The following is a 57671-nucleotide window of genomic DNA, read 5'->3' as shown; positions in this document are numbered from 1 at the left end:
GCGCAAAATCTTTCGATGGCCGTGGTAACTATAGCATGGGTGTTCGTGAACAAATCGTTTTCCCTGAAATCGATTATGATAAAGTTGATCGTGTTCGTGGTTTAGATATCACTATCACAACAACTGCACAATCTGATGAAGAAGGCCGAGCTTTATTATCTGCCTTTAACTTCCCATTTCGTAAGTAAGGTAGGGCATAATGGCTAAACAATCAATGATTGAACGCGATAAGAAACGCGTAAAGCTAGCAGAAAAATATTTTGCAAAGCGTCAAGAATTAAAAGCGATTATCTCTGATCTTAATGCATCAGATGAAGATCGTTGGAATGCAGTGCTTAAATTGCAAACGCTTCCTCGTGATTCTAGTCCATCACGTCAACGTCGTCGTTGTCGTCAAACCGGTCGTCCTCATGGCGTCCTTCGTAAGTTTGGTTTAAGCCGTATTAAGGTTCGTGAATCAGCCATGCGTGGTGAGATTCCTGGTCTTAAAAAGGCAAGTTGGTAATCAGGGGAGTGTTATAGATGAGCATGCAAGATCCTATAGCAGATATGTTGACCCGCATTCGTAACGGTCAAGCTGCGAATAAAGTTGCAGTCACCATGCCTTCCTCTAAGCTAAAAGTGGCAATTGCCAATGTGCTAAAAGAAGAAGGTTATATCGGGGACTATAAAGTAGTTGGTGACACTAAACCAGAATTGGAAATCACTTTAAAATATTTCCAAGGTAAGGCTGTAGTAGAAAGTATTAAACGTGTTAGCCGTCCAGGTTTACGTATTTATAAACGTAAAGATGAATTACCAAAAGTAATGGCTGGATTAGGTATTGCAGTTGTTTCTACTTCTAAAGGTGTTATGACTGATCGTGCAGCACGCCAAGCAGGTCTTGGTGGTGAAATTATCTGCTACGTAGCGTAAGGGAGAAAAAAATGTCTCGTGTTGCAAAAGCACCTGTCGTTGTTCCTGCTGGCGTAGAGGTAAAACTCAATGGTCAGGTAATTACGATTAAAGGTAAAAATGGCGAGTTATCTCGTACAATAAATAATGCAGTTGTTATTAATCAAGCAGAAGGCCAGATTACATTTGCGCCTCGTGACGGTTTTGCTGACGCTTGGGCGCAAGCAGGTACTGCTCGTGCATTGATTAATGCAATGGTTATTGGTGTTACTGAAGGTTTTACTAAAAAACTTCAGCTAGTTGGTGTCGGTTATCGTGCACAAGTTAAAGGTAATACAATTGGCTTATCTCTTGGTTATTCACATCCAATTGATCACCAATTACCTGCAGGTGTAACAGCTGAATGTCCTTCGCAAACTGAAATCGTTCTGAAAAGTGCTGATAAACAGTTAATTGGACAAGTAGCTGCTGATATCCGTGCTTATCGTCGTCCTGAACCTTATAAAGGTAAAGGTGTTCGTTACGCAGATGAAGTTGTGCGTACTAAAGAAGCTAAGAAAAAGTAAGGTAACACTATGGATAAGAAATCAGCTCGTATCCGTCGTGCAACTAAAGCGCGTCGTAAGATGCAAGAACTACTTGCAACTCGCTTAGTAGTTCACCGTACTCCGCGTCATATTTATGCGCAGATTATCGCACCAAACGGATCAGAAGTACTGGCAGCGGCTTCAACATTAGAAAAAGCTATCAGTGAAAGTTTAAAATACACTGGAAACAAAGATGCAGCAGCAGCAGTTGGTAAAGCAATTGCAGAACGCGCATTAGCGAAAGATATCAAAGAAGTTTCTTTTGATCGTTCAGGTTTCCAATATCATGGTCGAGTTCAGGCGCTAGCAGATGCTGCTCGCGAAGCTGGCCTACAGTTCTAAGGTAGGAGTTAAAGATGTCAAACATCGAAAAACAAGCTGGTGAACTGCAGGAAAAACTAATCGCAGTTAACCGAGTTTCTAAAACCGTAAAAGGTGGTCGTATTTTTAGTTTTTCTGCACTAACAGTGGTTGGTGACGGTAATGGCCGCGTTGGTTTTGGATATGGTAAAGCACGTGAAGTGCCAGCAGCAATCCAAAAAGCAATGGAAAAAGCACGTCGTAATATGATTAACGTTGCGTTAAATAACGATACTTTACAGCATCCAGTTAAAGGTGCTCATACAGGTTCTCGTGTTTACATGCAACCAGCATCAGAAGGTACTGGTATTATCGCCGGTGGTGCAATGCGTGCTGTATTAGAAGTTGCTGGTGTTCGTAACGTTCTAGCTAAAGCATATGGTTCTACTAACCCAATTAACGTGGTTCGTGCAACTATTGATGGCTTAGAAAATATGAAATCTCCAGAAATGGTTGCTGCTAAGCGTGGTAAAACCGTCGAAGAAATTTTGGGGTAATTAGCCATGGCAAAGACAATTAAAATTACACAAACTCGTAGTTCTATTGGCCGTCTACCGAAGCATAAAGCAACGTTAGTTGGTCTAGGATTACGTCGTATTGGTCATACTGTTGAGCGTGAAGATACACCTGCAATTCGCGGTATGGTAAACCAAGTTTATTACATGGTTAAAGTTGAGGAGTAATAGTAATGCGTTTAAATACTTTATCTCCTGCTGAAGGTTCAAAGCATGCATCTAAGCGCGTGGGCCGAGGAATCGGTTCAGGGCTAGGTAAAACTGGTACTCGTGGTATCAAAGGTCAAAAATCACGTTCAGGTGGCGGCGTTCGTCGTGGCTTTGAGGGTGGTCAAATGCCTTTATATCGTCGTTTACCAAAATTTGGTTTTACCTCACGTAAAGCTATGATAACAGCACAAGTTCGTCTTTCTGATTTAATGAAAGTTGAAGGCGATATTGTTGACCTAAATAGCTTGAAAGTTGCTAATGTGATTAATTCACAAATCGAATATGCAAAAATTATGTTATCTGGAGAAGTTACTAAACCAGTAACAGTTCGTGGTATTCGAGTAACTAAAGGTGCTAAAGCTGCAATTGAAGCTGCTGGCGGAAAAATTGAGGAATAATTAGAAAGATGGCAAAGCAACCAGGATTAGATTTTCAAAGCACACGAGGCGGTAGTGGTGAGCTTAAAAGACGTTTATTATTTGTGCTTTTAGCGCTTATTGTTTTCCGTCTTGGTTCTTACGTTCCGGTTCCTGGTATTGATACTAAAGCGTTATCGGACTTACTACAATCATCATCTAATGGTATTGTTGGTATGTTCAATATGTTCTCTGGTGGTGCTTTAAGCCGTGCTTCAATTTTTGCTTTAGGGATAATGCCTTATATTTCTTCATCTATTATTGTGCAGTTATTAACGGCAATTAACCCTAAATTAGCAGAATTGAAGAAAGAAGGTGAATCAGGTCGTAAAAAAATCAGTCAGTACACCCGTTATGGCACATTAGCTTTAGCAATTGTACAAGCAGCTGGTATTGCGACTGGTTTACCGAATATTCCTGGTTATAGTCATGTAGTGATTAACCCAGGATTTTCTTTCTATTTTATTGCATCGATTAGCTTAGTTACTGGCACTATGTTTCTTATGTGGTTGGGTGAGCAAATCACGGAACGCGGTGTAGGTAATGGTATTTCTATCATTATCTTTGCAGGTATTGTGGCAAGTCTTCCTCATGCAATATATGAAACAATTGAACAAGCTCGTTCTGGTTCATTGCATCCGATTTTATTATTAGTCGTCGCAGCATTAGTGGTTGGTGTGACTTACTTTGTTGTTTTTGTCGAACGTGGTCAACGACGTATAGTTGTTAATTACGCGCAAAGGCAGCAAGGACGTCGTGTGTATGCTGCACAAAGTACACATTTACCATTGAAGATTAATATGGCAGGTGTTATTCCTGCAATATTTGCTTCAACAATTGTTATGTTACCATCAATGATGGCTTCTTGGTTCCAAGGAAATGGTGAAGGATGGAGATATATCTTTGTTCTTATAGGGCAATACTTCTCTCATGATCAACCGTTATACATAATCTTTTTTGCAGCTGCGATTATTTTCTTCTGTTTCTTCTATACAGCATTGGTTTTCAATCCTAGAGAAACAGCAGATCAATTAAAGAAATCAGGTGCATTTATTCCAGGTATCCGTCCAGGTGAACAAACATCGAAGTATATTGACAAAGTAATGACACGTTTAACGCTAATTGGCGCTATTTACATTACTCTTGTATGTTTGGTACCAATGTTTATGACAAGCGCAATGAAAGTTCCAGTTCAATTTGGTGGAACATCATTATTAATTGTGGTTGTTGTAATCATGGATTTTATGGCACAAGTACAGACTTTAATGATGCCAAATCGTTATGAGTCAGTGTTAAAGAAAGCGAATCTTAAAGGCTACGGCCGATAAGTTAGCCAGAAGTTACGGAGAAAAAAATGAAAGTTCGTGCTTCAGTCAAGAAATTATGTAGAAATTGTAAAATCATCAAACGCAATGGCATTGTTCGTGTTATTTGCATTGAAGGTAAACATAAACAACGTCAAGGTTAATATTATTTAACTGTAAAGTTGAACTTTTGCATATTTTACTTGCCAAAGTATAGTAAAGCTGGCTAGAATAGCCAGCCTAAAAAATTTTTTTGTAGATCCATTGTTTGAGTATCCTGAAAACGGGCTTTTCAGTATGGTGGATCTGCTGAACATTAACAATAAAGGAGTGCATAGTGGCCCGTATAGCAGGCATTAACATTCCTGATCAACAACATACTGTTATTGCGTTACAAGCAATTTATGGTATCGGTAGTACTCGTGCAAAGACAATTTGTGCTGAAGCGGGTATTCCTGAACATGTTAAGATCAGAGAACTATCTGAAGATCAGATTGAACAGTTACGCGAACAAGTCGCTAAATTCACTGTTGAAGGTGATTTACGTCGTGAAGTAACTATGAGTATCAAGCGTTTATTAGACCTTGGTTGTTATCGTGGTGTGCGTCATCGTCGTGGACTTCCTGTCCGTGGTCAACGCACTAAGACTAACGCTCGTACCCGTAAGGGACCGCGTAAGCCAATCAAGAAATAATTGAGGTGATAATAAATGGCAAAGACACCTGTTCGTACACGTAAACGTGTTAAAAAGCAAGTTTCTGATGGTATAGCTCATATTCATGCATCATTTAACAATACAATCGTAACAATTACCGATCGTCAAGGTAATGCGTTGGGTTGGGCAACCGCTGGTGGTTCTGGTTTCCGCGGCTCTCGTAAATCAACTCCTTTTGCAGCTCAAGTAGCAGCAGAACGTTGTGCCGAAGCTGTAAAAGACTACGGAATTAAGAATCTGGAAGTTATGGTTAAAGGACCTGGTCCTGGTCGTGAGTCAACAATTCGTGCATTAAATGCAGCGGGTTATCGCATCACTAATATTACTGATGTTACTCCGATTCCTCATAACGGTTGTCGTCCACCAAAGAAACGTCGTGTTTAATTTTTTATTAAACATTGAATGTTTATAGGATTATTGGAGAAAAAAAATGGCAAGATATTTGGGACCAAAGCTCAAATTAAGTCGTCGTGAAGGTACAGATTTATTCCTTAAGTCTGGCGTCCGAGCGGTTGATAGTAAATGTAAGTTAGAACAAGCTCCTGGACAACATGGTGCGCGTAAACCGCGTTTATCAGATTATGGTGTTCAGTTACGCGAAAAACAAAAAGTTAGACGTATTTATGGAATTCTAGAGCGTCAATTCCGTAATTACTACAAAAATGCAGCACGTATTAAAGGTAATACTGGTGAAAACCTACTTGCTCTTTTAGAACGTCGCTTAGATAACGTTGTTTATCGTATGGGATTTGGTGCAACTCGCGCTGAAGCTCGTCAATTAGTTAGTCATAAAGCTGTTCTTGTTAATGGTCATGTTGTGAACATCGCATCTTATCAAGTTTCACCTGAAGATGTAATTAGTGTTCGCGAAAAATCAAAAAAACAAGCACGTATTAAAGCCGCTTTAGAGTTAGCTGAACAACGTGAAAAACCAACATGGTTAGAAGTTGATGCTAGCAAAATGGAAGGTGTATTTAAACGCTTACCAGAACGTTCAGATTTATCTGCTGACATCAACGAACATTTGATCGTCGAACTTTACTCTAAGTAAAGTTTAGCACTTAAGAGAGGACATAATGCAGGGTTCTGTAACAGAGTTTTTAAAACCTCACCTAGTTGACGTTGTTCAATACAGCCCAACTCATGCGAAAGTGACATTAGAGCCACTTGAGCGTGGTTTTGGTCATACTTTAGGTAATGCACTACGCCGCATTTTATTATCATCTATGCCGGGATATGCAGTGACCGAAGTTGAAATTGACGGTGTTCTGCATGAGTATAGTACTAAAGAAGGCGTTCAAGAAGATGTGCTTGATATTCTGCTTAATTTGAAAAAATTAGCGGTTCGTGTACATACTAAAGATGATGTTATGCTGACTTTAAATAAATCAGGCGTTGGTGCTGTAACTGCATCAGATATCACTCACGATGGTGATGTTGAAATTGTTAATCCTGATTTAGTAATTTGTCATCTTACTGATGCCAATGCTTCAATTAGTATGCGTATTCGTGTACAACGAGGACGTGGTTATGTCCCTGCTTCTGCTCGAGTTAAGTCAGAAGATGAAGAGCGACCAATTGGTCGTCTATTAGTTGATGCATGTTATAGTCCAGTTGAGCGTATTGCATATTCTGTCGATGCTGCTCGTGTGGAACAACGTACCGACTTAGATAAACTGGTTATCGATATGGAAACTAATGGTACTATCGATCCAGAAGAATCTATTCGTCGCGCATCTACTATTTTGGCTGAACAACTTGAAGCTTTTGTTGATTTACGTGATGTACGTCAACCAGAAGTCAAAGAAGATAAACCGGAATTTGATCCAATTCTTTTACGTCCAGTAGATGACTTGGAATTAACTGTTCGGTCTGCTAATTGCTTAAAAGCAGAAGCAGTTCATTATATTGGTGATTTAGTGCAACGTACTGAAGTCGAGTTACTTAAAACCCCTAATCTTGGTAAAAAATCTCTTACTGAAATTAAGGATGTGCTCGCATCTCGTGGTTTATCTTTAGGCATGCGTCTTGAGAATTGGCCACCAGCAAGTATTGTTGAAGACTAAGATAAAATTTATATAAGAAGGATAAAGTTATGCGCCATCGTAAAAGTGGTCGTCAACTGAACCGAAATAGCAGCCATCGTCAAGCGATGTTTCGTAATATGACAAGTTCATTAGTTGAACATGAAATTATCAAAACAACATTGCCTAAAGCAAAAGAGTTGCGTCGTGTCGTTGAGCCGTTAATTACGTTAGCTAAAAGCGATAGCGTAGCTAATCGCCGTCTGGCTTTCGCTCGTATCCGTGATAAAGATACAGTAAAAAAATTATTTTCAGATTTAGGTCCACGTTTTGCTACCCGTCCAGGTGGTTATGTTCGCATTTTAAAATGTGGTTTCCGTGATGGAGATAATGCTCCAATGGCTTATATTGAATTAGTTGATCGCCCTGCGGTAGAAGCAGAAGCAGCAGCTGAATAAAAATAATTAAAGCTTAAACTAAAACCGGCTATTTAGCCGGTTTTTTATTATCTAGATATTACCTAATTGAGTATTTTTATTACTACAATTTTACTATTTGCTTTGCAATAATCATGATTTTATATGCCATGGACAAAATGGGTTGGTTGCTTCTTGATTTTAATTTCTCTGCTTTCTTATCGAGGGTATAATTTTATTGGTAAAAAGTAGATTTTAGAGTCCCTCGAATTATTAAACTTGTAGTTAATAATGAGGAGGCGGTGTTTCTTCTGATAAATTAGCAATATTTGAGGTTTGTGTAGCCTGTAACTTTTGTGACAATAACATTAATTGTTCTTTGAGTTTGCTGATATCTGCTTGAAGATTAACAACCATTTGATTGAGTTCTTCAATGGTCATTTCTTGGAATGCGACTTTAGTTTCTAATAATTCCAGTTGTTGGTTCATAGTTTATTCATTAATTGGTTTAGTAATTTTATATTGTAAGTAAAAGTAATTATAAAATCCATCCTCGTTCGGCAAAAGAAACATACTCTCCCTTACCAATCACAAGGTGATCAACAATCCGAACATCTATTAATTCACAAACTTGTTCAATTTTCTTTGTTAATATCCGGTCAGCTTGACTTGGTTCAGCCAATCCTGATGGATGATTATGAGCTAAAATTAATGCTGCTGCATTGTGTTGTAATGCCCGTCTAGCTACTTCTCTCGGATGAACCTCTACACAATTATAGGTTCCAACAAACATCTCTTCAGAAGTAATGACATGATGCTGATTGTCTAAAAATATCACCATAAAAATTTCACGATCTTTATCCATTAAGCGACTAGCTAGGTAATGATGGGTCAAGCTTGGCGATGTTAAGTAATTTTCATGGCTTATTTTAACTTTCAAATAACGATTAGAAAGTTCAACAACCGCTTTTAACTGAGTATATTTTGCAGTTCCAAGACCTTGCTTTTTACAAAACTCATCGTGGCTAGCATTTATTAAATGATAAAATGAGCCAAATTCATTTAATAATTTTTGTGATAAATCTAGGACTGGTAAATTACGTATACCTGTGCGTAAGAAAAGGGCGAGTAATTCCGCATCAGATAGTGTTTCGACACCAAATAGTAATAATTTTTCTCGAGGCATTAAGGTGGTTTTTTGTTCTGACATAATTGGATTCTTGTTATTCACACAAAATGTGATTATTAGCTATGTTGTGAAAAATAATAAGTAGAGATATATAACGTTGTGAACAAGTTCGCAGTAATGAAATTATTTTTACAGCAAATAAAAAAGCGCTTGTTAGCGCTTTTTAACTGGTTATTTATTTGAAAATTAATGACAGCCACATCCGCCGTGACCACCGCCACAACAACCGCTTTCTTCATCTTCATCATGATCATGTCCGCCACAACCGCAGCCACCATGCCCGTGGTCGTGACCATGCGCACCATGAATATGTCCATGCGATATTTCATCTGGTGTCGCTTCACGAATTGCTAATACTTCGACATTGAAATTTAGATCTTGGCCTGCTAGCATATGATTGCCATCGATAGTTACACTATCGCCATCAATTGCAGTAATTTCAACAGGTAAAGAGCCTTGATCAGTGTCAGCAAAAAAACGCATACCGACTTCAAGTTCGTCAACACCAACAAAAACGTCACGTGGCACATTTTGTACTAGTGCATCATTAAAATCACCATAAGGATTAACTAGTTCAACGTCAAATTTATCACCAACTTGATGGCCTTCTAAGGAATTTTCAAGATCTTGTAATAAGTTTCCTGCACCGTGTAGATATTCGAGTGGTGCTACTGTTGTTGCTTCATCAACTAAAACACCATCTTTAGTACGAACTTGATATGCTAAACTTACCACTGTGTTTTTTGCTATTTTCATGTTTTCTCCAACAAACTGTTACTGAGCAAATAGTGTTAGATTTTAACGGAAAAAAATCCATCTGTATGCTATTTTTTCGTATTTTAAGAAGTTTTGCTAATGTTTTATTTTTTGAAGTGCTTTTGTTTCAAGAGACCAATTTTAATTAGTAAATAATAGTTGGATAGCTTGTTGAAATCAATTAAGCTGATAGCGTGAATTTTATACAGTACTTTATTGTAGCTAATATTCAATTATTGCTAATGACTAAAAATAGTGAGGAAAGGGGGATTTTATGTTGAAAGTTAATGATTATTTTGAAGGGAAAGTGAAATCTATCGGCTTTGAAAATGGTTCTACCGGTAAAGTCTCTGTTGGTGTGATGTTACCAGGTGAATATATTTTTAATACTGATAATCCAGAGGAAATGACCGTCATAACCGGTTCACTTAAAGTGTTATTGCCTACGGCAAATGATTGGCAAATATTTGAAGCTGGACAAGTTTTTCATATTGCTAAAGAAAGCAAATTCGATGTTCAGGTTTCAGAACCAACCGCTTATTTGTGTCGTTACCTCGCAAAATAAAGATGCACCAATGTGTTACAAATAATATTATTAAATTAACCATTGGATTCGACAGCACGATTTATATTCTATTGAAAAATTTGATCATATGTTATTTGGGTAATGATAATTTATTAGATTTTTAAGGTTCTATAAAATAGACTTAATGATTATTAAATCATCATAATTGTATTTTAATTGTCAAAAAGTGATAGATAATTTTTAGAATTAAGATACTGAGCTTTTGATTTAGATTAGCTGATATAGCAAGAATTTACCGATAAAATGGATTAGTAAAAATTCTATGTTTTGAATTAGACAGCAATATTAATTTACTCTATACAAAAGTTTGATTATCTAGAGGTTAAGATAAAAAATATCACGGTGATGAATTAAAAAATAAGGTGTCAGTTATTTATTCTGACACCTTATTTCATTTAAGTTTATATTATTTAAGTTCTAATTCATTCATAGCAGCGATGCTAAATCCACCATCTACATGAATAACTTCACCGGTAATACCTGAAGATAGGTTCGAACATAAGAATGCTGCTGAATTACCCACATCTTCGATGGTTACTGTTCGGCGAATAGGAGTGACTGATTCACAGTGTGATAACATCTTTTTGAAATCTTTGATACCTGATGCCGCTAAAGTACGAATAGGACCTGCTGAAATCGCATTTACACGTATACCTTCAGGTCCCATAGCATTAGCCATGTAACGTACGTTTGCTTCTAGAGATGCTTTAGCAAGACCCATCACATTATAGTTAGGAATTGCACGCTCAGCACCTAGGTAAGAAAGGGTAACTAATGCTGAATCAGGATTAAGCATTGAACGACACGCTTTAGCCATCGCGACAAAGCTATAAGAGCTGATATCATGGGCAATTGCAAAACCTTCACGCGTTACGGCATTAACATAGTCACCATCTAGTTGATCTCCTGGCGCAAAAGCAATAGCGTGTACAAAACCATCAAATTTATCCCATGTTTTTGCTAACTCAGTAAATAACGATGTGATACTATCATCATGTGCCACATCGCAAGGTAAAACGATTTTAGAATTAAAATCAGCAGCAAACTCTTCAACGCGGCCTTTTAATTTTTCGCTTTGATAAGTAAAAGCTAATTCAGCACCTTCTCGGTGCATCGCTTTTGCAATACCGTAAGCAATAGAACGATTACTTGCCACGCCGGTAACCAGTATGCGTTTACCTGTTAAAAATCCCATAAATTATTCCTCTAATATTTTTTACTATATAGTCTAGAATGTTGATGATTATATGTTGATATAGTTAACTTCGCTACTATAAATTCATTTTTACCTATTTAATTGCCATTTTATTTTTAAAAAAGAGGTTGTTTATTGGGTTAATAGTTGACTATAATACTCAACTATTAAATAGCTTCGTTTGGTAAATAGTGATGAAAGATTTAGTTTGCTATAAAACGCTACCAGTTTGGGATGTAACAACTCTACCGAAAATGTTTTGTGAAAAGCATAATACCCAAGTAGGAACATGGGCAAAATTAAACATTATTAAAGGTCGTGTGAATTTTGATATGTTAACCGAGCAAGGCGAGATCATTTCGCAACATGTTTTTGATGTTGAGCATCAACCGCCTTTTATTCAGCCTCAACAATGGCATCGAATAGCTAATGTATCCGATGATTTACAGTGCCAACTGGCTTTTTATTGCCAACCTGAAGATTATACACATAAAAAATATCAAATGACGCAAACCCATTCTGACGTATCAGAAATCTGTCAAATGATTCAAGCCGGAAAAGCGTTAGATTTAGGTTGTGGTTCAGGTCGTAATTCACTCTATTTGCAGCTACTTGGTTTTGATGTTGATGCCGTTGATAAGTCAGAGATGAGTATTAATAATTTACAGCAAATTATTGCCAATGATCATTTAGCGCATATCAATGCATCTATTTATGATATAAACCAAGCTAATTTAACAGGTAATTATGATTTAATTATTTCAACCGTTGTGATGATGTTTTTACAACCTAATAGAATTCCCGATATTATTCACAATATGCAAACGATAACTAAATCAGGCGGTTATAATTTAATTGTTTGTGCTATGTCAACGGATGATTTTCCTTGCACAGTTGGCTTTTCGTTTACGTTTAAAGAGAATGAATTACGTAATTATTATCAGGATTGGCAGATTATAAAATATAATGAGGATGTTGGCGAATTGCATAAAACGGATATCCATGGCAACCGAATAAAACTCCGTTTTGCGACACTATTCGCCAAAAAACCATAATATTACAGGATGTTTCCTGTAATATATTATTTTTTACTATTGGTTATTACCCAGTATTTTACCAACTTCAAACCACGCTTTTCGAGAGTTTAATAAATCTTGGGCTGACATTGGTTTTTTACCTGCTGGTTGTAATACTGTCATATTTAACGCCCCATCGCTAGTGGCAATACAGATGCCTTTTTTATCAGCCTGCAAAATGGTACCGATGGGTTGATTATGTTCAACAGTAATAACTTGAGCTTGCCAAACTTTTACGGGTTCACCATTTACTTCAAAGTAACTAACTGGCCACGGGTTAAATGCCCGCACACATCGTTCCAATTGTTTCGCTGATAAATTCCAATCTAATTTAGCCTCTTGCTTAGATAATTTTTCGGCATAAGTGGCTTGTGATTGTTGTTGCTTTTCAGGTTTAACTTTTCCTTGGTTAATTAGTGTTAGCGTATCAAGTAATGCTTGAGGGCCTAATTTAGCCAATTTTTCATATAATGTTGCACTAGTATCATTCGCTTCAATTGGACAAGCTAATTTATACAGCATATCACCGGTATCAAGGCCAGCATCCATTTGCATAATGGTGATGCCGGTTTCACTATCACCAGCCCAACAGGCGCGCTGAATTGGCGCTGCACCTCGCCATCGAGGTAATAAAGAACCGTGAACATTTAAGCATCCTAGCTTTGGCATATCAAGCACAGCTTGAGGTAAAATCAATCCATAAGCAACCACAATCATAATATCGGCATTAAGATTGGCAATGATTTGCTGATTTTCTTCTGTTTTGAGTGTGGCCGGTTGATAAATGGGAAGATTATTTTCGATTGCTAATTGTTTTACTGGGCTTGCCGTTAATTTATTTCCTCGACCTGCAGGTCTATCTGGTTGACTGAAGACGGCGATGACATTATGGTTTGAGTTAATTAATGCTTCTAAATGTGTGGCAGCAAAATCAGGTGTACCTGCAAAAATAATATTTAAGGGATTTGTTGTTGATGTCATGAGTGATAATATCCATAATCAAAATATAATAGATAGTATACTTCAAATTGTTCTAAGAATCTTTAATCACAAAAGTATACCCCTAATAGATATCACTTTTGTGTTATATAAAAAATATTACGTAGGTTACAGCGGTAAGTTACGTTGAATCATCGCATTTTTGTAAATGTCATAAGAGTTGGTAAAAAGTTTTTTGATAAAATAATAGTAAAAAAATCCACCAAAAATTCCGCCACAAAATATGCCCATAACAACCGCCGTTATGATAATTTTAGATTTATTATCAATAGTATTTTTCGCATCATTATATAATTTGATTAATCTTTCATCTGATGTTTTATTATTATTTATTGATTTTTTTACTGTTAATGTATGTAACACTGTTAATATATAAATAAATAAACTAAAACTGCCAATTAGGCATGTCATTATGCCTATAAACATGAAAAATTGTTGAGCATTACTCATTTTCTAACTCCTTATTCCTTAAATTATCTTATCATCCAGACACTTTATAGCAACAGTAACATATATTGTGATAAATATTTTCTTATTATTTAAAATGGAAAAAAAATTGGTACTAATGCTATATCAACAGCCATCACCAGAAAAGTTAATGGTACGCCAATCTTAACAAAATCACTAAAGCTATATCCTCCTGGAGCCACTACCATTGTTTTAATTGGTGATGAAACAGGTGTAATAAATGAAGCCGATGTTGCAATCGCCACTGTCATAGCAAATGGATACGGTGAATAGCCAAATTTTATGGCTAAATCAATCGCAATTGGTGCAATCAAAATTGCTGTTGCGGTATTAGAAATAAATAATCCCACCGTTGAGCACAATAAAAAGATAAAGGTTAACACCATATAAGGACCAAACGATCGTAAATGAATTTCAAGCCATTCCGAGATTAACGAAATTCCCCCAGTTTTATTTAAAGCTACTGCAAAAGGCATCATACCAATAATGAGAATTAATGTTGGCCAATGAATCGATTTATAGGCATTAGCCATATCAATACAACGTGTTGCTCCCATTAATAGACAGGCGATGAGCGCGGCAACAACATTTGGCACAATTCCGGTAACCATTAAGATGATCATTAAGGCTAGATTAAATAGTGCTATATAGGCTTGCGAGCTAGCAGGGGCTACATCATCAATATCTGATGGATAATCTAACACCACAAAATCACTGGTACGAGTTTGAAGTTTTTGGATTGATCCCCAATCGCCACACACCAAAAGTGTATCACTCATTTCTAAGCGTTCTTGGAATAAGTTATTAGTCTCAACAGGAGCATGATTTCGCCAAATACCAATCACGGTTAAAAAATATTTACTTCTAAAATCTATCTCATTAAGCGTTTTACCACATAATGATGATTCTGGGAGTAATGCTACCTCGGCCATGCCAACTTCTTTTACTTGTTCGGAAAAATATTCACCACGTAAAATTTTGGGTTCAAGATTATTGGTTGTTAAAAATGTACGGTAATCTGCTTCGGAATGGGACATATCCAATAAAAGAATATCGTTTTCTCTAAATTCGGTGGTTCCATTAACCGGAATGAGGACTTTTTGAAACTTTCGCCAACGTTCGATACCAATAACATTTACTCCGTGTTCACTGCGTAAATGTAAACCGTCAATAGTTCGACCAACAAAAGGGGATCCTGCAAGAATTTGCGCTCGATGCGCTCGACCAATTAATTTATAATCTCTAATCAGGTCGGTAATTTTACGTCTTTGTGGTTGACTATTGGTTGGTGTAATTTGGTCGGCTGTCAGTAACCAATTGCGAGTTAGTACGCAATAAATAACACCAACGATTAATACTCCGAGACCTATTGGTGTAATAGAGAAGAAACTAAACTCGGTTAAATTTGCTCGACTCAGTTCACTATTCACTACTAGGTTTGGTGCAGTAGCAACTAGGGTCATCATGCCACTAATTAGCGCAGCAATACATAGTGGCATCATTAGTTTTTTTACATGTATACCGGTATGATTGGCAATGCTAATCGCTACTGGAATAAATATTGCTACAACACCTGTTGAGCTCATGATCGATCCTAATAATGCTATACCTAACATAATAAATGTTATAATTCGTATATCATTTTGACCCGCTGCTTTTAATATATATTCACTCATTTTGTAAGAGATACCGGTTCTTACTAGGCTTTCTCCAATGACAAATAGCAATGCGATTAAGATAATGTTTGGATCGCTAAATCCTGAAAGTGCTTCAGCAGGGGTTAATACCCCGGTAACAGTGATTGCGGTTATAATGAGAAGTGCAATAATATCCATTCTTAATTTACTGAATGAAAACAGTAGAATAGCAATAAAAAGCAATAAACAAACAGTAATAAGAGGATAATATTCGATTATATAACTAGGCAAAAAAGCCGACATTGATGATACAAAACTATGCCCAGATGACAAATGTTCCACAAAAAGTAGCTCTATAGTGTTGAGTAGATTTTCGACATAATACCTTGATTTATAGTAATAGGGAATATCTTCAAATAAAGATTATTCCATGCCGTCATTTGTCTTTATGACATTTTTAACATTTTCTGCTGTTTTATTTTCCGACTATTCGCATTCATAAAACTTAGGTGTAAGTTAGTTAACTTGAATTGTTTAATTCTAAACCATATTGAGGAGACCGTATGTCATCAAAAAAATCAGTTGCTCAGATTATTGTTGATGTTTTAGCTCAAGCCGGTGTGAAACATTGTTATGGTATTGTTGGTGATACATTAAATCAGATTACTTCCGCTATTAAAAAAAGTGATATTGAGTGGGTACATGTTCGTCATGAAGAAGTTGGCGCTTTTGCTGCTGGCGCTGAAGCCTATTTGACCGATCAAATAACAGCATGTGCTGGTTCTTGTGGACCGGGAAGTTTACATTTTATTAATGGTATTTATGAAGCACAACGTAATAAAGTACCGCTTATTTTATTGGCTAGTCAGTTGGTTACTTCTCAACAAGGAACGGATTTTCCGCAAGAAGTTGACTTTGAAGCAGTTTATAAAAACTGTTCTGTATTTTGTCAGCAAATTACTGATCCAACTCAAGCAAGGCGAATTACCACTGCAGCAGTTCAAGCTGCGATTAATCAGCGTGGGGTTGCTGTTTTAGTTATTCCTTACAATATTAGTTTAACTAAAGTTGAGGATAACAGTGAATACAATATCTATCACCCGAATCCTATTATTCGTCCATCTGATGATGAGTTGGCTAAAATTTCTAAAATTTTAAATGAAAATAGTAAAGTGACAATCTTTGCTGGGCATGGGGTATCAGACGCTCATGATGAATTAGTTGATTTGGCTCATAAATTAAAATCACCAATAGTCCACACATCAAGAGCTAAAGATTTTGTTGAATATGATAATCCCTATAATGTCGGTATGACGGGGATGTTTGGTATGGGGTCTGGCGCCACGGCTATTAAAGATTGTGATGTGCTTTTAATGTTGGGTGTTGATTTTGCCTGGTCTCAGTTTTATCCAGATAATGCAATAATTATTCAGGTCGATATCGATGCTACTCATCTTGGTCACCGCCATAGTGTAGAGGTTGGTGTAGTTGGGGCAAGCAAAGCAACTTTAGCGGCATTATTACCACTAGTTGACGAAAAAACAGATACGACATTTTTGGATAAATGTTGTGAATTACACATTAAAGCAATCGATAAATTAAATAAAAAAGCGATACCATCAAAAACAGTTATTCACCCGCAATATTTAACCGAATTGATTGATAAATATGCTAATGATGATGCGGTACTTTGTGCTGATGTTGGTTCGGCGATGGTTTGGGCATGTCGCCATTTCTCAACCAATGGTAAAAGACGTACCGTTATTAGTTTAAAACACGGCACTATGGCCAATGCGATGCCACAAGCATTGGGTGTGCAAAAAGCCTTTCCTCATCGTCAAGTTATTACCTTATCCGGGGATGGTGGTATTAGTATGCTGTTAGGTGATTTATTGACTACAATTCAGGAGAATCTACCCATCAAAGTTATCGTACTAAATAATAGTTCACTTAATTTTGTTGAATTAGAACAAAAATCGGAAGGGCTTGTCGATCACTATACTGATTTAAAAAATCCTGATTTTGCTAAAGTTGCCGATGCAATGGGTTTGTATTCAATTAGAGTTGATAATTCTGATTTGCTTGAAGCGGCCGTGCAATCATTCTTGGCTCATCCTGGTCCAGCTTTATTAGATGTTAAAACAAGTGAGTATGAACTAGTTATGCCGCCGGAAATTCATAGTTCACAAGTGATGGGAATGGCGCTTTATAGTGTAAAAGCATCATTGCATGGCAAAATGAAAGATGTGGTTAATTTGTTGGTGGATAATTTTGTTAAAAAATAAATCACTAAGTTAACAATTGAGTATTATCTTAAAAAATTTTGAGGAAAGGGGTTTTTTTAGCCTAATTTTAACGATATCTGCCGCATATGGCGGCAGATAAGTTGAATTAAAAGCTAACGGCTCCTTCTTCTGCTGAAGTAAGATTCTCTCGAATAACCGAATAAAGTTCTCGACCAAAGCCTTGATGTGAATCGGTTAGATCGATTGGTTCTGCTTGTCGCATTGCTAGTTCCGCTTCGTCGACTAATAATGTGATTTCACCTGTTTGACCGTTGACACGAATCATGTCGCCTTGTTGTACTTTGCTTAACAATCCTCCAGCATAAGCTTCAGGTGTGACATGAATTGCGGCTGGTACTTTACCTGAGGCGCCAGATAAGCGGCCATCAGTTAATAAGGCAACTTTATAACCGCGATCTTGTAACACGCCCAATGGTGTTATTAATTTATGTAGTTCCGGCATCCCGATAGCTTTTGGACCTTGATAGCGTACAACTACAACACAATCTTTATTGAGGTTACCGGCTTTATATTCTGCATCTAAATCATATTGACTATTAAAAACTACGGCAGGAGCTTCAATAATTTGATGCTCTGCAGTAACAGCAGATGTTTTCATTATGGCTCGCCCTAAATTGCCTGACATAACCTTTAGTCCACCATGGGAATTGAAAGGCTTTTTGATTGATGCAATCACATTTTCATCTAAAGATTTAGTAGGGCCTTCACGGAAAATTAGTTTGCCATTTTCTAAAATTGGTTCTTTGGTATAACGGCTTAGTCCACGCCCCACAACGGTTTCAACATCTTCATGTAATAAGCCGCCAGCTAATAATTCTCTTACAAGTAATGACGTTCCACCAGCCGCTTGGAAATAATTGATATCAGCAGGTCCATTTGGATATATTCGACTAAGTAGCGGTACAACAGTTGATAAATCAGAAATATCATCCCAATTAATAATAATACCAGCAGCTTTAGCCATAGCAACAATATGCATGGTTAGGTTGGTTGACCCACCTGTTGCTAATAGAGCAACTAAGCCATTAACAATGACTTTTTCATCAACCATTTTACCCACAGGCATATAATTACCTGATTGGTTCGTTAAGCGCGTAATCTGTTTTGCTGCTGCATTTGTTAATTCGTAACGTAATGCTGTTTCTGGATGTACAAAGGCTGCGCCAGGTAAATGTAAACCCATTAATTCGATGACCATTTGGTTACTATTCGCGGTACCATAGAAAGTACAGGTTCCGCTAGAATGGTATGATGCAGATTCAGATTCTAATAGATCTTCACGTGATGCTTTTCCTTCCGAATAAAGTTGGCGAATACGAACTTTTTCTTTATTCGATAGGCCTGATGGCATTGGTCCTGAAGGGACAAAAATAGCCGGTAAATGCCCAAAAGATAGCGCTCCAATAAATAACCCGGGTAAAATTTTATCGCAAACGCCAAGATAAAGAGCACCATCAAACATATTATGCGACAAGCCAACAGCAACTGACATTGCAATTACATCTCGGCTCATGAGTGAAATTTCCATTCCGGGTTCACCTTGTGTTACTCCATCACACATGGCGGGTACCCCACCGGCCATTTGACCAACAGCACCTATTTCATGTAATACTTTGCGAATTTGTTCGGGGTAAGATTCATAAGGTTTATGTGCAGATAACATATCGTTATAAGAACTGATAATGCCGATATTGCTTTTTAGTATATTTTTAAGATCATTTTTATCATCTAAACAGCAAGCGGCAAAGCCGTGGGCTAAGTTGCTACAAGGTAAACTTGCACGAGTGACTTTTTTTAACATAGCGTGTTCTATTTTTTGTAAATAAGCCTCACGTGATGCTTTAGAACGATTAATAATACGCTGCGTTACAGCTAAAATAGTGGAATTCACATTAACCTCTCCGATCTTTTTTATTTTTTATTGTTATAAATTTATTCACAATTACATATTGAATTAATAACCTGCGTAGTTTCATTAATAACATCAATTAGCGATTGTTCAATATTGATAGCATAGACATCTTTTTCATCGGCAGTAGGTTCTTCTAAGGTGTCAAATTGTGACTGTAACATGCCAGATTTTTGGTAATGTCCTTTACGTTCAGCTAGACGCTGTGCAATAACCGCAAAACTTCCTTTTAGGTAAATAAAGTGAATATTTTTATTTTCGCCACGAATAATATCTCGATATTGTTGTTTTAATGCGGAACAAATTATGATCGAAACATCATTGACGTTACTCATCGCAAATGCGACGTTACTAATTAGATTTAGCCACGGCAGTCTATCTTCATCATTTAGCGGAATACCGCTACGCATTTTTAATATATTGGCTTTGGGATGTAAAAAGTCGCCATCTAAAAAAGCCGCATTTAGGTTATCGGCAATTTGTTTAGCAACAACTGATTTACCACTTCCGGATACCCCCATAAAAATGAAAATATTTTTCTTCTCGGTCATTAGTTTATTCTCTAAACCATTTTGTTACGGGTAACATTTTGTCATTATAATCTTTTATTGCAATATAAAAAAGTTTCTTTTGTGACCTAGATCATATTTTTATTTGCGACCCAAAAATATTCATCTGGCAATTTTTCTTTGTTTTGTTGCATTCACTATGATTTATAGCCATTTTCGGAAGCCAAGTTAAAATGAATGCATTGGGTTTTGTAGATATGAAGCTAGTTGCTAGTTAACGATTTGAAAATGATTTTTATAAGCAAAATGCTACATCTATGTTGATTCAATTAGTTATTAAAGTCGTGGTAAACTTTTTCTTTAGATAGTATGTAGACTTTGATAAGTCATAATTTAAGTATAGATTACTAATATAACTGTTAAATAATAGATTTTTGATTGTATGCCCGAATTTTTATTAAACCTAAGCATACAATCAATATATCAAGCATTATTTAGTAACATCATTCATGATTTGTTTAAATGTTGAAAATGAACAAAAACCATCTTTATTAGTTGGACAATTTTCCATTTCTAATACAATTTTTTGTGGAGGAGTTTTCCTATTTAATTGGGTCAAATTACGAATTTGATCGGTTGACTGATAAAAATATTCAATTTTCATTAATGCTTCACCAGTCTTGTTATCGCGCCATTTTTGAAATACAACTTTTCCACCAATTGGAGTAGTTTCAAATTGATTTGCTAGTGTATACGACTTAATTTTTATGGCGGAAAATAGTGATGCAACATTTGAGTCATGGCCGACTAAAAATGTAAATTTGCTTTTGTTGTTTTTTTCTGAAAATGTTTGATTGATATAATTAACTAAATTGGCTGCGATTTGTTTGGCTACAACAGGCGAACCAAATAATACGGTATTATAATTTTCTTTGATAGCGACTAATTTTTCAAACTGCTCGTTATTCTTTATTTTACCCCAGGCTATATCTGTTAATGGTGCCCCTTCGTAATATTGTAAAATAAAGGCATCCGCAATTGATGTTCCAGTACGAAGAGGACCTGTTATACCTGGTTCTTTGCCTTTTTCAATAATAAGTTTAGTTGGTAAAGCAGTAAAATCACATTGTTTATCATTTAAACAATTTGCCGAATTTGCGTAATTGATTATTTTGGACATGTCATTATAGGCGTTATCCAATTTTTTATTTAAACCTTCAATACCATTTGTATCAGCAATTTGATTGATTGATGCAATGGCAGACTCTTTAAATGTTGGGCTATCATCTTTAATTACAGGAAAGAATGTAGGATCCATTGTGCCTAATTTTTCTTTATGAATAATTGGGACAATGCAACCAGGAAAAGCGCCAACCGCAAAGTACTGACCAGTTGCGATAGTTCGTTGTAAGCTATTAGTATAAATATATACTTCTTTTTCTGTTGGACATGTATTTTCGCTTAATAATTTATTGTCAACTAACCATTCACTAAAATAATGTCCAAAATAACTTTCTAATACTCCACCTCGGGTAGTTAAATAACTAGCAGGTGTATCCCATTGTGGCCATTGATTAGGGGTTACTTTACCTAAAGTACTATTTGGACTAGCTAATGGAGCTCGTAATCCATGACGGCTGAAAACCACCACTTGTTCTAATGTATAATTATCTACTGTTTCTAATGCTTGTGTTGAGAAAGATAAAGCAAAAGATAGGCCTAATATTAATTTTAATTTTCGCATAAATAACCTCTTAAGTAACGTTCAAGGAGATAAGATCACCATGATATTGCTTGTGATAAGTAGGAGGTAAACACCAATAATTATTTCAATTAAATAGTATATTTTTACTCTATATTACTTATCGATCCTTATATAATAAGAGGAAAGAAAATAGATTTAATAGATATGTAGACGCCTACACGATTAACCCTTATACCTCTTATTTTATTAAAAAGCGTATAGTTTTTTAAATCAAAATATTGCTAAGATCATCTGATGTTTGATAAACAACATTACCATTTATAATGGTTGCAACAATTTGATTATCATCATTTAATAATACTAAATTGGCTAATTTGTTTGGCGCAATACTACCTAAAGTATCATCAATCCCTAATGCTTTAGCTGGATAATAACTACCATGTAACCAAGCCTGTTCGAAAGGTATATTAGTATAATCAGCAAAATTAGTTACCGCACGCTCAAGGGTCAACGTGCTACCAGCTAAACCACCATTATCAGTCCGAACAACATCATCTTGCATATGTACTAGTAATTTACCTAAATAATAATCGCCATTTGGCATTCCTGTTGCTTGCATTGCATCGGTAATTAGTAACAGATTTTTTCCACAACATTTATGGGCGATTTTAATCGCTGCTGGATGAACATGGTGGCCATCGGCGATAATTTCAGTTTGACAGTTATCGATACTTAATGCTGCACCAACAACGCCCGGTTGTCTATGATGTAATCCAGACATGCCGTTATAGCAATGTACCACGCCGCTTGCGCCAGCTAATATTGCATCTTTAATTGTTTGATAGTCGGCATTAGTATGTCCTAACATAACGCGGATTTTTTGTTCATTTAACCACTTGATAATAGAGAGGGCATTGGGGTATTCTGGTGCTAAAGCTATACATTTCAAAGTTCCTTCAGCTAGCGATAACCATTTTTCAATTATTGCACGATCTGGTGCACATAGAAACTCTTCAGGATGAGCGCCCTTATGTATATCACTAAAAAAAGGCCCTTCTAAATACGAACCTAATAATGTGGCACCTGAAACGCCTTTTTTTATACTGTTTTTAACTTGTATTAATGCAGCTTCAATCTTTTCATAACTTTCAGTTACTGTTGTTGCTAAAAAAGCACCAACGCCGCGTTTTGCTAAAAAACAGCTTATGGTATTTAATGATTCATGAGTAGCATCCATAGTGTCAGCGCCCATGACGCCATGAATATGGGTATCTATGAGCGCTGGTAACAGTTTTATTTGGTTCGTACAAGGTTTCTCACTAGGCTGAATATCAATAATTTTTCCATTATTAATACTGATAATTGCATTATCAATCCAACCAACAGGTGTTAAAACCTTTTGAGCACAAATTTGTTTAAATTCCATCAGAACATTCCTTATCAATAGTTGACTGTTTTTGATGTTCATGCCATAAGCTAGTTATTGTTTGCCTACCATTTTCAATAGTTTCTTGACGAATGGTTGTAATATCTAAATTTTCACGTAGTAACAAAATTTCAAGTAAAAGCGGCATATTAATACCACCAATTACCTCAATATTTGGGTGTTGATAACTTAAAATCGCCGATAATCGAAATGGAGAACCGCCGACAATATCTGTTAAAAACAAGACACCATCACCACTATTAGTTTCTTGATATGCTTGGTGCAATTGTTCCTCTAATTGTTCACTACTCATACCATCAGGAAAATTTATAGCCGTAAATTGTGGTTGTTTACCAATAATTTGGCTGGCGGCTTCGTAAAGCCCGGTAGCAAAGCTACCGTGACCGGTTAATATTATCCCTAACATAATTTCCTCTATAAAAATCCAACTAATTTACCTACAACACCAATAATAACGGTTAATCCAATTAATTTTACTGGTGAGAAATTACGTTTCATTAAACTATAAACAATTAAGGTAAAACCAAGTGGTAATATATTTGGCATCAATTTATCTAATACATCAGCTTGTAGCGCAACATGAGCCTGTCCTGCATTTATTTCTAACGGTGTAGATAAATGTACATACGAAGCAACTAATGCTCCTATTACTGTCATACCAATTATAGATGCAGCATGTGAGATACGTTTTGTGTGTGTTTTTAATAAAGGTAAAGCACTGGTACCGGCATGATAACCATAATGAGCTAAACCAAAACGTAAACCAAAATGCACAATATTAAACATTAGTAGGAAAATTATTGGTCCAAAAAAGCTACCTTCTAAAGCTAACGATGCACCAATTCCAGCACATATTGGTAGTAAAGTTAACCAAAATAATGCGTCACCGATTCCACCTAATGGTCCCATTAACGCCACTTTCACTGCGCGTATAGTTGAAATATTTTCTTTGCCTTTCTCCATGGCAAGAACTAACCCTGAAAGGAAAGTTACGTCAAAAGGATGGACATTAATAAATTCCATATGCATATGCATCGAATTTTTAAGGTCATCTTTGTTTTTATGTATTTTACGTAATGCTGGCAAGATAGTATAAAGCCACCCTCCAGCTTGCATACGTTCATAGTTGAACGATGCTTGTAAAGCAAGAGAACGAAATGCCATCCGGTTAATATCACCTTTGGTTAGTGTTACATCTTGGCTTTGATCATAAAAAGTATCGGCTGTGGCTTTGCTTGTCGCTAATGCTTGTTCCATACGTTTTGCTTCTTTCTCGGCCATTTTTTTATCATGATCGTTATTAAATTCCATCTTCCACCTCCACTGAATCTGAGCTTACTGGCTTGTTACTATCGTTGTTTTCTCGGCCATAATTAAAGAAATCAATCATTGCTATAGCTAAAGCGCCTAATGCAATTGCTAAAATTGGCAAATTAAGGAAAGTCACACCAAGAAAACCTAAAATGAAATAAGCAATATAGGTTTTTTTCATCATAATTTTCATTAGCATTGCAAAACCGATGGCAGGCATCATACCTCCAGCAACACTAAGACCATCAAGCAACCATTGTGGTGATTTCTGAACTAGTGCTGTTGCTGCATCAGCACCAAAGTAGATAGGTAAGAAAGCAACAATAAAATAGAAACCAAAAAGAATAATCATACCAAGATAGTTAACCCATTCAATTCCTTTAAAATTGAGTTGATCAACGAAACGATCACATTTATGCATCATTGGTGAGTATATGGTGAATAAAATAGTGATACATCCTTGTACTGCAATAGCAAATGGTACGGCAATACCTATTGCAACTTTAGGATCTGCATGAGTTAAGATTGCAAAACTAGTACCTATCACACCACCGATAACCACATTAGGTGGTTGTGCCCCTGCTAACGGTACCATTCCCATCCATACCAGTTCTAATGATCCTCCAACATATAAACCGGTTGTAACATCACCTAAAATTAATCCAACTAACGGCCCTATTACGATAGGTCTGTGTAAATGAGTCAGGCCATCAAATAAATCTACGCCAGCTATACCGGCTAGAAGTCCAATTAATAATGCATCCATTAACATAGTATGCTCCCTCAAGTTAAGATAGATTGATTAAATCCGCTATTTTTTCGCCAGCTTCATCAGGTACTCGGCGGATTTCACAAGTTACGCCTAATTGTTCAAGTTCTTTAAATGCTGCGATATCTGATTCATCGACAGAAACTGTTTTATGAATTTGTTTTTTACCTTCGGAAAAATGCATATTGCCAACATTGACAAATTTGATTGGTACGCCGCCTTTAACGAGGGTTAATACATCTTGTGGTGTTTTACAGACAATGAAAATTTTTTGCCTTTCTGCTGCTTTGCCAATAATGTCGATAGTTTTTTGTAAGGTAAAATAACGAGTTTGAATGCCTTCAGCGACAACCATGTCCATTAGATTTTGTTGGACTGGATCTTGCGAAGCACTGTCATTGGCGACTAATAATAGATTCGCACCAAGTGCATTAACCCAAGTTACGCCAACTTGACCATGAACTAAACGATTATCGATACGTGTCATAAGAATATTAGGTGTGCTCATTGCTATTAAGTCCTTTAGTTTATTTGTTTAACATATTCAGATGATTAATTTTTATTAAATGGATAAATATTAACGCCTTTTACTACTCGATTGACTTCTCCTGTTGGACAAGGGTTATCTGGAGTCAATCCAAGATAAAGTGATTTTTCAAACGCTAACATTTGTGCGAAAACTAGATAAGGAAATATCAACCAACAATCAGGGAGTTTGCTATCCACCGATAATATTTGTTGATCAATACTCTCTTGACTTGTTAGTGCAATGACGTCAGCAGCAATTTTGTCATGAACAAGTTCATTAAATAGGTCAATATCGTATTGGTGAACATATGGTTCGCTTGAGAAAAAACAGACAACTAAACTTTTTTTATCAACCATAAATTTTGGACCATGACGTAGTCCTAATATTGAATCGAAGCGGGTTGCTACTTTACCGGCGGTTAATTCTAAAATTTTTAATGCAGATTCTTGTGCAATACCTGTGAAGCAGCTACTACCAACATAGATAACGCGATCATGTTCTTTACCAGCTAACTGTTTGGTTATTGATTGCCAGCTTGAAAGCTTCTCTTCACAAATACTGGCAATTTCCATTACTGCATTGTGTGCTTTTTCTAAATCAACATTGTCTAGCAATAAAAGGGTGGCAAGCATCATACTACTAATACTCGATGTCATTGCGAAACTTAAGTCATGAGTTCCTTCAGGCATGACCAGATGTAAAATACGCTTAGAATTATTTTCTTTTGCCGCATACTCTGTTAATGCGCAGGTTGGGTTACAGGTTAAAAATAGATGATAACAGTCAGAAACTATTTGATCTGCTAATTTGACTGCAGCAACACTTTCTGGACTATTTCCGGATCGCGCAAATGAGACAATTAACGTTTTTTTATTTGGTGATAAATATTGCTGAGGATTAGTGACAATCTCTGTTGTAGCATAAGCGTGAACGTTACGATGAGTCTGTTCTCTTAGCCATGGTGCTAGAGCAACACCACCAAAAGCGGATGAGCCTGCTCCGGTCAAAATTATTTCTAGATTTGGATCGGAAAGTAAAGGTTGTAAAAATGATTGTAACTGATTTTGCTTTTGTAAAATGATTTGTAATAAATTTCGCCAAATTTGTGGTTGTTGACAAATTTCTTTCGCAGTATGTTGAGCTCCGTGTTGTTCTAACCAATCTAACGAATAATTCAAATATTTTTGCATAATCTATATCCTTCTATATCCTTTTTAATCATTTCAATAAATTTATAACGTTTAATCATCTACAATTACTACATTTATTCCTAATTTATGTAATTGTTCTAGATAATCTTTTGGAATTTCTGTATCAGTAATTAGGGTTTTAATTAGATTAATTTTTTCAATCGTACAGAAACTTTTACGACCGAATTTTGTTGAGTCAGTCATTGCGATAATTTGCCCAGAAACTTGACACATTACTCTGTTAACATTGGCTTCACCGAAATTTGGTGTTGTAATACCAGCATCTAGATCAAAACCATCAACACCTAAAAAAAGTTTGTCAAAATGGTACATTCTTAATTGTTGTTCTACTGTAGGACCGGAAATGGAGTAAGCTTTTTTTCTGATGTTACCACCAGCAATAATTACTTCTATGTCGTTATTAGTTGATAATTCATAGGCAATATTTACAGCATTAGTAAAGACAATTAAGTTCTTTTTGTTACGTAAATAGGGAACCATAGCTGCTGTTGTCGATCCTGAATCGAGAATGATTCGGTCTCCATCATTAACCATTTCAGCAGCTCGCTGAGCAATTTTATTTTTTATGATCGAATTGATACGGCTTTTGTCTAATAATGGCTTATCCAATGCAAAGGATTTATTTAACATTGCGCCACCATAACAGCGCAATATACAACCTTTTTCTTCAAGGTGTCTTAAATCGTTTCGGATGGTAACGCTAGATACTTTAAATAATTTACTTAATTTATTAACTGATACGGTATTCTCTGTATCGAGTAAATGAATAATTTTTTCTCTACGTTGCAAAGTATTGATTATTTCTTTATTCATTTTTACCACTCGTTCAACTTTCATTCCTTTATTAAATTTAAACATAGATAAGGGATCGAAAAATGATAGATAGGTCACAAAACTGATTATAAAAGGAAAAATTGAAATATTATTTTCATTTGAAACGAAACGAAAGGTTTCAATGTGAAAGATAAACAATAAAAAGGAGATTAATATTATTATTCAAAAATTTAACTTAAAAGAGAAATCACATAAAAGAAAGTAAACTAAACAATAAATGAATATTCGCTTTCACTGTTTAATGTGATCTATATCACAAATTTATGAATGTAATTGATTATAAGGTTGTTAATTGAAAATTATAATCAAGAGAATACTGCAGTTGATATTGAAACACCGATTGGTGTTTCAATAATTTATGAGGTTATTTTTTATTCTGGTTGGCTATTTTTACTGCGATTAACAAACATCATTACGACAAAAGCAATAATTGTTAAATAGATAATGAAAATACCATATGTAGATAGCATATCGATAAATGAACGTCCGCGGATGCCTATATCACGAAAAAAGCGAAATAACCAAACTAATGGAAAGGCATGACTAACATAAAATGCCCATATTGGCATAATACCTACAGCCATGGTTGAACCACCCATAATAAAACCGGGAGGGACAAGGAAAATCATTTTACTAGCTCCTTCGCCAGGATGGTTAGTTTTCCAAGATAGTAGTAAACCTAACCAACCAAAAGCTAAACCAGTCATAAAAATGCTTGGTACGAAAGTAAAATAGTTACCATCAAAGCGTAGTTGACCAAATATTACCAATATTGCCGTGATTAAGGTTAAAGCCGTTGTATAAAATAGGGCATAAGGCACTGTTCTGGCTAATAATGGTAAAAAACCACGTTCAATTACTGTATTCCACATCCCCATGGTTTTTAATCGACCAATAATCATTAACGAGGTTAAACCATAGGTTAATGATGAAAAGAAGTAAACAAAATAGATAATAGTGGATATTGTTGATGAACTAGCTGGATTAAACATGGTTCTCGTTTTTAATTGCATTGGTGATAAGGTCGCTTCTGTTGCTTCTCGACCTAGTCCTAATGCTGCGACTTTACCAACACTTAATTCTGCACCTGATTCAGGGATAATTTCATTCAGGCTTTGCATTACTTTAGCATTTTGGGCATCATTTGAGTCATCAGCAAAATAACCTAATTTAACCGTCTGATCACCTTTTTTTAACGATTTTTCTAACCCTTTAGGGATATATAACACGCCTAAATTACGATCATGAGAAACCAATGTAATTGGATTAACTGGCGATCGAATCACTTCTGTTATTTCAATAAATGGTGACGTATTTACCTTACTGATTAATTCAGTTGAATAATTAGAACCATCAAGATCAATAACGGCGATTTTTCCTTCAAAAACTGAACCATGGCTCAGAACAATTGAAAAAATAAGTGATACGATTGCTGCTAAACCTAAGCACACTTTATAATAAGGAATGAAGTGGCCTGATAACATAGCATCAAGCTCTTCAAGCATAGATTTAATGATGTTTTGTCGCATCATTGATCAACCTCAATTGTCATACCGGTTAATAGTTGTGGAATAGATTCCATATAGATTCTGACTTGGTAAGATGTTAAATCAGCCTGTCCTCGTTCTCGAGTCATGCGTAAGTCAGCAAATGATGGCGCAGCAGTTGCAAATCGAACGGTGCCTTTTACGGTTTTATCTAATGCGATAACATTCGCCTTCACCTTTGTGCCTGGTTGATAATCATTGACCATTTTTTCATTAACATAGATATCGACATATTTGCGATCAGTTTCTAATAATACAGCTGGTGCTCCAGCAGGTGCCATCTCACCATCTTCAAACATCAGTTTTAGAACTTTACCATCTTCTGGCGCAACTAATGTTAGTCGATCGTAATTGACTTGTAATTGTTTTAAATCAGCTTGAGCTTGTGCTAATTGCGCTTTAATTTGAGCAAGCTGATTTTGACGATTTTGCAGTTTTTGTCGATCAATAGTAATCGATTGCAATGTCATACCTGTGGCATTTCTAGTTTGTTCAAACTGGTTAATTTGCTCTGGAGTTGCGCCAATCATTAAGGTTGATAATTGGCTTTCAATCTGTACAACCTGCATTTTGGTACTAATGTAGACATTTCGTGCAGCATCAAGTTGTGATTGAGAAGTACCGCCCGTTTTTCTTAATTGAGTATGGCGTTGAAATTCAGTATTAGCTAGATCACGAGCAGACTTTGCCGCTTCAAGGTTAGCTTTAACTTCCTCAATTTTTCGCCAAGTTGATAACTCATTAAGATTGATTTCATTTTCAGTGATTTCGATTGCTGCTTGTTCTTGATTAACAGCAGCAGTTTGACTATCAACTAATGCTTGCAAGCGATCAATTGATAGCTTGGTATCAATATCTTCAAGTTGCATTAATGGGTCGCCTTTTTTAACGAATTGTGATTCTTGGACAAAGCGTTTAATTACTTTTCCACCTACATTTTGAAAGGCAACATTGATTTCGTCAGCGGTTAATACCCCTGATTTGATACTTTTAGCAACAGTTACTGCATCATTTCTTGAACCAAGACAAATTAATGTAGATCCAAATAGAAGTAGCAATAAAAATATAGCAGGAATTTTAATGTTTTTGGGTAAATTTAAGTTTAATTTATTTTTCATTTATTTAGTCAGCTAAGTATATTGTTAAAATATCATGATTATGAATAATTATTGGCAATTATTTACGCAATAATTTGCGTAACATTGCAATTAAAGATTCCTGCTCTTGTGGATTTAAGACTTGAGCAAAAGCACGAATCGATTTTAAGTGATTAGGTAATGCCTTTTGGATAAGATTTTCCCCTGTTGCAGTAAGGGTGATTAGTCGAGAGCGGCCATCTTCTCCACTTTTGGTCATTGATATTAAAGGATCGGGTGCTGCTAACATTCGTTTCACCATTACCGAAACGGTTGCTGGTGTTACGCCAACTCTTAATGCTAACTCGCTAGCGCAAGTTTCTCCTTCACTATATAGTGACATTAACAAGGCAAATTTTCCTTCAGATACATCATAATCTTTGGCTAGTTGTGCATAAATATTTGATCGAATTAAATCGGCGGTGGTGATTAAACTTAAGACAAGATCAACGCCTGAAACCTCAATAATTTCATCATTAAATCTTTGTGCTTTTGCTAAAGTTTCGCGAGAAGGAAGTATTCTTGAATTGTAATTCAATTGTCATTACCTAATTTATTTAGTCGGCTAATTATACTTATTTACCACTAATTGGCAATCCTTTTTTATGGCTATTTTAATGTACTAATTGAATTAGTTATTTTCAGTGCTATCGTAAATTTTTTGAGAAAAGTATAAGTAATGTTATATAGTTGTTCATGTTAACTTTTATATATGGATTTTTTTTCATCAATAGTTGTTTGAATTGATAATAACTATACTAATAGTTATAGTCCCTATTATTTTTAACAATCAATATTGTTCAAATAAATAATAATTTAACTATATTGTAGTGTGAAAATTGCTGGTCTAAGATCTTTTTTGTGACTTTTTGCGATCTTTTATTAAACAGCGCTTGCAACAAGCATAAATTTTGCGTAAAATTCACGCCCTATAAGATTAATCAATGCAGACATATATTTTTAATCAGGAATCGTCTGCTTTTTATTGCGGAGTTAAGTATGTACGCAGTTTTCCAAAGTGGTGGTAAACAACACCGAGTTAGCGAAGGACAAGTCGTTCGCTTGGAAAAAATTGAAGTCGAAACAGGTTCAGAAGTTGTTTTCGATAAAGTTTTAATGGTAGCAAATGGTGAAGACATCAAAGTTGGTGCTCCGTTTGTTGAAGGTGCAACAATTAAAGCAGAAATTGTTGAGCACGGTCGTGGCGAGAAAGTGAAAATTGTTAAATTCCGTCGTCGTAAACACTATCGTAAACAACAAGGTCACCGTCAGTGGTTCACTGATGTGAAGATCACTGCAATCGCTTAATAGGAGTATCGAACAATGGCACATAAGAAGGCTGGTGGTTCATCACGTAATGGTCGTGATTCCCAGAGTAAACGTTTAGGTGTTAAACGTTATGGTTCTCAAGAAGTTCTTGCGGGTAACATTTTAGTTCGTCAACGTGGAACTCAATTCCACCCAGGTACTAACGTAGGTTGTGGTCGTGATCATACCCTATTCGCTTTAGTTGATGGACAAGTTAAGTTCGAAGTTAAAGGACCTAAAAATCGCCGTTATGTTAGTGTAGTTGCTAACAGCTAATAAATTAGCGGTTTAAGAAGTTATAGAAGCCTCACAGTTATTGTGGGGCTTTTTTCATTTCTTGAAATTTATATAAATTAATTCATTATGATAAAACAGCAAAATGTTAAATTAGGTTTTGCATTAGCCATGTTAACAGCCGTTATGTGGGGACTAGTGCCAATTGCTATGAAATATGCATTAGTTGTTATTGATCCATTAACATTAGCTTGGTCACGATTAAGTATCTCAGCTATCGGTATTACACTATGGCTGGCTTATAAAAAACAGTTTCCTAATTTAGCTATGTTCAAAAAACGTCGCCGTTTTATCTTATTGATGATTGCTGGATTTGGTCTACTCGGTAATTTTGCACTTTTTGCCACAGCTGTTCAGTATTTATCTGCAACTACTGCTCAGGTTGTTGGCCAAACTGGAATTGTAATATTTATGATTTCCAGTGCTTTTATTTTCAAGGAGAAATTGAGAACGACTCAAATTATTGGTATTACTATATTGTTAATTGGGTTAGGGCTATTTTTCAATGAAAATCTAGCCGATCTTTTTGCTAATATGTCTTCATACGGTAAAGGAGTGTGGTTGGCTTTATTAGCTTCGGTTTCATGGGCATGTTATGCATTAGCACAAAAAGTATTATTAAAAAAATTACGTGCAGAACAGCTACTTTGGTTGATTTATCTTATATGTAGTATCTTTTTATGGCCACTAGCATCACCGACTAAAATTGCTAATGCTGATTTTAGTCAATTGTTTGCAATTATTTTTTGTGGGTTAAATACCATTATTGCCTATGGTGCTTTAGTGATGGCAATGGAACGTTGGCAAGCGGCGCAAGTAAGTGCTATAACAACATTAACCCCACTTTTTGCGCTGATTTTTTCAGATCTATTTGCTTTACTATGGCCAGAAAAGTTTGCAATGCAATATTTAAATATTATAGGTTATATTGGCGCGGTATCGGTGGTGGCAGGTGCTATGTTTGCAACAGTTGGACACCATTTATGGCAACCAAGAAAAGGCTGGCTAATTAACCGCAATAAAGAGGACAAATAATGAAATTTGTAGATGAAGCTTCAATTCGCGTCGAAGCTGGTGACGGTGGTAATGGCTGTGTTGGTTTCCGCCGTGAAAAATATATACCTAAAGGTGGTCCTGATGGTGGCGATGGTGGCGATGGTGGTGATGTATTTTTTATTGCTGATGAAAATCTAAATACACTTGTTGATTTTCAATTTGAAAAAAACTATCGCGCTGAACGTGGTCAAAATGGCCAAGGTTCAGATTGTACGGGTAAAAGAGGTAAAGATATTACCGTTAAAGTACCAGTTGGTACACGCATAACCGATAAATATACCGGTGAAATTATTGGCGATCTCACTCATCATCAACAAAAAGTTCTGGTTGCTAAAGGTGGTTTTCATGGACTGGGTAATGCCCGTTTTAAATCCTCAGTCAACCGTGCGCCAAGACAAAAAACCGATGGTACGCCAGGTGAAAAACGCGATGTTTTATTAGAACTGTTATTACTTGCCGATGTTGGTATGTTAGGTCTACCTAATGCAGGTAAATCAACGTTTATTCGTAGCGTTTCAGCAGCAAAACCAAAAGTAGCTGATTATCCATTCACAACTTTAGTACCGAGTTTAGGTGTGGTAAGAATGGATAATGAACAGAGTTTTGTGGTTGCCGATATCCCCGGGTTGATAGAAGGCGCATCAGATGGTGCAGGGCTTGGAATTCGTTTTTTAAAACACCTTGAACGTTGCCGTGTGTTAGTGCATTTAATTGATATTGCACCAATTGACGGTTCAGATCCGATTGAAAACGCCAAAGTTATTATTCAAGAATTACATCAATATAGTGAAAAGTTAGCCAATAAACCGCGTTGGTTAGTGTTTAATAAGATGGATGTATTAGGCAGCGAAGAGAGTGAAAAACGAGCAGCCGAAATTGCCCAAGCTTTAAATTGGGATGATAAATATTATGTTATTTCGGCAGTTAACCGTGAAGGTGTAAAAGCATTATGTTGGGATTTAATGGATTATATTACGGCTCATCCTCGAGAGGCAGAACAAGAGGAAACATCGCCTGAAAAAGTTGAATTTATGTGGGATGATTATCATCAACAAGCAATGGATGATGCATTTGACGACGACGACGATGATTTTGATGATTGGGATGAGAGTGATGAAGAGGGTGTTGAGTTTATCTATCAAAAATAAAACTATTCCCAAAAGTTAATTATAATGGTTTGTTTATAGTTAAATATTCCAAAAAGCAGGGGCAAATCACCCTGCTCTTCTCAATTATATTCCTTATAAAAACAAAATGTTAATATAAAAACACATGTTAAACTGACAAAGTTTTGTCATTTTTTTGAAAATAGTCAAAAAAATAACTTGCTTTTAATAATGAGAATGATTATCATTCAATTGTACTTTGTTAGAGCGTCGAAAGACTTCTAAAAAAGTATGACATTGCTCACATTGCTTCCAATGTTTGCCAGCCTAGTAAAACTAAGCTGGCTTTTTTATTGTTTACTATATATCTATTAGTAATTATCTTAGATTAACTGATGGATTATTGATATCAAATAAAACTAATAATGCCGCGTTACCACCAAACTCTTTTGGTGCTTGATGGAAACAAATTACATGTGGATGTTGGGCTAACCACATTGGCGTTTGTTTTTTTAATATGTTTTTTCCATGTCCATACATAATACAAGCACAATTGGCATTTTCACGTAAACAAGCAGCAATAAGTGCAGCGATTTCTTTTTTTGCCTCTTGCTGAGTTAATCCATGTAGATCTAAAAAAAACTCAGGTAAATAAAATCCTCGTCGCAATTTTTTTAATTCATTAGTATCCGCATTTTCACGAATGTAACGAATAGGATCTTCTTGTAATAGTGGTTGGTAATCATCAGAAAAGTAAAATTCATTATTTACTTTTTCATGTTGAAGCTTTTTATTATCAATTAGCTTTTGAGATCGTTTTACTGGTTTATGAATAACGGTATCTTGTTTAAGTTGTTTGGCATTCCCAATACTACTTTTAAACAAGTTGATATCTTCATCTTCTAATTTAAATTTATTTGGCATTGATTTTTACTCTGGATAAACTTTTTCTTTATATTCACACAAATCTTCAATAACGCAAGATCCACAGCGCGGCTTCCTAGCTATACAGGTATATCGACCATGTAATATTAACCAATGATGACAATTTATTTTATACTTATCTGGAACCACTTTAAGTAGTTTTTCTTCGACAGCTTCAACCGTTTTACCTGGTGCAAATCCTGTTCGATTACTTACCCTAAAAATATGCGTATCGACAGCAATAGTTGGCCAACCAAACGCGGTATTTAAAACTACGTTAGCTGTTTTTCTTCCTACACCAGGTAGCGCAATTAATGAGTCAAAATTTTCAGGCACTTCACCTTGGTATTTATCAACCAAAATCTGACAAGTTTTGATGATATTTTCAGCTTTACTATTATATAAACCGATGGTTCGGATATAATCTTTTAATTTATCGACGCCTAACGCCAAAATTTGTTCAGCGGTATTTGCGATAGCAAATAATGGTTTAGTCGCTTTATTCACACTAACATCAGTGGCTTGAGCTGATAATACGACAGCTATAAGTAACTCGAATGGTGTTTTATATACCAATTCAGTTGTAGGATCTTTAATATGCTCTTTTAATCTTTCTAAAATTTCAATTCGAGTTGATTGTTTCACAATATTTTATAAATAAAAAAGTTAATCAATATTATATACATTATATGATATTTTACCTTAGGATATATTGAGTTTTTATATAGGTTGAAACTATTAACAATGTATCTATTTAAAAAATTGAAGATATTTTTATTTTGTGGATTGAATTGTAATACTAGCTTTTATAGTTAAGATAGATATAGCAAAATCGCCAGCTTTTTAGCAGGGGCTTTTTATGATAAGCTAGCCAACTATTTTTTAATTTCATCGATCAAGGTTTATTATAAAAATGTCATTACCAATGATTGTCACCTTTGCTGTTTACATATTAGGAATGATTGCGATTGGTTTCTTTGCATTTCGTGCAACACGAAACTTTGGTGATTATATATTAGGTGGACGTCGCATAGGCAGTGTAGTTACTGCACTTTCTGCTGGTGCTTCTGATATGAGTGGTTGGTTATTAATGGGATTACCGGGTGCAGTATTCTTATTTGGTATCTCGCAAAGCTGGATAGCTATAGGATTAATAATTGGCGCTTATCTAAATTGGTTGCTGATTGCCGGTAGATTAAGAGTTTTCACTGAGATAAATCATAATTCATTAACTTTACCTGACTATTTTGCTCGTCGATTTGATGACAATAGTTCACTATTAAGAATTATTTCAGCAGTAATAATTTTAATCTTTTTTACCATTTATTGTGCTTCAGGTGTAGTTGCTGGCGCTAAATTATTTGAAAGTACATTTGGGCTTAGTTATGGCTGGGCAATGCTAGCAGGTGCTGGAGCGACAATTGCTTATACTTTTATTGGTGGTTTCTTAGCGGTAAGTTGGACCGATACAATTCAAGCAAGTTTAATGATGTTTGCTCTAATCTTAACACCAATTATGGTAATGATTAATGCTGGTGGTTTCACTGATGCAATGGCTAACATTCAATCATTAAATCCTGATTATACAAATATCTTTGCTCATATGGATTTGATTGCCATTATTTCATTGTTAGGTTGGGGACTTGGTTATTTTGGTCAACCACATATTTTAGCTAGATTTATGGCTGCTGATTCTCATGAAGTAATGAAAAATGCTCGTCGAATTAGTATGACATGGATGATTTTATGTTTAGCTGGCGCAATTACAGTTGGTTTCTTTGGTATTGCTTTTTTTGCTAATAATCCTAACTTAGCTTATCTAATTGATAATGGGAAACATGAACGTATTTTTATTGAATTATCCAAATTACTGTTTAACCCATGGATTGCTGGTATTTTGCTAGCAGCTATTCTAGCCGCAGTAATGAGCACCTTAAGTTGTCAATTATTGGTTTGTTCAAGTGCATTGACAGAAGATTTTTATCGCGCTTTTATTCGACCAAAGGCTAAGCAGCGAGAATTAGTTTGGGTTGGCCGTGTAATGGTGTTATTAGTTTCTGTTATTGCTATTTTATTAGCGATCAATCCTAATAACAGTGTACTTGATTTAGTTAGCCATGCTTGGGCTGGTTTTGGTGCCGCATTCGGTCCGATTGTTGTATTCTCGGTGTTTTGGGCTCGAATGACCCGCAATGGTGCATTAGCAGGTATGATAACTGGTGCAATTACGGTCTTGCTTTGGATTAATTTTAATTGGCTTAATTTATATTCACTAATTCCTGGCTTTTTATTTGCGTCAATAGCAATCATTATTTTTAGCTTATTAGATAAAAAACCGAACGAAATAGTTGAAGACCATTTCAAACAAGCGTATAAAAAATACCACAATAAAACAGTATAGAATTTAATTAAAGTAGAATATAAACGTAACAAATTTAATAGGTAAAATATCATGACAAAAAATGTGATCAAACAACTGCAAGAGCGTGGACTGATTGCTCAACTTACTGATGAAAAAGCGTTAATGGAACTGATTGAGCAAAATCCTATTGCACTATATTGTGGTTTTGATCCAACCGCTGATAGTTTGCATCTTGGTCATTTAGTTCCATTGCTTTGTTTGAAACGTTTTCAATTGGCTGGTCATAAGCCAATAGCTTTAGTTGGAGGTGCGACAGGATTAATTGGCGATCCAAGTTTTAAAGCTGTTGAACGTAAGCTCAATACTGAAGATACGGTAATTGAATGGAGTGAAAAGATTAAACAACAAGTATCGCCATTTTTAGATTTTGAATGTGGTGATAACGCTGCTATTGTTGCCAACAACTATGATTGGTTTGGTGGCATGAATGTTTTATCTTTTTTACGAGATATTGGCAAATATTTTTCGGTTAATGCAATGATTAACAAAGAATCCGTTAAACAACGGATTGACCGTGATGAATCAGGTATTTCTTTTACTGAATTTTCTTATAGTTTGTTACAGTCTTATGACTTTGCAAGTCTTAATAAAGCACATAATGTTGTGTTACAAATTGGTGGTTCTGATCAATGGGGTAATATTACTGCTGGTATCGATTTAACCCGTCGTTTACACCAGAAACAAGTATATGGTTTAACTGTACCATTAATTACTAAATCTGATGGAACTAAATTTGGTAAAACTGAAAGTGGTGCTGTATGGCTAGATCCGAAAAAAACCAGTCCATATAAATTTTATCAATTTTGGATTAATACTGCTGATGCTGATGTTTATCGCTTCCTTAAATTCTTTACTTTCATGTCATTGGAAGAAATTGATGCTTTGGAAGAAGAGGATAAAAACAGTGGCGTTGCACCGAGAGCTCAGTATGTCCTTGCCGAACAAGTGACTCGATTAGTTCATGGTGAAGAAGGACTAACAGCGGCAAAACGTATTACTGAAAGTTTATTTTCTGGTAAATTAACCGATTTATCTGAAGCTGATTTTGAACAATTAGCTCAAGATGGCATGCCTACAGCCAGCATTGAAGGTGATGTAGATCTACAACAAGCTATTGTTAATGCTGAGTTTGCACCGTCAAGAGGGCAAGCAAGAACAATGATTGATTCCAATGCTATTTCTGTTAATGGTGAACGTAACTCAACAACAGATTATCGTTTTTCTGATAGTGATAAGTTATTTAATCGTTACACATTACTGCGTCGAGGTAAAAAATACTATTGCTTGCTTATTTGGAGATGATTTCATGAAAAATATTTTATCGATTCAGTCTCATGTTGTATTTGGTCATGCAGGTAATAGTGCTGCTGTATTTCCAATGCGTCGCTTAGGTGTGAATGTTTGGCCATTAAATACGGTACAATTTTCAAACCATACTCAATATCGGCAATGGACTGGAACGGTAATGCCTGCATCTCATTTAACCGATATCGCTGATGGGATTAATGCTATTGGCGAATTACAACGATGTAATGCCGTATTAAGTGGCTATATGGGGTCACCAGAACAAGGTAATGCAATTATTGAAATTGTGAAAAAAGTAAAAGCTGAGAATCCTGAAGCAATTTATCTTTGTGATCCTGTAATGGGGCATCCCGAAAAAGGATGCTTTGTCGCTCCTGGTGTAGCAGAATTTTTATGTAATACAGCTTTACCCATATCAGACATGATGGCACCGAATATTTTAGAATTAGAAGAACTTAACGGTAAACAGCCGATAAATAATGTCAGTCAAGCAATCTCAGCATGCCATTCAATTTGTGAAAAAGGGCCTAAAGCAATTTTAGTTAAACATTTAAGTCGAGCGGGCTATCAACAAGATCGTTTTGAAATGTTGTTAGTAACAGAAAATGAAGCTTGGCATATTGATCGGCCGTTAGTCGATTTTGGAGTCAAACAACCAGTTGGTGTTGGCGATATGACTAGTGGGTTGTTTTTAGCAAATATTATGCTTGGTAAATCTATGGTTGAAGCATTTGAGCATACTACATCGGCGGTTTATGCGGTTATGCTTGAAACATTAAGACAAAATGAATATGAATTGCAATTAGTAGCCGCACAAAATGAAATAGAAACCCCTAAACAGTGGTTTAAAGCAAAAAGAATTGATTAATTGCGAAAATATGTAAAAATAACAAAAAATTGCGGATAGTAAGACAATGAGGGGATTAATGGAAGACAGTATTTCATTGGGTAAGATTCTTTCCGATTTAAGAAGTAATATGGGTTTATCGCAAAAAGATATTGCTGAACAAATTCATGTTAGAACGGCAGTCATTTCTGAAATTGAAAATGATCAGTTACTTCATGCCCCTTTTGTTTTTGTTAAAGGTTATATTCGTTCATATGCCAATATTGTTGGCTTATCAGCAGATGAATATCAACCTCATCTCGAAATTTTAGCTAAACAATATTTAGTAAAAGAAACTAAAAAACCTAAACCAATATATAGTAAAACAAAACGTAGTAAGAAACCGTTCTTTTTTGGCTTGTTTGCTTTAGTTTGTGCATTAGGTGTTGGCTTATACTATGTCAATTCACAAAATAAAAGTAACTTTATTGAAGTTAGTCATTATATTTCTCCACAGCCTTCAGATCGCGTTAACAGTTAGCAAATTTTCTTATTCACATACAGACATTTGTCTTAAATCTTGTTAAGATTGCGTCCTAGTTATTTTGTAATATGATTAGGCATCTTATGAGTCATCAAGAGTCACCAATTATTAGGCGAGAATCAACCCGAATTTACGTTGGTAATGTGCCAATAGGCGGTGGTGCGCCGATTGCTGTGCAATCGATGACGAATACTCGAACGACCGATGTAGAAAAGACAGTAGCTCAAATTCAAGCTCTTGAGCGTGTAGGAGTTGATATTGTTCGAGTTTCTATTCCAACTATGGATGCTGCAGAGGCGTTTAAAATAATTAAGCAACAAGTAAAAGTTCCACTTATTGCCGATATTCACTTTGATTATCGCATTGCTTTAAAGGTTGCTGAATATGGTGTGAATTGTTTACGGATTAATCCCGGTAATATTGGTAATGAATCACGGATTCGCTCGGTTGTTGATTGTGCTAAGGATAAAAATATCCCGATCCGAATTGGTGTAAACTCTGGTTCGCTGGAAAAAGATATTCAGGAAAAATATGGCGAGCCGACACCTGAAGCGATAGTCGAATCTGCTATGCGACATGTAGATATACTTGATAGGCTAGGTTTTGACCAATTTAAGGTAAGTGTAAAAGCTTCAGACGTTTTTACTGCTGTTGATTCATACCGATTATTGGCAAAACAAATTAAGCAACCTTTGCATCTAGGAATAACCGAAGCTGGTGGAGTGCGTAGTGGTGCGGTAAAATCAGCGATTGGGCTTGGCTTATTATTATCGGAAGGGATTGGTGATACATTAAGAGTTTCCCTTGCAGCTGATCCAACGGAAGAAGTTAAAGTTGGATTTGATATTTTAAAATCGCTACGTATTCGAGCTAGAGGTATTAATTTTATTGCTTGCCCAACCTGTTCAAGGCAAGAGTTTGATGTAATTAGTACTGTTAATACATTAGAACAGCGACTAGAAGATATAATAACACCAATGGATGTATCGATTATTGGTTGTGTTGTGAATGGTCCGGGCGAAGCTTTAGCCTCTACAATGGGTGTTGCTGGCGGTCACAACAAAAGTGGTTTTTATGAAGATGGTGTGCGCATAGGGCGTATTGATAATGAACAAATGATAGATGAGTTGGAAGCTAAAATTCGTGCTAAGGCATCAATTTTAAAAAATAGAATTGCAACAACTGAACTATAACTTTATTAGATAGCGAATAAACAAATGGCAGAGAAAAAAATCCAATCAATACGGGGAATGAATGATTTACTCCCGAATGAAAGTGCAACATGGCAACAAATTGAAAAAATTGTTAAAGGTGTACTAAATAGTTATGGTTATAATGAAATTAGAACACCAATCGTTGAAGATACAGCACTATTTAAACGTGCAGTTGGTGAAGTTACCGATATTGTTGAAAAAGAGATGTATACTTTTAATGACCGTAATGATGAAAGTATTACTCTCCGCCCTGAAATTACAGCTGGTTGTGTACGAGCTGGTATTGAACATGGTCTATTTTATAACCAAGAACAACGACTATGGTATTTAGGGCCGGCATTTCGTTATGAAAAACCGCAAAAAGGGCGTTATCGTCAATTTCATCAATTTGGTGTTGAAGTCTTTGGCCTTGAAGGACCTAATATTGATGCCGAGCTTATCTTATTAACAGCACGTTTTTGGAAAGCACTTGGTATTGAAGAGCATACAACACTTGAACTTAATTCTATTGGTTCAGTTGAAGCAAGAGCAAATTACCGTAATGCTTTAGTCAGTTTTCTTGAGCAACATAAAGATAAATTAGATGAAGACTGTTTACGTAGAATGTATACTAACCCATTACGGGTGTTAGATTCAAAAAATCCTGTTATTCAAGAATTACTTAATCAAGCACCAAAATTATTTGATTATTTAGATGAAGAATCTAAACTTCATTTTGATGGTTTGTGTCAATTATTAGATAGTGCAGGAATAAAATATAATATTAACCAAAGATTGGTGCGTGGTTTAGATTATTATAACCGTACCGTTTTTGAGTGGGTAACGAATAGTTTAGGGGCTCAAGGTACAGTTTGTGGCGGTGGACGCTATGATGGTCTAGTTAGCCAACTTGGAGGACAACCCACACCAGCAGTTGGTTTTGCCATGGGGGTTGAACGTTTGGTATTATTAGTACAAGCAGTTAATCCTTCATTAAATCGAGATAGTTCAATTGATATTTATATGATATCTTCGGGGGATGAAAAAACGATAGCTGCAGCTCAAAAAATGGCAGAAGTACTCCGTGATGGGTTAACTGATAAGCGAATTGTGACTAATTACGGTAGTAGTAATTTTAAAAAACAATTTGCCAAAGCGGACAAATTAGGTGCTAAAATAGCTGTAATTATTGGCGAAAACGAAATTACTAATCAATCAGTTACAATTAAAAATTTACAAACAGGCGAACAAGTTGAAGTTGCAGAAAAAGAGATTGTTCAAACTTGTTTAGCAATATTGTAAATTAAGGAAAATAGGAGAAAAACGTGAGTCATCAATTGTCTGGCGAAGAACAAGTTTCAGAGATAAAAGAATTTCTTGCTAAAACGTGGAAAATCATTGTTGCGGTTATTGTAATTGGATTACTAGCTTTTTATGGCTGGCGTTATTGGCAGTCTTATAAATTAGAAAAAGTGATAGAATCTTCCGATCATTATGAACAATTAATTGCTAAATTAGATAATAATAATCCTGATTCAGTTAATGAATTAGTCTCTTTTGCTAAAGATAATAATACTATTTATAGTGTTTTTGCTAATTTTAGAGCAGCAAAATTTTATGTAGAACAATTAAAAGATTATGCTGGAGCAGAAAAATTACTTACAGATACGTTAAGTAAAATTGATTCAGATATCATTAAATCAATAAGTTATATTCGTATTGCAAAAATACAATATCAACTAGAACATTATCAAGAAAGTTTGGCGACTTTAACTAAAGTAACCGAAAAAAGTTGGGCGCCGGTAGTTAATGATATTCGTGGCGATATATTGGTGAAAATGAACAATTACAATGAGGCTGTGGCGGCTTATAATGTTGCATTAAGTTCATCACCTACTCAAGCCTTAGAGCAAAATATCAAAATGAAGTTAAATCAAGCTCAATATCTTAAAGATAAACAACAAGCTGAACAAGCTAAACAAGAAGAAGCTGCCGCTAAGGAAAAAGCTAAGCAAGAAGCTGAAGCCCAAAAAAACGCAGCTAAAGAAAATGAAGATTAATTTATCCTGATATAAGGATCTATACGATGAAGTTATCAAAATGTCTGTTTATGAGTGTTTTTATGTTTTCACTTGCGGGGTGTTCATTATTTGGTGGAGAAGAAGAAATTGTCCAAATTTCACCTTCACCAAAAGTGGATAACCAATTTCCAATCCAAGAAATATGGCGAAATAGCACAGCAGGCAATACACATGTTTATTCATTATTAGGGCCAATTAATTACGATAATGCTATTTATGTTGCTAGTCGTAGTGGGCAAGTTAAAGCGATTGATTTATCAACAGGTCATACTATATGGGACAAAAATCTATCACAAAGTACATTATTTAGCAGCAAAACAGCGTTATTTTCTGGCGGTGTAAGTGCTGATGATAGATATGTTTATGTCGGTAGTGAACGTGCAGTTGTTTACGCATTAGATCGTAATGATGGTAATGTAGTTTGGGAAAAACCAGTTAAAGGTGAAGTACTGGCTCGCCCAGTATCTTCTGATGATAAACTAATAATTCATACCGCTAGCGGTAATTTACAAGCTTTGAATCGTAACACAGGTGAAGATATATGGGATGTTGTTCTTGAAGTACCAACACTTTCATTAAGAGGTAATTCAACACCAACTATTGCTCATGGCGCCGCTATACTTGGTGATGATACAGGTCACGTGAATGCTTACTATCTTAATGATGGACAACTTATTTGGCAGCAACGGATATCTCAACCTAGTGGATCGACTGAAATTGACAAATTAAATGATGTTGATTCAACCCCAGTTATTGAAGGTAATTTGGCATATGCAATTGGCTATAATGGTAATGTTGTCGCACTTGATTTAAGTAATGGGCAAATTGTATGGCGTAAAGAAATGGGATCTACCCATAGCTTTGCCGTTGATTCACATCAGTTATTTATCGTGGATCAAGATGACAATGTTCAAGCAGTAAGCAAAAATGGTGGTGCAGTGAATTGGACTCAGGCAGGTTTGTTACATCGTCAATTAACCGATCCGGTTATTTATCAAAATTATATTGTTGTTGGTGATTTTGAGGGTTATCTTTATTGGTTAAATCAAGATAATGGAGAAGTAGTTGCTAAAACCCAAGTAAGTAGCAGTGGATTGATTTCGAAGCCATTAGTTGTAGATAATAAAATTATTGTCCAAGCTAAAAATGGTGATATTTACGCATTCACAAAAAATTAAGGTAATTAGAGAATAAATATGGTACCTGTTGTCGCACTAGTTGGTCGTCCGAATGTAGGAAAATCGACTCTATTTAATCGATTAACTCGAACTCGAGACGCCTTAGTGGCGGATTTCCCTGGATTAACGCGAGATCGTAAGTATGGCCGAGCCGAAATCAAAGGGCACGAATATATAGTCATTGATACAGGTGGTATTGATGGCACTGAAGATGGGGTTGAAAGCTTTATGGCAGAACAATCCTTACAAGCAATTGAAGAAGCGGATATCGTACTATTTCTTGTAGATGCAAGGGCCGGTGCGATGCCAGCTGATCATGCAATTGCTAAACATCTTCGATCTCGCCAAAAAGCAACGTTTTTAGTTGCTAATAAAATTGATGGTATTGATGCCGATAGCGCAATCTCTGATTTTTATAGTTTAGGATTAGGTGACATTCATCCGATTGCCGCGAGTCATGGTCGTGGAGTGAATGTATTAATCGAAACGGTGCTCGATCCTATTTTTCATTTTGCCAATGATCAAAATGAAGTCTTGTCAGAGGATGAGCTAGATGACGTTCTTCCTGAATCTTATGATGATATTGAAGATGAAGCCGAGTCGCTCATCAACCAACCAATCAAAGTTGCTATTGTTGGTAGACCAAATGTTGGTAAGTCAACACTAACTAATCGGATTCTAGGTGAAGAAAGGGTTGTGGTTTATGATATGCCAGGTACAACACGTGACAGTATTTATATACCAATGACACGCGATGATCGTGAATATATTATGATCGATACTGCTGGTGTTCGTAAACGAGGTAAGGTAACCGAAACCGTTGAGAAATTCTCGGTTATTAAAACGTTACAAGCAATTGAAGATGCTAACGTCGTAATTTTGGTCATTGATGCGCGAGAAGGTATTTCTGATCAAGATTTGTCTTTGCTTGGCTTTATTATTAATAGTGGGCGCTCACTGGTTATTGCTGTTAATAAGTGGGATGGATTATCACAAGATATTAAAGAACAAGTGAAAACTACGTTAGATGATCGACTTGATTTTATCGATTTTGCTCGTCTACATTTTATCTCTGCGCTTCATGGTAGTGGTGTAGGTAACTTATTTGATTCAATTCAAGAAGCATATGATTGTGCTACACGTCGTGTTAATACTGCATTATTAACTAAAATAATGCAAATGGCACAAGATGACCATCAACCACCATTGGTTAGAGGGCGTCGTGTTAAATTAAAATATGCCCATGCCGGCGGTTATAATCCTCCCATTGTGGTTATTCATGGTAATCAAGTTGAAGATTTACCTGATTCTTATAAACGTTATTTAATGAACTATTTTAGACGTTCCTTAAAAATTATGGGATCACCAATACGAATTCAATTCAAAGAAGGTGCCAATCCATTCGAAGGTCGAAAAAATAGTTTGACTGCTTCGCAACAACGTAAACGTCGTCGTTTAATGAAACATGTACGAGGTCGTAAATAACTTATGACAGAAACAAAGATGATAGATGGTGGGCAAGAAGGTATTTGTCCTAAGTGTCATAATAGAATGAGTATTGTTTCGCCACAACATTATGATTGTCCTCATTGCAAACAGCATTATCAAGAACAGTATATTTGCCCAATTTGCCGACAAAATGCGCAAATGGTTAAAGGCTGTGGCGCTATTAACTATATTTGTCACGCTGATGGCTTAATTTCCAGCAGTAAAGTGATATTTCATTATTTACCAGAATAGAAAATTGTATCTATATTTAAAGCCATAAGAGGTTATTTTATGCGAATTATTTTATTAGGCGCACCAGGAGCAGGAAAAGGAACTCAAGCACAATTTATTATGCAACAATATGGAATTCCGCAAATTTCAACTGGCGATATGTTGCGTGCAGCAGTAAAAGCAGAAAGTCCATTAGGTTTACAAGCAAAAGAGCTAATGGATAATGGTAAGCTTGTTACTGATGAGTTAGTTATTGCATTAGTTAAAGAGCGTATCGCGCAAAGCGATTGTAAAAATGGCTTTTTATTAGATGGTTTTCCTCGTACTGTGCCGCAAGCAGATGCAATGAAAGAAGCGGGTATCGATGTTGATTTCGTACTTGAATTTGATGTGCCTGATGAAGTGATTATTGACCGTATGAGTGGTCGTCGTATTCATGCAAGCTCAGGACGTGTCTACCATGTTCGTCATAATCCACCAAAAGTTGAAAATATTGATGATGTAACTGGCGAACCTTTAACTATTCGTAAAGATGATAGTGAAGAAATCGTCCGTAAACGTCTTGTTGAATATCATGATTTGACTAAACCATTAGTCAAATATTATCAACATGAAGCCAAAGAAGGTCGAACTCAATATTTCCGTATTGATGGGACACAAGCTGTTTCAGCTGTGACCAATGAATTGACTAAAATTTTAGGCTAATTCAAAAAAGAGGGATCAAACTATCCCTCTTTTTATAATTATCTTATTTTTCGTAAAATAAAGATTATAAAACCATTCTTACGATATCGATTTCACCTAATTCTTTGTATAGATTTTCTACCTGATCAATATGGGTTGCATTAATGGTAATGGATACTGAATGATAATTACCTTTACTACTTGGTTTGATCGATGGTGTATAATCCCCTGGTGCATGACGTTGAATCACGGATACAACTTTATCAACTAATTCTGGTTTTGCTTCACCCATTACTTTATAAGTGAAAGAACAAGGGAAATCTAATAATTCATTTAATTTTGTTTGTTGCATAATAGTCTTTTTCTCGTTTTATCAATACAGCTATTAAAGATATTCCATATATATAGTCAGTTTATTATTCTTCAAGATCAGAATAATAAACATTACTTTTTAAAGCCTATAATTTGATCTATGATAGTCAAATTCTAACATAGCTTAGTAAAACCTACCTTACTATTATTTTAAAAGGCTAAAATAACATGTTATCCCAATCAGCTAACAAAGAACCTTTTGGTACATTACTTGGCTATGCACCGGGTGGTGTTGCTATTTACTCTTCTGATTATGAAACATTAAATCCTGAACAATACCCTAATGATGCATCATTTAGAAGTTATTCTGGCCATGAGTATATGGGCTATAAGTGGCAATGTGTCGAATTTGCTAGAAGATTTTTATTTTTAAATTATGGGATTGTCTTTACTGATGTCGGTATGGCTCATGAAATATTTTCATTACGATTTCTTCGTCAAGTGATCAATGAAGCCATTTTACCATTGCAAGCATTTGCTAATGGTAGCAAAAAAATGCCAGAAGCGGGAGCATTGTTAATATGGGATGATGGCGGTATGTTTGATAGGACTGGTCATGTAGCGATTATTACTGAAGTTTTTGATAATAAAATTAGAATTGCCGAACAAAATGTTGTCCATACTCGGCTTCCTATTGGTCAACAATGGACTCGAGAATTAAAAATGACGGTATCCAATGATGGCTATTATGTACACGACACTTTTGATGATACTAAAATTTTAGGTTGGATGATTCAAACAGACAATACACTTCATAGTTTACCGCAACCTAATGCAGATAAGCACTTACTTGATATTCATAGCGTACATATTAAAAACCATGGTCAATTTGATGGTAAATGGCTAGATGAAAACGATCCTTTAGAAAGTGCTTATGTGTCAGCAACTGGTCATGCCATTAGTCATGATGATCAGTATCGCTATTTCACTATTTCTGAAAGTGCTGAACAGGAGCTTATTCGTGCAACAAACGAACTTCATTTGATGTATTTGCATGCTACCGATAAAGTTTTAAAAGATGATAATTTATTGTGTAATTTCAATATTCCCGAAATACTTTGGCCTCGGCTTAGATTATCATGGCAACAACGCCGTTATCAGATGATAACCGGCCGACTAGATTTCTGTATGGATGAAAAAGGCTTTAAAGTTTATGAATATAATGCTGATTCAGCTTCATGCCATACCGAAGCTGGACAAATTTTACAAAATTGGGCAATACAAGCCGAATTAAATGCTGGAGTAAATCCTAGTGCTGGTCTACTTAATGCATTAGCTAACTGTTGGAAACATAGTGATGCAAAAGCATTTGTACATATCATGCAAGATAATGATAGCGAAGAAAATTATCATGCATTATTTATGCAAAAAGCGCTGACTCAAGCTGGATTTGAAAGCAAGATTTTACGTGGACTCTCAGGTCTCAGTTGGGATAAACGAGGTCGATTAGTAGATGATGAGCAACGTCAGGTCACCTGCGTATGGAAAACTTGGGCATGGGAAACTGTACTTGAACAACTTCGTCAAGAGAGCGAAGCCCAAGTGGCTGGATTACCAATTAGAACGTGGCATCCAGAAAATTCGGTAAGATTAATAGATGTGTTACTTCGACCTGAGGTGTCTGTTTTTGAGCCTTTATGGACAGTCATCCCAAGTAACAAAGCTATTTTACCTGTATTATGGTCGCTATTTCCAAACCATCGTTATCTGCTGGAATCTACATTTGAACTCAATGACAACTTAATAAAAAAAGGTTATGCCATTAAGCCGATTGCTGGGCGCAGGGGGAGTGATATCGAGTTAGTTGGTCGTCATGAGCAAGTATTGGATAAAACGGTTGGCCGATTTGCTAAACAAGAAAACATTTATCAAGAACTATGGTGTTTACCTAAAGTTGATGATCGTTATTTACAAATTTGTACCTTTACCGTTGGTGGTCATTATGGTGGAGCTTGTTTACGTTCAGATCCTTCTTTAGTTATAAGGGGGGAAAGTGATATGCAGCCTTTACGAGTCTTAACTGATGAGGAATTTATTAAACAATTTTACAAAAAAAGTTGAGGAAAGGGGTTTTTAAACATCAATTTGCCAATGACAGATGGTGAGTTTTGTTGTTTAATTAAACAGAGCTAATTAAGATATTTTCATTTTATTAAAAATAACTAAAATATCTTATCTATTTGATTGACAATGACAATAACTTAACTTTTTTGATAGAATTGATTTATTACAAATAATAATTATTAAAAATATAATCAAAATAAAGGAATATCAGGATATATGGCAAATACATTATTGCGCAGTGGCGATATTAAAGACTTTAAAATGCTCGGACATGACGGCAAAGCAGCTTATCTTGTCGCTTCGCAAATCCGTGAAATGTTCCGAGTTAAATTAGGCCGCCAATACTCTGATTGTTTAGCTATTCCCCAACGTAATGATCAGGGAAATATTGTTGATTGGTACATTCCCTTCGACTCAGAACTACCTGATGGTCAATATGATATCATCCCGTGGACTTCAGCTAGTGAAGATGAACAAAAGTCTGCACTAGTTTTACTGAAAGAATTCGAAAATAAAGTCATTGAGTTAGGACAAAAATTAGCAAATAATCCTAATCTAGAAGGCGACCAATTACTTTTTAGTCGATTGATTTACGATCCAAAACAGAGCTCAGATAGTCTTGAACCTAATTTAATGGCATTACGTTTTCCTAGTAATCAGTTTGTCTATATTGTCAATGGTAAACCGGTTATCACTTTTTGGGGATTTGTTAACCCTCAGACCCCACAAGCAACTTCACCTTTTTACTGTTTAGAAGCATTTCGAAAAGCTGCTCCAAAAGTTGCAACCACAGCTCCAATACAAGATGTTATTGTTAAAAAACCTTGGTGGAAGCGCTGGTGGATATGGTTGTTAGGATTATTACCCTTGTTATTATTACTATTATTAGCAATATTTTGGTTAAAAGGTTGTAGCTGGAAGCCAAGTGTATCTATCGATCCTAAAATATCATTAGATAGTAAAGTTGATATTCCGGTGCCAACAGTGGCAAATGATAAAGAGGACAAGCAAGAGAAAAAAGATCCTGAGCCAGAAATCAAAGAGGCTAATGATAAACCTGTTACTGTGGTTAATGGTATAGTACCAAATGGAAAAGTTGCAGTAGATCCTAACGTACAGCCAATTAATGGTATTGCTACAGATCCAGCTGTAGTTGATAATTCAGCCGCAACCACACAAGATCAAGGAATAGCCAATAATGTAAATTCAAATGGTGCTACAGATCAACCACAATCTACGACTTCACCTGATGAAAAAGGAAATAATGGCGAACAAGGTGAACAGGGAAATCAGGCTGATAAAGGTGATAAAGGCAGTAATGCTAATCCATCTGATGATAAAAAAGATAATCAAGATGGGCAAAATAAAGATGATAAAAATGGACAAGTGCCACCAACACCTGATTTAGATAATAAACCAGCTATAACGAATAGTAATTCTGATCAAGGCAATCAAGCTAATGCAAATGCTAATCAAGTAAATAATTTATCTTTGCCTGCTGACGCGTTAAAACAGGGATCAACAAACTTTTTAAATGGTCAATGGTCAGTTGGTGCTGGTATTCAAGATAAAGCAACAGGTAAACCATTACAATTAAGTTATAATTTTAATCAAGGTAATGGTGAAGTTACGGTTACTCGTAGTGATGGCGTTAAATGTGTTGGTAAAGTTGGCACAGGTATCCAAAATGCTAATTTAAATATTACTGGTAATACCGAAGCCATTTGCAGTGATAATACTAAATATCAATTACCAAAAATTCAGTGTAAATCAGGCAAAAACAATCAAGCTGATTGTCAGGGAATTTATGATAACGGGACTTCGTTCCCAATTACGATGAAAAAACAATAGGATTGTATATGCTTCCAGAAATACGCAACTACGGTCAAGAAGTTACACTTATCATGAATAGTGGGATTCAATTTCTTGATTTTGCATTAAAAATAGATTGGAAAGATAATCAATGGCGCAGTAAAGTTAATGGCTGTTTTATTGATCCATCAGAAAGTGGAGCGTTAGTTAGATTAATTGAAGATATCGATAATGGTAAATTTTTTGCACCAGATAATCTTTCTTTTGCTGTCACACCTACTCAAGAGATTAGTGTTGAGCAATCCTTAAAACTATATGATGGTATTTGGTTGCCAGTTCCAATTCTCAGATCAATTCCGCCAGAGCGCTTCGATAAAGGACCTCATAACTGGAGTCGAGTGCGAATTGTTAATATTCCTGAAGGTGAAGATCCAGATGGCAATACTCATCGTATTACTTTTGCCTTTGATACAAAAATTTTTACCAATATGCAGGATGTGGCTTATTTAGCACCAACGGAAAATGATGTAAAAACCGGTGCCGTATTTAGTTTAGCTCATCGTTCGGATCAAGTTTCATGGTATTTAGAGCAAAAATGGATCACCAGTTGGTTGATTGATTTATTCCAAGAATTAGCGCCTCAACCAGAACGTCTAAAAGTACATAAAGACGATATTGATTTAGAAATAGCTAATAAAGCTTATTATGGTCATTATTTAAATATTCTTAGTTTGCTTGCTGATTCATTACAGTTACCAAAAATTAAAATTGTCTCGAATAATCGAGATGATGTGATTAAATCGATTCCTGTTGATATGATTTTAGATGTTGGTAACTCAAGAACATGTGGCATTTTAATAGAAGATCATATTCAAGATAAAGATAGTTTAAATCGTCGTTATGAGCTTGAAATTCGAGATTTAACCCAGCCTGAACATATCTATAATGAACCATTCGAAAGTCGAGTAGAATTTGCGCAAACTTTTTTTGGTAAAGAACATTTTTCACTACAAAGTGGTAGACGAGATACATTCCGCTGGCCAAGTATTGTTCGGGTTGGAAAAGAAGCGAGCCGTTTAGCTAGTCGCCGCGAAGGGAATGAAGGTGCTACCGGACTTTCAAGCCCGAAACGTTATTTATGGGATCAAGAAAAGTATGAGCAAGGTTGGCGATTTAATTCTCATTATGTCAAAAGTGATCATGAGCCATTTGCTACCGCAGAGCCATTTTCAAGTTTAATTAATGAGTATGGTGAAGCACTGCATATCCTCAGTAATGAAATTGAGGAAGAATTTGACCGAAAAATACCCGTTTTCCACCCAAAATATTCACGTAGTTCACTAATGACATTTATGCTATGTGAAGTATTAATGCATGCTCTAATGCAAATTAATAGTGTCGCTCAACGCAACAAGCTTGAACACGCAAGAACACCGCGTAATTTGCGTTCTATTATTCTTACCATTCCCCCGGCAATGCCTAAACCAGAACAAGCAATATTTAAAAGCTGTGTTTATCAAGCTATTGGCCTAGTTTGGAAAAGCTTAGGTTGGGATAATTCTGAAGATAATATTGATTTTAGTAATCCTGAACAATTGAAAAGTATTTGGCCAAATATTCCTGAAGTTTATATTCAGTGGGACGAAGCAACCTGTGGCCAAGTTGTTTATCTCTTTAACGAAACGCAGAACAATTATAATGGTCGTTCAGAAGAATTTATTGCTTCAATGGTACGACCAGACAAAACCAATAAACAAAAACTAACAATTGCCACAGTTGATATTGGTGGTGGAACAACAGATTTGGTCATCAATGATTACGAACTGGATTATGGAGCCAATAAACAACTTAATAGTAGTAATGCTTACCTTGTTCCAACTCAACGCTTTCGTGATGGCTTTAAAGTTGCAGGTGATGATATTTTGCTTGATATCATCCAAGATACAGTTTTATCTTCATTAACTAATGGATTAAAACAGGTTGGACTTGTTGATCCTAATCCGATTTTATCGACAATTATTGGTTCACAGCAGGTATCAATTCAAGATGCTGTGTTACGACAACAATTAACTTTACAGTTATTTACACCTGTCGGATTACAGGTATTAAAACTATATGAACTTTATGAACCATTACATTCCGAAAAACATGTGTATAACATGACTTTTGGTGAGTTATTACGAAATAATGTGATGACAGATAATGTTCTTAATTTTATTAATGAACCGGTTCGTCGAGCTCTAAATAATCCTGAATTTTCCGTTCTTGATTTAAATGTTGAAATAAATCTTAAACGTATTCATCACTTATTTATTCGTGGTGATTATTATAATATTTGTAAAACATTCGATGCCTTATCTGAAATTATTAGCTGTTATCAATGTGATGTATTGTTATTGACCGGTCGACCATCTCGTTTACCTGGTGTACAAAGCTATTTCCGTTCTCGTTTATCTATTCCAGCAGGGCGTGTTTTACCATTACATGGTTATTATACCGGTGGCTGGTATCCTTTCCATAAACAAGAGCGCATTGATGATCCTAAAACAACAGCAGCAGTTGGAGCCATGTTATGTTTCTTAAGTAAAAACCTAAGATTAGCTAATTTTTATTTTAGATCCGCCAATATGGATTTGTATTCAACGGTTAAATATATTGGTCTATTAGATAATCTAAATATGATAAAAAAAGAAAATATTTATTATCAAGATATCGATTTAGATGATCCTGATTATGATTTTCCTGAGATCTCTTTTGAAATTCGAGGCACAACAAGACTTGGTTTCAAACAGTTAGAAATTGATCGTTGGCCTGCCTCAGCAATTTATATTTTAACTATTGAAAATAGTGATGTGGCTAAAAGATTAAGTGCTGAAGGAGTAGTTTTAGAAGTAACATTAGGAATAAAAAATCGACAAAAAACAGTTGAGAATTTCTATATTAAAGATGTCAAAGCTTCTGATGGACGTGCTTGCAGTAAAACCAAGGATATAAAGCTTAGTCTAAATACAATGGTTAATTCTGGCCTAATTAGCACACAATATTGGCTTGATAGTGGAATGATAAAACGATGAAAAATTTAAACGAACAACTTCCTAAATCTTGGGAACAGATTTATCAAGCATCAGCACAGGCAATTGAATGGGTCAATCAAACCCGAGATTCATCGAAACGTTTGCATAATGAAGCTGATAATTTAATTCTTGATCTTCGCCGATTACGTAATAGTGCTAAACGTTTAGGTGATGTGTCGACTAAATCCGTTGCGGTCGGTTTTTTTGGTTTGTCACAAGCAGGTAAATCTTATCTTATTTCAGCATTAGCAGCCGGTGAAAATGGTAAACTTGAAACAGTAGTTGATAATGAAGTTTTAGATTTTATTGATCACGTTAATCCTGTCGGTGGAGGTAAAGAGGCAACCGGACTTGTTACTCGGTTTAGTCGGACAGCCAAAGGTGGTATTGCCAACTATCCATTAGAGTTGAAATTATTTCAAGAAATAGAAATTGTTAAAATCCTAATTAATGCCTATTTTAAAGATTTTGATCAACAAAAAGTTATCAATAAAGTTGAGTTTTCAGAGTTAAATCAACTTATTCAACGTATCGAAAGTAAAAAGCAAGCTGATTACACCGGCGGTATAACTGAAGATGATATCGTTGATCTATATGATTATTTATCTGAAAATTTTGGCAATTCACTTGAAGGATTGAAAGGTGGTTATTGGGAAAAAGCCATGTCATTGTTACCTTATCTTTCGATTACCGACCGTGGTGCTTTATTTTCTGTGTTATGGGGTGGTATCAGTGAACTTACAGCAATTTATATTCAATTGGCGACAACCTTATTAAGCTTAAATCATGTAAATACCATTTATGCGCCCCTCACCGTGTTAGTTAAGGACAATGGTGATGGTACTAAATCACAGATTGATAGCATCATGAATGTCGATATGCTTGAAAGGTTAAATACTGAAAATGATTCATCGGTAACAGTTACGCCACTTAATGGAGTGCCAACATCAATATCATTAGCGCAATTAGCCTTTTTAACTGCAGAATTGATCTTCCCATTAGTGAATCAAACTCGTGTACCTACTTTTGAGAATGTCGATCTGCTTGATTTCCCAGGATATCGTGGTCGATTAAATTTAATTTCTATTTCTGATGTCAAAGAAGGTAATCCTATCGCTCAACTTTTATTACGCGGTAAAGTCGCTTATCTTTTTGAAAAATACACTGATAGCCAAGAGATGAATGTTTTGGTAGTTTGTACGCCATCGGATAAACAATCAGATGTTAATGATGTTGGTCCAGTATTACAAAGATGGATTGATAAAACCCAAGGCGAAACAGCTGATAAAAGAGCAACAAAGAAAGCTGGATTACTATGGGCTATCACGATGTTTGATAAACGAATTGGCGCATCATTGTCGTTATCCCAAGACAATTTAAGAAATACTTGGGGTAAAGGTGGCTTATTACAGCAAACCATTTTAGAACGTTTTGGTAGTTATGATTGGCTATCCAATTGGTCAAATGATGGTAAATTTAACAATGTATTTTTGGTCCGTAAACCAGGATTTGACGTACCATTTTTAAATGTCGATGCTAAAGCAAATATTGAATTGTCTTACAATGAAAATTATCGACAAGAAATGTTAATGTTGAAAAATACATTCGTTGAAAATCCAGATATTCAAGAGTATGTCAACGCTCCTGATCAAGCGTGGGATGCGATGTTAAAATTAAATGATGGTGGCATTGGCCGAATTAGCCAGTATTTAGAACAAGTCGCCATTACTGAAGTTAAACAACAGCGGATTGTTGAACAACTTAATGAACAAATTGATTATATTATCAATATGCGTTTTGATACTTGGTATCAAGCTGGTAGCGATGAAGAATTAGGTAAGAAAAAACAGATAATTAATAATGTTGTAAAAGAACTACAGGGAAAAGCATTATTATTAGGTGAATTACTTAAAGTTTTAGAATTGCCGGATCAAACTATTCGAGCTCTATATCATTCTAGCCATATGGATAATGATATCAGCAATACTAGCGGTGATGACGTAATCGATAATTCTTCAAACGATTTTGGTTTAAATACCGACTTTGAACTTTTTCCGGAAGTAAATTCACCTTTACAACCTCAGGTAGTTGCTAATATCGCTAGCGAATCAAAATTTGCTAAAAATGTGTTTACTGCATGGCTAGAACATTTAAGAAATATTGTATTAGATAAACATATTCTACAATTTTTCAGTATTGATCAGAAAGCACTCTCTTTTATTGTTGAAGAGTTGATTACTGGTGCTAACCGTTTGAAACTTGATACAAGCTTAACTGAAAAAGTTTTAGCTAATGAAAATGTAGGTAGTAAGCGTGATGATCTTGAGTCTCGGCAGGTTAGCTCTATTAATATGTTATTGGCTGATTTTATTGCATGGCTTGGTTTTATTCCTGGGCAAACAAGTAATATCCCTGTTAGCCGTGTTAATCAAGGTAAGCCGATATTTTCATCGCCATTGAGTCAATTCTCAAGTCAATTGTCACATCCATTACCGGTACTTGATGATAAGACTAAAAATTATTCTCAGTTTGCTATATTTGATTGGTTTATTGCCTTTGCAACGCTTGCTCAAGAAAATGTTGGTCACCATGCTGGCCGTGAAATAAGTCAAGAACAAAATGCTCGACTTGGTGAAATTTTAACTTGTTTTAAGCAATCACAAATACATTAGTATTATTGTGAATATATTAAATGACAATAATTTAATAATTATTAATAACAATAAGGTAGTTTTAAAACTACCTTACATTATGAAATATGTACCAAACCATTTGATACAATCATAGTGATGAAATAGAGGATATCATGGCATTAAGAATTGAATTAGAAGGCGATAAACCAGGCATTGCTAAATTTTTGGCTCAAAAATGGAGTGGTAGTGCTGATGTTGATCTGCTTATTCAACGTAACCAAGACGGTTATTATTTGTCTGGACTGAATCAATGGGGTCCGGAAAAGAATTGGCATACTGTAACTAACATGTCTGTCGATAATGAACAATTAAGTGGCCTAGTTGGTGAATGGCTAGTTGATTCTTTATTATCTCAAGAAAATCGTGTTAGATTCCTTATCGAAATTCGTGATAAACAGAATCAAAATTATATTGATAGAGGAGTGGTAAGTATTGCTGAAACAGTATTCCCTTCAT

At 35.6% G+C, this 57671-nt stretch carries 61 protein-coding genes (2 of these 61 cut by a window edge); 38 read left to right on the top strand and 23 right to left on the bottom strand.

Features of this window, described 5'->3' with window-relative positions; genetic code table 11:
• The 15 genes from rplE to rplQ form a co-directional block, all read left to right on the top strand.
• Nucleotides 1-188: the end of a 50S ribosomal protein L5 gene (rplE, locus tag H3T83_RS06495; protein ID WP_025314394.1), read on the top strand. The gene continues 352 nt to the left of window position 1, outside the view; only the last 188 of its 540 coding nucleotides appear in the window; its start codon lies beyond the left edge, outside the window; its stop codon occupies nt 186-188.
• A gap of 11 nt (nt 189-199) precedes the next feature.
• Nucleotides 200-505, top strand: coding sequence for a 30S ribosomal protein S14 (gene rpsN, locus H3T83_RS06490; protein WP_025314395.1), 306 nt, complete (start codon nt 200-202; stop codon nt 503-505).
• Nucleotides 506-522: 17 nt separating this feature from the next.
• Nucleotides 523-915 carry a 30S ribosomal protein S8 gene (rpsH, locus tag H3T83_RS06485; protein WP_034902370.1) on the top strand — a complete coding sequence of 131 codons (393 nt, stop codon included), beginning with the start codon at nt 523-525 and terminating at the stop codon, nt 913-915.
• 11 nt (nt 916-926) lie between these two features.
• Entirely contained in the window at nt 927-1460 is a 534-nt protein-coding gene (rplF, locus tag H3T83_RS06480) for a 50S ribosomal protein L6 (RefSeq protein WP_034902367.1), read from the top strand.
• Between the two features lie 9 nt (nt 1461-1469).
• Nucleotides 1470-1823, top strand: coding sequence for a 50S ribosomal protein L18 (gene rplR / locus H3T83_RS06475; RefSeq protein WP_034902364.1), 354 nt, complete (start codon nt 1470-1472; stop codon nt 1821-1823).
• Nucleotides 1824-1837: 14 nt separating this feature from the next.
• Nucleotides 1838-2338 (top strand): 30S ribosomal protein S5, encoded by a 501-nt coding sequence (gene rpsE / locus H3T83_RS06470; RefSeq protein WP_025314399.1) that lies wholly within the window; start codon nt 1838-1840, stop codon nt 2336-2338.
• A gap of 6 nt (nt 2339-2344) precedes the next feature.
• A complete protein-coding gene (rpmD, locus tag H3T83_RS06465) occupies nt 2345-2524 on the top strand; it encodes a 50S ribosomal protein L30 (protein ID WP_025314400.1) in 180 nt (59 codons plus the stop codon).
• A 5-nt stretch (nt 2525-2529) separates the two neighbouring features.
• Nucleotides 2530-2964 carry a 50S ribosomal protein L15 gene (gene rplO / locus H3T83_RS06460; RefSeq protein WP_198215379.1) on the top strand — a complete coding sequence of 145 codons (435 nt, stop codon included), beginning with the start codon at nt 2530-2532 and terminating at the stop codon, nt 2962-2964.
• 8 nt (nt 2965-2972) lie between these two features.
• Nucleotides 2973-4310: a preprotein translocase subunit SecY gene (secY, locus tag H3T83_RS06455; protein ID WP_198215378.1), complete on the top strand. Its 1338-nt coding sequence runs from the start codon at nt 2973-2975 to the stop codon at nt 4308-4310.
• A gap of 26 nt (nt 4311-4336) precedes the next feature.
• Complete coding sequence (gene rpmJ, locus H3T83_RS06450) at nt 4337-4450, top strand: 50S ribosomal protein L36 (RefSeq protein ID WP_034884218.1); 114 nt, start codon at nt 4337-4339, stop codon at nt 4448-4450.
• Nucleotides 4451-4623: 173 nt separating this feature from the next.
• Nucleotides 4624-4980: a 30S ribosomal protein S13 gene (gene rpsM, locus H3T83_RS06445; RefSeq protein WP_034902358.1), complete on the top strand. Its 357-nt coding sequence runs from the start codon at nt 4624-4626 to the stop codon at nt 4978-4980.
• 15 nt (nt 4981-4995) lie between these two features.
• Nucleotides 4996-5385 (top strand): 30S ribosomal protein S11, encoded by a 390-nt coding sequence (gene rpsK / locus H3T83_RS06440; protein ID WP_025314405.1) that lies wholly within the window; start codon nt 4996-4998, stop codon nt 5383-5385.
• Nucleotides 5386-5431: 46 nt separating this feature from the next.
• A complete protein-coding gene (gene rpsD, locus H3T83_RS06435; RefSeq protein ID WP_065577881.1) occupies nt 5432-6052 on the top strand; it encodes a 30S ribosomal protein S4 in 621 nt (206 codons plus the stop codon).
• Nucleotides 6053-6077: 25 nt separating this feature from the next.
• Nucleotides 6078-7067 carry a DNA-directed RNA polymerase subunit alpha gene (gene rpoA / locus H3T83_RS06430; protein WP_034902352.1) on the top strand — a complete coding sequence of 330 codons (990 nt, stop codon included), beginning with the start codon at nt 6078-6080 and terminating at the stop codon, nt 7065-7067.
• Nucleotides 7068-7096: 29 nt separating this feature from the next.
• A complete protein-coding gene (rplQ, locus tag H3T83_RS06425; protein WP_034884211.1) occupies nt 7097-7483 on the top strand; it encodes a 50S ribosomal protein L17 in 387 nt (128 codons plus the stop codon).
• 243 nt (nt 7484-7726) lie between these two features.
• On the opposite strand, the gene H3T83_RS06420 is transcribed toward rplQ, so the two are convergent.
• The 3 genes from H3T83_RS06420 to slyD form a co-directional block, all read right to left on the bottom strand.
• Nucleotides 7727-7930, bottom strand: a complete 204-nt coding sequence (locus H3T83_RS06420) for a SlyX family protein (RefSeq protein WP_034902349.1) — start codon at nt 7928-7930, stop codon at nt 7727-7729.
• A gap of 49 nt (nt 7931-7979) precedes the next feature.
• Nucleotides 7980-8651 (bottom strand): DNA repair protein RadC, encoded by a 672-nt coding sequence (radC, locus tag H3T83_RS06415; RefSeq protein ID WP_086321191.1) that lies wholly within the window; start codon nt 8649-8651, stop codon nt 7980-7982.
• 165 nt (nt 8652-8816) lie between these two features.
• Entirely contained in the window at nt 8817-9386 is a 570-nt protein-coding gene (slyD, locus tag H3T83_RS06410) for a peptidylprolyl isomerase (RefSeq protein ID WP_065651343.1), read from the bottom strand.
• A gap of 274 nt (nt 9387-9660) precedes the next feature.
• Here slyD and ppnP point away from each other — a divergent pair, with 274 nt between their 5' ends.
• The gene (gene ppnP, locus H3T83_RS06405) at nt 9661-9951 is read left to right on the top strand and encodes a pyrimidine/purine nucleoside phosphorylase (protein ID WP_034902339.1); all 291 of its coding nucleotides are present in this window, start codon (nt 9661-9663) and stop codon (nt 9949-9951) included.
• A gap of 427 nt (nt 9952-10378) precedes the next feature.
• Here the strand turns inward: ppnP and fabI are convergent, their stop codons facing one another.
• On the bottom strand, nt 10379-11167 hold the full coding sequence (fabI, locus tag H3T83_RS06400) for an enoyl-ACP reductase FabI (RefSeq protein ID WP_034902336.1): 789 nt from the start codon (nt 11165-11167) through the stop codon (nt 10379-10381).
• Between the two features lie 194 nt (nt 11168-11361).
• Between fabI and tehB the strand changes: the two genes are divergently transcribed.
• Nucleotides 11362-12222 (top strand): SAM-dependent methyltransferase TehB, encoded by an 861-nt coding sequence (tehB, locus tag H3T83_RS06395; protein ID WP_065577879.1) that lies wholly within the window; start codon nt 11362-11364, stop codon nt 12220-12222.
• 36 nt (nt 12223-12258) lie between these two features.
• Here tehB and fmt read toward each other — a convergent pair whose 3' ends face one another.
• The 3 genes from fmt to H3T83_RS06380 all read right to left on the bottom strand — a co-directional run bounded on the left by fmt (nt 12259) and on the right by H3T83_RS06380 (nt 15650).
• The gene (gene fmt / locus H3T83_RS06390; RefSeq protein ID WP_198215377.1) at nt 12259-13224 is read right to left on the bottom strand and encodes a methionyl-tRNA formyltransferase; all 966 of its coding nucleotides are present in this window, start codon (nt 13222-13224) and stop codon (nt 12259-12261) included.
• 126 nt (nt 13225-13350) lie between these two features.
• Nucleotides 13351-13692, bottom strand: coding sequence for a hypothetical protein (locus tag H3T83_RS06385; RefSeq protein WP_065651340.1), 342 nt, complete (start codon nt 13690-13692; stop codon nt 13351-13353).
• 89 nt (nt 13693-13781) lie between these two features.
• Entirely contained in the window at nt 13782-15650 is a 1869-nt protein-coding gene (locus H3T83_RS06380; protein WP_065651339.1) for an SLC13 family permease, read from the bottom strand.
• 260 nt (nt 15651-15910) lie between these two features.
• On the opposite strand from H3T83_RS06380, the gene H3T83_RS06375 reads away from it, so the two are divergent.
• Nucleotides 15911-17632, top strand: coding sequence for a thiamine pyrophosphate-dependent enzyme (locus H3T83_RS06375; protein ID WP_198215376.1), 1722 nt, complete (start codon nt 15911-15913; stop codon nt 17630-17632).
• A 106-nt stretch (nt 17633-17738) separates the two neighbouring features.
• Here H3T83_RS06375 and edd read toward each other — a convergent pair whose 3' ends face one another.
• From edd to H3T83_RS06310, 13 genes are all read right to left on the bottom strand, one after another.
• Nucleotides 17739-19544, bottom strand: a complete 1806-nt coding sequence (edd, locus tag H3T83_RS06370; protein WP_065614709.1) for a phosphogluconate dehydratase — start codon at nt 19542-19544, stop codon at nt 17739-17741.
• Between the two features lie 41 nt (nt 19545-19585).
• The gene (locus H3T83_RS06365; protein WP_198215375.1) at nt 19586-20113 is read right to left on the bottom strand and encodes a gluconokinase, GntK/IdnK-type; all 528 of its coding nucleotides are present in this window, start codon (nt 20111-20113) and stop codon (nt 19586-19588) included.
• 448 nt (nt 20114-20561) lie between these two features.
• The gene (gene agp / locus H3T83_RS06360; protein WP_086353766.1) at nt 20562-21815 is read right to left on the bottom strand and encodes a bifunctional glucose-1-phosphatase/inositol phosphatase; all 1254 of its coding nucleotides are present in this window, start codon (nt 21813-21815) and stop codon (nt 20562-20564) included.
• A gap of 226 nt (nt 21816-22041) precedes the next feature.
• Nucleotides 22042-23202 carry an N-acetylglucosamine-6-phosphate deacetylase gene (gene nagA / locus H3T83_RS06355; RefSeq protein WP_198195908.1) on the bottom strand — a complete coding sequence of 387 codons (1161 nt, stop codon included), beginning with the start codon at nt 23200-23202 and terminating at the stop codon, nt 22042-22044.
• The gene (agaF, locus tag H3T83_RS06350; protein WP_198215374.1) at nt 23192-23629 is read right to left on the bottom strand and encodes a PTS galactosamine/N-acetylgalactosamine transporter subunit IIA; all 438 of its coding nucleotides are present in this window, start codon (nt 23627-23629) and stop codon (nt 23192-23194) included. Before agaF ends, nagA begins: the two co-directional genes overlap by 11 nt.
• Before the next feature lie 8 nt (nt 23630-23637).
• Nucleotides 23638-24534 carry a PTS system mannose/fructose/sorbose family transporter subunit IID gene (locus H3T83_RS06345; protein ID WP_065614705.1) on the bottom strand — a complete coding sequence of 299 codons (897 nt, stop codon included), beginning with the start codon at nt 24532-24534 and terminating at the stop codon, nt 23638-23640.
• Entirely contained in the window at nt 24524-25306 is a 783-nt protein-coding gene (agaW, locus tag H3T83_RS06340) for a PTS N-acetylgalactosamine transporter subunit IIC (RefSeq protein ID WP_065614704.1), read from the bottom strand. The genes H3T83_RS06345 and agaW overlap by 11 nt, the downstream gene beginning before the upstream one ends.
• Nucleotides 25307-25322: 16 nt before the next feature.
• Nucleotides 25323-25811 (bottom strand): PTS N-acetylgalactosamine transporter subunit IIB, encoded by a 489-nt coding sequence (gene agaV, locus H3T83_RS06335; protein ID WP_065577868.1) that lies wholly within the window; start codon nt 25809-25811, stop codon nt 25323-25325.
• Between the two features lie 44 nt (nt 25812-25855).
• Nucleotides 25856-27022: an SIS domain-containing protein gene (locus H3T83_RS06330; RefSeq protein WP_065577867.1), complete on the bottom strand. Its 1167-nt coding sequence runs from the start codon at nt 27020-27022 to the stop codon at nt 25856-25858.
• Between the two features lie 51 nt (nt 27023-27073).
• Nucleotides 27074-27880: a transcriptional repressor AgaR gene (gene agaR, locus H3T83_RS06325; RefSeq protein ID WP_232351123.1), complete on the bottom strand. Its 807-nt coding sequence runs from the start codon at nt 27878-27880 to the stop codon at nt 27074-27076.
• 368 nt (nt 27881-28248) lie between these two features.
• A complete protein-coding gene (locus H3T83_RS06320) occupies nt 28249-29409 on the bottom strand; it encodes an ABC transporter permease (protein ID WP_198192313.1) in 1161 nt (386 codons plus the stop codon).
• On the bottom strand, nt 29406-30542 hold the full coding sequence (locus H3T83_RS06315) for an HlyD family secretion protein (RefSeq protein ID WP_198215373.1): 1137 nt from the start codon (nt 30540-30542) through the stop codon (nt 29406-29408). Before H3T83_RS06315 ends, H3T83_RS06320 begins: the two co-directional genes overlap by 4 nt.
• Nucleotides 30543-30600: 58 nt before the next feature.
• The gene (locus H3T83_RS06310) at nt 30601-31098 is read right to left on the bottom strand and encodes a MarR family winged helix-turn-helix transcriptional regulator (protein ID WP_065614700.1); all 498 of its coding nucleotides are present in this window, start codon (nt 31096-31098) and stop codon (nt 30601-30603) included.
• 461 nt (nt 31099-31559) lie between these two features.
• Between H3T83_RS06310 and rplU the strand changes: the two genes are divergently transcribed.
• From rplU to cgtA, 4 genes are all read left to right on the top strand, one after another.
• Nucleotides 31560-31868, top strand: a complete 309-nt coding sequence (gene rplU / locus H3T83_RS06305) for a 50S ribosomal protein L21 (RefSeq protein ID WP_065577863.1) — start codon at nt 31560-31562, stop codon at nt 31866-31868.
• A 15-nt stretch (nt 31869-31883) separates the two neighbouring features.
• On the top strand, nt 31884-32144 hold the full coding sequence (gene rpmA, locus H3T83_RS06300) for a 50S ribosomal protein L27 (RefSeq protein WP_034883716.1): 261 nt from the start codon (nt 31884-31886) through the stop codon (nt 32142-32144).
• Between the two features lie 87 nt (nt 32145-32231).
• Complete coding sequence (locus H3T83_RS06295) at nt 32232-33197, top strand: DMT family transporter (protein ID WP_086356662.1); 966 nt, start codon at nt 32232-32234, stop codon at nt 33195-33197.
• On the top strand, nt 33197-34366 hold the full coding sequence (cgtA, locus tag H3T83_RS06290) for an Obg family GTPase CgtA (protein ID WP_198215372.1): 1170 nt from the start codon (nt 33197-33199) through the stop codon (nt 34364-34366). Before H3T83_RS06295 ends, cgtA begins: the two co-directional genes overlap by 1 nt.
• A 336-nt stretch (nt 34367-34702) precedes the next feature.
• Here cgtA and smrB read toward each other — a convergent pair whose 3' ends face one another.
• Both smrB and nth read right to left on the bottom strand, forming a co-directional pair.
• On the bottom strand, nt 34703-35248 hold the full coding sequence (smrB, locus tag H3T83_RS06285; RefSeq protein ID WP_065577860.1) for an endonuclease SmrB: 546 nt from the start codon (nt 35246-35248) through the stop codon (nt 34703-34705).
• A 6-nt stretch (nt 35249-35254) separates the two neighbouring features.
• Nucleotides 35255-35893 (bottom strand): endonuclease III, encoded by a 639-nt coding sequence (gene nth, locus H3T83_RS06280; protein ID WP_065577859.1) that lies wholly within the window; start codon nt 35891-35893, stop codon nt 35255-35257.
• A 262-nt stretch (nt 35894-36155) separates the two neighbouring features.
• Between nth and putP the strand changes: the two genes are divergently transcribed.
• From putP to adk, 11 genes are all read left to right on the top strand, one after another.
• On the top strand, nt 36156-37649 hold the full coding sequence (gene putP / locus H3T83_RS06275; RefSeq protein ID WP_065614696.1) for a sodium/proline symporter PutP: 1494 nt from the start codon (nt 36156-36158) through the stop codon (nt 37647-37649).
• 51 nt (nt 37650-37700) lie between these two features.
• The gene (gene tyrS / locus H3T83_RS06270; protein ID WP_199283287.1) at nt 37701-38972 is read left to right on the top strand and encodes a tyrosine--tRNA ligase; all 1272 of its coding nucleotides are present in this window, start codon (nt 37701-37703) and stop codon (nt 38970-38972) included.
• A gap of 4 nt (nt 38973-38976) precedes the next feature.
• A complete protein-coding gene (gene pdxY, locus H3T83_RS06265; RefSeq protein ID WP_086364942.1) occupies nt 38977-39843 on the top strand; it encodes a pyridoxal kinase PdxY in 867 nt (288 codons plus the stop codon).
• Nucleotides 39844-39901: 58 nt separating this feature from the next.
• Nucleotides 39902-40342: a RodZ family helix-turn-helix domain-containing protein gene (locus H3T83_RS06260; protein ID WP_065577855.1), complete on the top strand. Its 441-nt coding sequence runs from the start codon at nt 39902-39904 to the stop codon at nt 40340-40342.
• Between the two features lie 86 nt (nt 40343-40428).
• Complete coding sequence (ispG, locus tag H3T83_RS06255) at nt 40429-41538, top strand: flavodoxin-dependent (E)-4-hydroxy-3-methylbut-2-enyl-diphosphate synthase (protein ID WP_065577854.1); 1110 nt, start codon at nt 40429-40431, stop codon at nt 41536-41538.
• Between the two features lie 24 nt (nt 41539-41562).
• Nucleotides 41563-42840, top strand: a complete 1278-nt coding sequence (hisS, locus tag H3T83_RS06250; RefSeq protein ID WP_086356660.1) for a histidine--tRNA ligase — start codon at nt 41563-41565, stop codon at nt 42838-42840.
• Between the two features lie 23 nt (nt 42841-42863).
• Nucleotides 42864-43598 carry a tetratricopeptide repeat protein gene (locus H3T83_RS06245; protein WP_198215371.1) on the top strand — a complete coding sequence of 245 codons (735 nt, stop codon included), beginning with the start codon at nt 42864-42866 and terminating at the stop codon, nt 43596-43598.
• Between the two features lie 26 nt (nt 43599-43624).
• The gene (bamB, locus tag H3T83_RS06240; RefSeq protein ID WP_198215370.1) at nt 43625-44797 is read left to right on the top strand and encodes an outer membrane protein assembly factor BamB; all 1173 of its coding nucleotides are present in this window, start codon (nt 43625-43627) and stop codon (nt 44795-44797) included.
• An 18-nt stretch (nt 44798-44815) separates the two neighbouring features.
• Nucleotides 44816-46282, top strand: a complete 1467-nt coding sequence (gene der, locus H3T83_RS06235) for a ribosome biogenesis GTPase Der (protein WP_198192320.1) — start codon at nt 44816-44818, stop codon at nt 46280-46282.
• Nucleotides 46283-46285: 3 nt separating this feature from the next.
• The gene (locus H3T83_RS06230; RefSeq protein ID WP_198215369.1) at nt 46286-46537 is read left to right on the top strand and encodes a zinc-ribbon domain-containing protein; all 252 of its coding nucleotides are present in this window, start codon (nt 46286-46288) and stop codon (nt 46535-46537) included.
• Nucleotides 46538-46576: 39 nt separating this feature from the next.
• Entirely contained in the window at nt 46577-47221 is a 645-nt protein-coding gene (adk, locus tag H3T83_RS06225) for an adenylate kinase (protein ID WP_065577849.1), read from the top strand.
• 64 nt (nt 47222-47285) lie between these two features.
• On the opposite strand, the gene ybeD is transcribed toward adk, so the two are convergent.
• On the bottom strand, nt 47286-47552 hold the full coding sequence (ybeD, locus tag H3T83_RS06220; protein WP_065577848.1) for a DUF493 family protein YbeD: 267 nt from the start codon (nt 47550-47552) through the stop codon (nt 47286-47288).
• Nucleotides 47553-47740: 188 nt separating this feature from the next.
• On the opposite strand from ybeD, the gene gss reads away from it, so the two are divergent.
• The 5 genes from gss to H3T83_RS06195 form a co-directional block, all read left to right on the top strand.
• Entirely contained in the window at nt 47741-49633 is a 1893-nt protein-coding gene (gene gss / locus H3T83_RS06215) for a bifunctional glutathionylspermidine amidase/synthase (protein ID WP_198215368.1), read from the top strand.
• 219 nt (nt 49634-49852) lie between these two features.
• The gene (locus H3T83_RS06210) at nt 49853-51487 is read left to right on the top strand and encodes an SrfA family protein (RefSeq protein ID WP_198215367.1); all 1635 of its coding nucleotides are present in this window, start codon (nt 49853-49855) and stop codon (nt 51485-51487) included.
• Between the two features lie 8 nt (nt 51488-51495).
• Nucleotides 51496-54522: a virulence factor SrfB gene (locus tag H3T83_RS06205; protein WP_086321209.1), complete on the top strand. Its 3027-nt coding sequence runs from the start codon at nt 51496-51498 to the stop codon at nt 54520-54522.
• Nucleotides 54519-57194 carry a putative virulence factor gene (locus H3T83_RS06200; RefSeq protein WP_198215366.1) on the top strand — a complete coding sequence of 892 codons (2676 nt, stop codon included), beginning with the start codon at nt 54519-54521 and terminating at the stop codon, nt 57192-57194. Before H3T83_RS06205 ends, H3T83_RS06200 begins: the two co-directional genes overlap by 4 nt.
• Nucleotides 57195-57328: 134 nt before the next feature.
• Nucleotides 57329-57671: the 5' end (the start) of a hypothetical protein gene (locus H3T83_RS06195; RefSeq protein WP_198215365.1), read on the top strand. The gene runs 698 nt beyond the window's last position; the window shows 343 of its 1041 coding nt (coding positions 1-343); its start codon is at nt 57329-57331; its stop codon lies beyond the right edge, outside the window.

Origin of the sequence: Gilliamella sp. M0320 (assembly GCF_016101635.1) — a bacterium.
GTDB classification, from domain to species: Bacteria; Pseudomonadota; Gammaproteobacteria; order Enterobacterales; family Orbaceae; genus Gilliamella; species Gilliamella apis.
Note: the sequence above shows the minus strand (reverse complement) of the source record. Positions and strands in the feature narration are given on the sequence as shown.

What these genes read in the sequence shown, in the direction of transcription:
- ybeD (WP_065577848.1), bottom strand. Translation starts at nt 47,552, where the DNA reads ATGCAACAAACAAAATTAAATGAATTATTAGATTTCCCTTGTTCTTTC.
- rpmJ (WP_034884218.1), top strand. Translation starts at nt 4,337, where the DNA reads ATGAAAGTTCGTGCTTCAGTCAAGAAATTATGTAGAAATTGTAAAATC.
- H3T83_RS06210 (WP_198215367.1), top strand. Translation starts at nt 49,853, where the DNA reads ATGGCAAATACATTATTGCGCAGTGGCGATATTAAAGACTTTAAAATG.
- bamB (WP_198215370.1), top strand. Translation starts at nt 43,625, where the DNA reads ATGAAGTTATCAAAATGTCTGTTTATGAGTGTTTTTATGTTTTCACTT.
- rpsK (WP_025314405.1), top strand. Translation starts at nt 4,996, where the DNA reads ATGGCAAAGACACCTGTTCGTACACGTAAACGTGTTAAAAAGCAAGTT.
- radC (WP_086321191.1), bottom strand. Translation starts at nt 8,651, where the DNA reads ATGTCAGAACAAAAAACCACCTTAATGCCTCGAGAAAAATTATTACTA.
- H3T83_RS06420 (WP_034902349.1), bottom strand. Translation starts at nt 7,930, where the DNA reads ATGAACCAACAACTGGAATTATTAGAAACTAAAGTCGCATTCCAAGAA.
- H3T83_RS06200 (WP_198215366.1), top strand. Translation starts at nt 54,519, where the DNA reads ATGAAAAATTTAAACGAACAACTTCCTAAATCTTGGGAACAGATTTAT.
- pdxY (WP_086364942.1), top strand. Translation starts at nt 38,977, where the DNA reads ATGAAAAATATTTTATCGATTCAGTCTCATGTTGTATTTGGTCATGCA.
- tyrS (WP_199283287.1), top strand. Translation starts at nt 37,701, where the DNA reads ATGACAAAAAATGTGATCAAACAACTGCAAGAGCGTGGACTGATTGCT.
- rpmD (WP_025314400.1), top strand. Translation starts at nt 2,345, where the DNA reads ATGGCAAAGACAATTAAAATTACACAAACTCGTAGTTCTATTGGCCGT.
- agaF (WP_198215374.1), bottom strand. Translation starts at nt 23,629, where the DNA reads ATGTTAGGGATAATATTAACCGGTCACGGTAGCTTTGCTACCGGGCTT.
- fmt (WP_198215377.1), bottom strand. Translation starts at nt 13,224, where the DNA reads ATGACATCAACAACAAATCCCTTAAATATTATTTTTGCAGGTACACCT.
- agaV (WP_065577868.1), bottom strand. Translation starts at nt 25,811, where the DNA reads ATGAGCACACCTAATATTCTTATGACACGTATCGATAATCGTTTAGTT.
- H3T83_RS06260 (WP_065577855.1), top strand. Translation starts at nt 39,902, where the DNA reads ATGGAAGACAGTATTTCATTGGGTAAGATTCTTTCCGATTTAAGAAGT.
- H3T83_RS06375 (WP_198215376.1), top strand. Translation starts at nt 15,911, where the DNA reads ATGTCATCAAAAAAATCAGTTGCTCAGATTATTGTTGATGTTTTAGCT.
- cgtA (WP_198215372.1), top strand. Translation starts at nt 33,197, where the DNA reads ATGAAATTTGTAGATGAAGCTTCAATTCGCGTCGAAGCTGGTGACGGT.
- rpsH (WP_034902370.1), top strand. Translation starts at nt 523, where the DNA reads ATGAGCATGCAAGATCCTATAGCAGATATGTTGACCCGCATTCGTAAC.
- slyD (WP_065651343.1), bottom strand. Translation starts at nt 9,386, where the DNA reads ATGAAAATAGCAAAAAACACAGTGGTAAGTTTAGCATATCAAGTTCGT.
- H3T83_RS06230 (WP_198215369.1), top strand. Translation starts at nt 46,286, where the DNA reads ATGACAGAAACAAAGATGATAGATGGTGGGCAAGAAGGTATTTGTCCT.
- H3T83_RS06205 (WP_086321209.1), top strand. Translation starts at nt 51,496, where the DNA reads ATGCTTCCAGAAATACGCAACTACGGTCAAGAAGTTACACTTATCATG.
- rplO (WP_198215379.1), top strand. Translation starts at nt 2,530, where the DNA reads ATGCGTTTAAATACTTTATCTCCTGCTGAAGGTTCAAAGCATGCATCT.
- hisS (WP_086356660.1), top strand. Translation starts at nt 41,563, where the DNA reads ATGGCAGAGAAAAAAATCCAATCAATACGGGGAATGAATGATTTACTC.
- H3T83_RS06380 (WP_065651339.1), bottom strand. Translation starts at nt 15,650, where the DNA reads ATGTCGGCTTTTTTGCCTAGTTATATAATCGAATATTATCCTCTTATT.
- gss (WP_198215368.1), top strand. Translation starts at nt 47,741, where the DNA reads ATGTTATCCCAATCAGCTAACAAAGAACCTTTTGGTACATTACTTGGC.
- rplU (WP_065577863.1), top strand. Translation starts at nt 31,560, where the DNA reads ATGTACGCAGTTTTCCAAAGTGGTGGTAAACAACACCGAGTTAGCGAA.
- ispG (WP_065577854.1), top strand. Translation starts at nt 40,429, where the DNA reads ATGAGTCATCAAGAGTCACCAATTATTAGGCGAGAATCAACCCGAATT.
- H3T83_RS06320 (WP_198192313.1), bottom strand. Translation starts at nt 29,409, where the DNA reads ATGATGCGACAAAACATCATTAAATCTATGCTTGAAGAGCTTGATGCT.
- H3T83_RS06295 (WP_086356662.1), top strand. Translation starts at nt 32,232, where the DNA reads ATGATAAAACAGCAAAATGTTAAATTAGGTTTTGCATTAGCCATGTTA.
- rplQ (WP_034884211.1), top strand. Translation starts at nt 7,097, where the DNA reads ATGCGCCATCGTAAAAGTGGTCGTCAACTGAACCGAAATAGCAGCCAT.
- rpsE (WP_025314399.1), top strand. Translation starts at nt 1,838, where the DNA reads ATGTCAAACATCGAAAAACAAGCTGGTGAACTGCAGGAAAAACTAATC.
- H3T83_RS06315 (WP_198215373.1), bottom strand. Translation starts at nt 30,542, where the DNA reads ATGAAAAATAAATTAAACTTAAATTTACCCAAAAACATTAAAATTCCT.
- nagA (WP_198195908.1), bottom strand. Translation starts at nt 23,202, where the DNA reads ATGGAATTTAAACAAATTTGTGCTCAAAAGGTTTTAACACCTGTTGGT.
- H3T83_RS06365 (WP_198215375.1), bottom strand. Translation starts at nt 20,113, where the DNA reads ATGACCGAGAAGAAAAATATTTTCATTTTTATGGGGGTATCCGGAAGT.
- agp (WP_086353766.1), bottom strand. Translation starts at nt 21,815, where the DNA reads ATGCGAAAATTAAAATTAATATTAGGCCTATCTTTTGCTTTATCTTTC.
- H3T83_RS06330 (WP_065577867.1), bottom strand. Translation starts at nt 27,022, where the DNA reads ATGCAAAAATATTTGAATTATTCGTTAGATTGGTTAGAACAACACGGA.
- ppnP (WP_034902339.1), top strand. Translation starts at nt 9,661, where the DNA reads ATGTTGAAAGTTAATGATTATTTTGAAGGGAAAGTGAAATCTATCGGC.
- der (WP_198192320.1), top strand. Translation starts at nt 44,816, where the DNA reads ATGGTACCTGTTGTCGCACTAGTTGGTCGTCCGAATGTAGGAAAATCG.
- H3T83_RS06385 (WP_065651340.1), bottom strand. Translation starts at nt 13,692, where the DNA reads ATGAGTAATGCTCAACAATTTTTCATGTTTATAGGCATAATGACATGC.
- H3T83_RS06345 (WP_065614705.1), bottom strand. Translation starts at nt 24,534, where the DNA reads ATGGAATTTAATAACGATCATGATAAAAAAATGGCCGAGAAAGAAGCA.
- rpsN (WP_025314395.1), top strand. Translation starts at nt 200, where the DNA reads ATGGCTAAACAATCAATGATTGAACGCGATAAGAAACGCGTAAAGCTA.
- rplR (WP_034902364.1), top strand. Translation starts at nt 1,470, where the DNA reads ATGGATAAGAAATCAGCTCGTATCCGTCGTGCAACTAAAGCGCGTCGT.
- smrB (WP_065577860.1), bottom strand. Translation starts at nt 35,248, where the DNA reads ATGCCAAATAAATTTAAATTAGAAGATGAAGATATCAACTTGTTTAAA.
- tehB (WP_065577879.1), top strand. Translation starts at nt 11,362, where the DNA reads ATGAAAGATTTAGTTTGCTATAAAACGCTACCAGTTTGGGATGTAACA.
- rpmA (WP_034883716.1), top strand. Translation starts at nt 31,884, where the DNA reads ATGGCACATAAGAAGGCTGGTGGTTCATCACGTAATGGTCGTGATTCC.
- rplF (WP_034902367.1), top strand. Translation starts at nt 927, where the DNA reads ATGTCTCGTGTTGCAAAAGCACCTGTCGTTGTTCCTGCTGGCGTAGAG.
- adk (WP_065577849.1), top strand. Translation starts at nt 46,577, where the DNA reads ATGCGAATTATTTTATTAGGCGCACCAGGAGCAGGAAAAGGAACTCAA.
- rpsD (WP_065577881.1), top strand. Translation starts at nt 5,432, where the DNA reads ATGGCAAGATATTTGGGACCAAAGCTCAAATTAAGTCGTCGTGAAGGT.
- secY (WP_198215378.1), top strand. Translation starts at nt 2,973, where the DNA reads ATGGCAAAGCAACCAGGATTAGATTTTCAAAGCACACGAGGCGGTAGT.
- fabI (WP_034902336.1), bottom strand. Translation starts at nt 11,167, where the DNA reads ATGGGATTTTTAACAGGTAAACGCATACTGGTTACCGGCGTGGCAAGT.
- rpoA (WP_034902352.1), top strand. Translation starts at nt 6,078, where the DNA reads ATGCAGGGTTCTGTAACAGAGTTTTTAAAACCTCACCTAGTTGACGTT.
- agaW (WP_065614704.1), bottom strand. Translation starts at nt 25,306, where the DNA reads ATGTTAATGGATGCATTATTAATTGGACTTCTAGCCGGTATAGCTGGC.
- agaR (WP_232351123.1), bottom strand. Translation starts at nt 27,880, where the DNA reads ATGAAAGTTGAACGAGTGGTAAAAATGAATAAAGAAATAATCAATACT.